At 61.9% G+C, this 48,535-nt stretch carries 64 protein-coding genes; 26 read left to right on the top strand and 38 right to left on the bottom strand.

Annotated features, from left to right (window positions below; all coding sequences use genetic code 11):
• Positions 1-253: 253 nt before the first annotated feature.
• The 9 genes from ACIQT2_RS22075 to ACIQT2_RS22035 all read right to left on the bottom strand — a co-directional run bounded on the left by ACIQT2_RS22075 (position 254) and on the right by ACIQT2_RS22035 (position 8,001).
• Positions 254-520, bottom strand: a complete 267-nt coding sequence (locus ACIQT2_RS22075) for a hypothetical protein (protein ID WP_402950908.1) — start codon at positions 518-520, stop codon at positions 254-256.
• Entirely contained in the window at positions 504-1,115 is a 612-nt protein-coding gene (locus tag ACIQT2_RS22070) for an AAA family ATPase (RefSeq protein WP_402950905.1), read from the bottom strand. Before ACIQT2_RS22070 ends, ACIQT2_RS22075 begins: the two co-directional genes overlap by 17 nt.
• A gap of 100 nt (positions 1,116-1,215) precedes the next feature.
• Positions 1,216-1,437, bottom strand: coding sequence for a hypothetical protein (locus ACIQT2_RS22065; RefSeq protein ID WP_402950902.1), 222 nt, complete (start codon positions 1,435-1,437; stop codon positions 1,216-1,218).
• Between the two features lie 17 nt (positions 1,438-1,454).
• Positions 1,455-2,222, bottom strand: coding sequence for a hypothetical protein (locus ACIQT2_RS22060; RefSeq protein WP_402950899.1), 768 nt, complete (start codon positions 2,220-2,222; stop codon positions 1,455-1,457).
• On the bottom strand, positions 2,215-3,879 hold the full coding sequence (locus ACIQT2_RS22055; RefSeq protein WP_402950896.1) for a hypothetical protein: 1,665 nt from the start codon (positions 3,877-3,879) through the stop codon (positions 2,215-2,217). Before ACIQT2_RS22055 ends, ACIQT2_RS22060 begins: the two co-directional genes overlap by 8 nt.
• A 150-nt stretch (positions 3,880-4,029) precedes the next feature.
• Positions 4,030-5,043: a replication protein RepA gene (locus ACIQT2_RS22050; protein WP_402950893.1), complete on the bottom strand. Its 1,014-nt coding sequence runs from the start codon at positions 5,041-5,043 to the stop codon at positions 4,030-4,032.
• A gap of 801 nt (positions 5,044-5,844) precedes the next feature.
• Positions 5,845-6,351, bottom strand: coding sequence for a hypothetical protein (locus ACIQT2_RS22045; protein WP_402950890.1), 507 nt, complete (start codon positions 6,349-6,351; stop codon positions 5,845-5,847).
• Complete coding sequence (locus tag ACIQT2_RS22040) at positions 6,348-7,772, bottom strand: MinD/ParA family protein (RefSeq protein WP_402950888.1); 1,425 nt, start codon at positions 7,770-7,772, stop codon at positions 6,348-6,350. The genes ACIQT2_RS22045 and ACIQT2_RS22040 overlap by 4 nt, the downstream gene beginning before the upstream one ends.
• Positions 7,765-8,001 carry a helix-turn-helix domain-containing protein gene (locus ACIQT2_RS22035; RefSeq protein ID WP_402950885.1) on the bottom strand — a complete coding sequence of 79 codons (237 nt, stop codon included), beginning with the start codon at positions 7,999-8,001 and terminating at the stop codon, positions 7,765-7,767. The genes ACIQT2_RS22040 and ACIQT2_RS22035 overlap by 8 nt, the downstream gene beginning before the upstream one ends.
• A 208-nt stretch (positions 8,002-8,209) precedes the next feature.
• Here ACIQT2_RS22035 and ACIQT2_RS22030 point away from each other — a divergent pair, with 208 nt between their 5' ends.
• The 12 genes from ACIQT2_RS22030 to ACIQT2_RS21975 all read left to right on the top strand — a co-directional run bounded on the left by ACIQT2_RS22030 (position 8,210) and on the right by ACIQT2_RS21975 (position 21,645).
• Positions 8,210-8,428: a hypothetical protein gene (locus tag ACIQT2_RS22030; protein WP_402950882.1), complete on the top strand. Its 219-nt coding sequence runs from the start codon at positions 8,210-8,212 to the stop codon at positions 8,426-8,428.
• A gap of 2 nt (positions 8,429-8,430) precedes the next feature.
• Complete coding sequence (locus ACIQT2_RS22025) at positions 8,431-8,904, top strand: hypothetical protein (RefSeq protein WP_402950879.1); 474 nt, start codon at positions 8,431-8,433, stop codon at positions 8,902-8,904.
• Between the two features lie 11 nt (positions 8,905-8,915).
• Positions 8,916-11,903 carry an ATP-binding protein gene (locus ACIQT2_RS22020; RefSeq protein ID WP_402950877.1) on the top strand — a complete coding sequence of 996 codons (2,988 nt, stop codon included), beginning with the start codon at positions 8,916-8,918 and terminating at the stop codon, positions 11,901-11,903.
• On the top strand, positions 11,900-14,011 hold the full coding sequence (locus ACIQT2_RS22015; protein ID WP_402950874.1) for a hypothetical protein: 2,112 nt from the start codon (positions 11,900-11,902) through the stop codon (positions 14,009-14,011). The genes ACIQT2_RS22020 and ACIQT2_RS22015 overlap by 4 nt, the downstream gene beginning before the upstream one ends.
• Before the next feature lie 6 nt (positions 14,012-14,017).
• Positions 14,018-14,686: a hypothetical protein gene (locus ACIQT2_RS22010; protein ID WP_402950872.1), complete on the top strand. Its 669-nt coding sequence runs from the start codon at positions 14,018-14,020 to the stop codon at positions 14,684-14,686.
• 141 nt (positions 14,687-14,827) lie between these two features.
• Positions 14,828-17,131, top strand: coding sequence for an FtsK/SpoIIIE domain-containing protein (locus tag ACIQT2_RS22005; RefSeq protein ID WP_402950869.1), 2,304 nt, complete (start codon positions 14,828-14,830; stop codon positions 17,129-17,131).
• The gene (locus ACIQT2_RS22000) at positions 17,128-17,271 is read left to right on the top strand and encodes a hypothetical protein (protein WP_402950867.1); all 144 of its coding nucleotides are present in this window, start codon (positions 17,128-17,130) and stop codon (positions 17,269-17,271) included. Before ACIQT2_RS22005 ends, ACIQT2_RS22000 begins: the two co-directional genes overlap by 4 nt.
• Before the next feature lie 48 nt (positions 17,272-17,319).
• Positions 17,320-17,712, top strand: a complete 393-nt coding sequence (locus ACIQT2_RS21995) for a hypothetical protein (RefSeq protein ID WP_402950865.1) — start codon at positions 17,320-17,322, stop codon at positions 17,710-17,712.
• 2 nt (positions 17,713-17,714) lie between these two features.
• Positions 17,715-18,347: a hypothetical protein gene (locus ACIQT2_RS21990; protein WP_402950862.1), complete on the top strand. Its 633-nt coding sequence runs from the start codon at positions 17,715-17,717 to the stop codon at positions 18,345-18,347.
• A gap of 40 nt (positions 18,348-18,387) precedes the next feature.
• The gene (locus ACIQT2_RS21985) at positions 18,388-19,764 is read left to right on the top strand and encodes a M23 family metallopeptidase (protein ID WP_402950859.1); all 1,377 of its coding nucleotides are present in this window, start codon (positions 18,388-18,390) and stop codon (positions 19,762-19,764) included.
• Entirely contained in the window at positions 19,764-21,293 is a 1,530-nt protein-coding gene (locus tag ACIQT2_RS21980) for a hypothetical protein (RefSeq protein ID WP_402950856.1), read from the top strand. Before ACIQT2_RS21985 ends, ACIQT2_RS21980 begins: the two co-directional genes overlap by 1 nt.
• A gap of 22 nt (positions 21,294-21,315) precedes the next feature.
• Complete coding sequence (locus tag ACIQT2_RS21975) at positions 21,316-21,645, top strand: Lsr2 family protein (RefSeq protein ID WP_402950853.1); 330 nt, start codon at positions 21,316-21,318, stop codon at positions 21,643-21,645.
• A gap of 972 nt (positions 21,646-22,617) precedes the next feature.
• On the opposite strand, the gene ACIQT2_RS21970 is transcribed toward ACIQT2_RS21975, so the two are convergent.
• From ACIQT2_RS21970 to ACIQT2_RS21890, 17 genes are all read right to left on the bottom strand, one after another.
• Positions 22,618-22,905, bottom strand: a complete 288-nt coding sequence (locus tag ACIQT2_RS21970) for a hypothetical protein (protein WP_402950850.1) — start codon at positions 22,903-22,905, stop codon at positions 22,618-22,620.
• On the bottom strand, positions 22,902-23,645 hold the full coding sequence (locus ACIQT2_RS21965) for a hypothetical protein (RefSeq protein WP_402950848.1): 744 nt from the start codon (positions 23,643-23,645) through the stop codon (positions 22,902-22,904). Before ACIQT2_RS21965 ends, ACIQT2_RS21970 begins: the two co-directional genes overlap by 4 nt.
• A complete protein-coding gene (locus ACIQT2_RS21960) occupies positions 23,642-24,277 on the bottom strand; it encodes a helix-turn-helix domain-containing protein (RefSeq protein WP_402950845.1) in 636 nt (211 codons plus the stop codon). Before ACIQT2_RS21960 ends, ACIQT2_RS21965 begins: the two co-directional genes overlap by 4 nt.
• On the bottom strand, positions 24,274-24,606 hold the full coding sequence (locus ACIQT2_RS21955) for a hypothetical protein (RefSeq protein ID WP_402950842.1): 333 nt from the start codon (positions 24,604-24,606) through the stop codon (positions 24,274-24,276). The genes ACIQT2_RS21960 and ACIQT2_RS21955 overlap by 4 nt, the downstream gene beginning before the upstream one ends.
• A gap of 23 nt (positions 24,607-24,629) precedes the next feature.
• Positions 24,630-24,839: a hypothetical protein gene (locus ACIQT2_RS21950; RefSeq protein ID WP_402950839.1), complete on the bottom strand. Its 210-nt coding sequence runs from the start codon at positions 24,837-24,839 to the stop codon at positions 24,630-24,632.
• 78 nt (positions 24,840-24,917) lie between these two features.
• Positions 24,918-25,172 (bottom strand): hypothetical protein, encoded by a 255-nt coding sequence (locus tag ACIQT2_RS21945; RefSeq protein WP_402950836.1) that lies wholly within the window; start codon positions 25,170-25,172, stop codon positions 24,918-24,920.
• A 355-nt stretch (positions 25,173-25,527) separates the two neighbouring features.
• A complete protein-coding gene (locus ACIQT2_RS21940) occupies positions 25,528-26,250 on the bottom strand; it encodes an HNH endonuclease family protein (RefSeq protein WP_402950834.1) in 723 nt (240 codons plus the stop codon).
• Positions 26,247-26,687, bottom strand: coding sequence for a hypothetical protein (locus tag ACIQT2_RS21935; protein ID WP_402950832.1), 441 nt, complete (start codon positions 26,685-26,687; stop codon positions 26,247-26,249). Before ACIQT2_RS21935 ends, ACIQT2_RS21940 begins: the two co-directional genes overlap by 4 nt.
• A 65-nt stretch (positions 26,688-26,752) precedes the next feature.
• Positions 26,753-27,553 carry a hypothetical protein gene (locus ACIQT2_RS21930; RefSeq protein WP_402950829.1) on the bottom strand — a complete coding sequence of 267 codons (801 nt, stop codon included), beginning with the start codon at positions 27,551-27,553 and terminating at the stop codon, positions 26,753-26,755.
• Between the two features lie 86 nt (positions 27,554-27,639).
• Positions 27,640-27,873, bottom strand: coding sequence for a hypothetical protein (locus tag ACIQT2_RS21925; protein ID WP_402950827.1), 234 nt, complete (start codon positions 27,871-27,873; stop codon positions 27,640-27,642).
• Positions 27,874-27,978: 105 nt separating this feature from the next.
• Complete coding sequence (locus tag ACIQT2_RS21920) at positions 27,979-28,176, bottom strand: hypothetical protein (protein WP_402950824.1); 198 nt, start codon at positions 28,174-28,176, stop codon at positions 27,979-27,981.
• A gap of 16 nt (positions 28,177-28,192) precedes the next feature.
• The gene (locus ACIQT2_RS21915) at positions 28,193-28,504 is read right to left on the bottom strand and encodes a hypothetical protein (protein ID WP_402950822.1); all 312 of its coding nucleotides are present in this window, start codon (positions 28,502-28,504) and stop codon (positions 28,193-28,195) included.
• 63 nt (positions 28,505-28,567) lie between these two features.
• Positions 28,568-29,038, bottom strand: coding sequence for a hypothetical protein (locus tag ACIQT2_RS21910; RefSeq protein WP_402950820.1), 471 nt, complete (start codon positions 29,036-29,038; stop codon positions 28,568-28,570).
• Positions 29,039-29,079: 41 nt separating this feature from the next.
• The gene (locus ACIQT2_RS21905; protein WP_402950817.1) at positions 29,080-29,256 is read right to left on the bottom strand and encodes a hypothetical protein; all 177 of its coding nucleotides are present in this window, start codon (positions 29,254-29,256) and stop codon (positions 29,080-29,082) included.
• Between the two features lie 37 nt (positions 29,257-29,293).
• Complete coding sequence (locus ACIQT2_RS21900; RefSeq protein WP_402950814.1) at positions 29,294-29,653, bottom strand: hypothetical protein; 360 nt, start codon at positions 29,651-29,653, stop codon at positions 29,294-29,296.
• Positions 29,638-29,895 carry a hypothetical protein gene (locus ACIQT2_RS21895; RefSeq protein WP_402950811.1) on the bottom strand — a complete coding sequence of 86 codons (258 nt, stop codon included), beginning with the start codon at positions 29,893-29,895 and terminating at the stop codon, positions 29,638-29,640. The genes ACIQT2_RS21900 and ACIQT2_RS21895 overlap by 16 nt, the downstream gene beginning before the upstream one ends.
• A 70-nt stretch (positions 29,896-29,965) precedes the next feature.
• Positions 29,966-30,181: a hypothetical protein gene (locus ACIQT2_RS21890; RefSeq protein WP_402950808.1), complete on the bottom strand. Its 216-nt coding sequence runs from the start codon at positions 30,179-30,181 to the stop codon at positions 29,966-29,968.
• A 191-nt stretch (positions 30,182-30,372) separates the two neighbouring features.
• Between ACIQT2_RS21890 and ACIQT2_RS21885 the strand changes: the two genes are divergently transcribed.
• Positions 30,373-30,642: a hypothetical protein gene (locus tag ACIQT2_RS21885; RefSeq protein ID WP_402950805.1), complete on the top strand. Its 270-nt coding sequence runs from the start codon at positions 30,373-30,375 to the stop codon at positions 30,640-30,642.
• A gap of 55 nt (positions 30,643-30,697) precedes the next feature.
• On the opposite strand, the gene ACIQT2_RS21880 is transcribed toward ACIQT2_RS21885, so the two are convergent.
• From ACIQT2_RS21880 to ACIQT2_RS21865, 4 genes are all read right to left on the bottom strand, one after another.
• Positions 30,698-31,153, bottom strand: a complete 456-nt coding sequence (locus ACIQT2_RS21880; protein WP_402950802.1) for a hypothetical protein — start codon at positions 31,151-31,153, stop codon at positions 30,698-30,700.
• Positions 31,154-31,231: 78 nt separating this feature from the next.
• Entirely contained in the window at positions 31,232-31,678 is a 447-nt protein-coding gene (locus ACIQT2_RS21875) for a hypothetical protein (RefSeq protein ID WP_402950799.1), read from the bottom strand.
• A 148-nt stretch (positions 31,679-31,826) separates the two neighbouring features.
• Entirely contained in the window at positions 31,827-32,276 is a 450-nt protein-coding gene (locus tag ACIQT2_RS21870) for a hypothetical protein (protein WP_402950796.1), read from the bottom strand.
• 85 nt (positions 32,277-32,361) lie between these two features.
• Positions 32,362-32,772, bottom strand: coding sequence for a DUF6573 family protein (locus ACIQT2_RS21865; RefSeq protein WP_402950793.1), 411 nt, complete (start codon positions 32,770-32,772; stop codon positions 32,362-32,364).
• Positions 32,773-32,923: 151 nt separating this feature from the next.
• On the opposite strand from ACIQT2_RS21865, the gene ACIQT2_RS21860 reads away from it, so the two are divergent.
• From ACIQT2_RS21860 to ACIQT2_RS21840, 5 genes are all read left to right on the top strand, one after another.
• Complete coding sequence (locus tag ACIQT2_RS21860) at positions 32,924-33,184, top strand: hypothetical protein (RefSeq protein WP_402950790.1); 261 nt, start codon at positions 32,924-32,926, stop codon at positions 33,182-33,184.
• Between the two features lie 137 nt (positions 33,185-33,321).
• On the top strand, positions 33,322-33,891 hold the full coding sequence (locus tag ACIQT2_RS21855) for a hypothetical protein (protein ID WP_402950788.1): 570 nt from the start codon (positions 33,322-33,324) through the stop codon (positions 33,889-33,891).
• A gap of 177 nt (positions 33,892-34,068) precedes the next feature.
• Entirely contained in the window at positions 34,069-34,800 is a 732-nt protein-coding gene (locus tag ACIQT2_RS21850) for a hypothetical protein (RefSeq protein ID WP_402950785.1), read from the top strand.
• Positions 34,781-34,999 carry an Rmf/CrpP family protein gene (locus ACIQT2_RS21845; protein ID WP_402950783.1) on the top strand — a complete coding sequence of 73 codons (219 nt, stop codon included), beginning with the start codon at positions 34,781-34,783 and terminating at the stop codon, positions 34,997-34,999. The genes ACIQT2_RS21850 and ACIQT2_RS21845 overlap by 20 nt, the downstream gene beginning before the upstream one ends.
• Before the next feature lie 123 nt (positions 35,000-35,122).
• A complete protein-coding gene (locus ACIQT2_RS21840; protein WP_402950780.1) occupies positions 35,123-35,965 on the top strand; it encodes a hypothetical protein in 843 nt (280 codons plus the stop codon).
• A gap of 67 nt (positions 35,966-36,032) precedes the next feature.
• Here ACIQT2_RS21840 and ACIQT2_RS21835 read toward each other — a convergent pair whose 3' ends face one another.
• From ACIQT2_RS21835 to ACIQT2_RS21825, 3 genes are all read right to left on the bottom strand, one after another.
• The gene (locus tag ACIQT2_RS21835) at positions 36,033-36,299 is read right to left on the bottom strand and encodes a hypothetical protein (RefSeq protein ID WP_402950777.1); all 267 of its coding nucleotides are present in this window, start codon (positions 36,297-36,299) and stop codon (positions 36,033-36,035) included.
• Positions 36,300-36,417: 118 nt separating this feature from the next.
• Positions 36,418-37,233, bottom strand: coding sequence for a hypothetical protein (locus ACIQT2_RS21830; RefSeq protein ID WP_402950774.1), 816 nt, complete (start codon positions 37,231-37,233; stop codon positions 36,418-36,420).
• Positions 37,234-37,795: 562 nt separating this feature from the next.
• On the bottom strand, positions 37,796-38,083 hold the full coding sequence (locus tag ACIQT2_RS21825) for a hypothetical protein (protein WP_402950772.1): 288 nt from the start codon (positions 38,081-38,083) through the stop codon (positions 37,796-37,798).
• A gap of 66 nt (positions 38,084-38,149) precedes the next feature.
• Between ACIQT2_RS21825 and ACIQT2_RS21820 the strand changes: the two genes are divergently transcribed.
• Positions 38,150-38,998: a hypothetical protein gene (locus tag ACIQT2_RS21820; RefSeq protein WP_402950769.1), complete on the top strand. Its 849-nt coding sequence runs from the start codon at positions 38,150-38,152 to the stop codon at positions 38,996-38,998.
• A gap of 9 nt (positions 38,999-39,007) precedes the next feature.
• On the top strand, positions 39,008-39,247 hold the full coding sequence (locus ACIQT2_RS21815) for a hypothetical protein (protein ID WP_402950766.1): 240 nt from the start codon (positions 39,008-39,010) through the stop codon (positions 39,245-39,247).
• A gap of 294 nt (positions 39,248-39,541) precedes the next feature.
• Here the strand turns inward: ACIQT2_RS21815 and ACIQT2_RS21810 are convergent, their stop codons facing one another.
• On the bottom strand, positions 39,542-39,724 hold the full coding sequence (locus tag ACIQT2_RS21810; protein ID WP_402950763.1) for a hypothetical protein: 183 nt from the start codon (positions 39,722-39,724) through the stop codon (positions 39,542-39,544).
• Between the two features lie 149 nt (positions 39,725-39,873).
• Positions 39,874-40,218: a hypothetical protein gene (locus ACIQT2_RS21805; protein WP_402950760.1), complete on the bottom strand. Its 345-nt coding sequence runs from the start codon at positions 40,216-40,218 to the stop codon at positions 39,874-39,876.
• Positions 40,219-40,363: 145 nt separating this feature from the next.
• Here ACIQT2_RS21805 and ACIQT2_RS21800 point away from each other — a divergent pair, with 145 nt between their 5' ends.
• The 4 genes from ACIQT2_RS21800 (at position 40,364) to ACIQT2_RS21785 (ending at position 44,666) form a co-directional block, all read left to right on the top strand.
• Complete coding sequence (locus ACIQT2_RS21800; protein WP_402950757.1) at positions 40,364-40,573, top strand: hypothetical protein; 210 nt, start codon at positions 40,364-40,366, stop codon at positions 40,571-40,573.
• A 109-nt stretch (positions 40,574-40,682) separates the two neighbouring features.
• On the top strand, positions 40,683-41,366 hold the full coding sequence (locus ACIQT2_RS21795) for a hypothetical protein (RefSeq protein WP_402950754.1): 684 nt from the start codon (positions 40,683-40,685) through the stop codon (positions 41,364-41,366).
• 214 nt (positions 41,367-41,580) lie between these two features.
• On the top strand, positions 41,581-44,346 hold the full coding sequence (locus ACIQT2_RS21790) for a class I SAM-dependent DNA methyltransferase (RefSeq protein ID WP_402950752.1): 2,766 nt from the start codon (positions 41,581-41,583) through the stop codon (positions 44,344-44,346).
• A 2-nt stretch (positions 44,347-44,348) separates the two neighbouring features.
• Positions 44,349-44,666, top strand: coding sequence for a hypothetical protein (locus tag ACIQT2_RS21785; RefSeq protein ID WP_402950750.1), 318 nt, complete (start codon positions 44,349-44,351; stop codon positions 44,664-44,666).
• 270 nt (positions 44,667-44,936) lie between these two features.
• Here the strand turns inward: ACIQT2_RS21785 and ACIQT2_RS21780 are convergent, their stop codons facing one another.
• A complete protein-coding gene (locus ACIQT2_RS21780; RefSeq protein WP_402950747.1) occupies positions 44,937-45,086 on the bottom strand; it encodes a hypothetical protein in 150 nt (49 codons plus the stop codon).
• Between the two features lie 326 nt (positions 45,087-45,412).
• Here ACIQT2_RS21780 and ACIQT2_RS21775 point away from each other — a divergent pair, with 326 nt between their 5' ends.
• Positions 45,413-45,730, top strand: a complete 318-nt coding sequence (locus ACIQT2_RS21775) for a hypothetical protein (protein ID WP_402950744.1) — start codon at positions 45,413-45,415, stop codon at positions 45,728-45,730.
• A gap of 5 nt (positions 45,731-45,735) precedes the next feature.
• On the opposite strand, the gene ACIQT2_RS21770 is transcribed toward ACIQT2_RS21775, so the two are convergent.
• Positions 45,736-46,227, bottom strand: coding sequence for a hypothetical protein (locus ACIQT2_RS21770; RefSeq protein ID WP_402950742.1), 492 nt, complete (start codon positions 46,225-46,227; stop codon positions 45,736-45,738).
• Between the two features lie 766 nt (positions 46,228-46,993).
• Positions 46,994-47,830: a hypothetical protein gene (locus tag ACIQT2_RS21765; protein WP_402950740.1), complete on the bottom strand. Its 837-nt coding sequence runs from the start codon at positions 47,828-47,830 to the stop codon at positions 46,994-46,996.
• Between the two features lie 518 nt (positions 47,831-48,348).
• On the opposite strand from ACIQT2_RS21765, the gene ACIQT2_RS21760 reads away from it, so the two are divergent.
• Positions 48,349-48,535: hypothetical protein (locus tag ACIQT2_RS21760; protein ID WP_402950737.1), on the top strand; the 187-nt coding region annotated here is incomplete at its 3' end.

Genomic DNA, 48,535 nt, shown 5'->3' with positions numbered 1-48,535 from the left:
ACGACGAGCGCGAGGCCAGCCACAGCACGGGCAAGCCAGGGCAGCCCCCAGGCACCACCCACCAAAAACGTCACGTCCCCCCCAACAAACACAACGACTTAGCCGGGCCGAGTCATCACAGAAACACAGAAACACAGAAACGGTAGGAAGGCCGGGGGAAGGGAGCGAGGGGCAAGGGCACGAAGAAGCGCGGAGCCTATAGAGGTTCCGCGCTTCCGTGTTTCCGTATTTCTGTGTTTCTGTATCTCCGTGACTAAAGGCTGTCGATCCAGTCCCTAATCATGGGATTCATCTTCTTCCCCGTCTCGACGCTTTTCAGCAGCAGCTTCTTGTGCTGTTCCTCCGTAATGTCCACGGTGAGGCGCTTGGAGAATTCTTTCTCCGTGGACGTGAACGACTGGTCAATAACGGTTTTGGCCGTCCGGGCTGGCTTGGGGGATTTGGCCGACTCCTGGGGCTCTGCCGCTTTGGGCGGGGGAGCCATGCGGGCTGCCAGGCTTTCCTTACGCGTTGACGCCATGGTGAACCTCCAGAAGATCGGCGGTCACCTGGGCGTAACCGAAGTCGTTTGCGGGAATCGTTCCCAGCTCAGCTTTGATTTCCTCGGACAGGGGAATCATGGTGTCCAGGACAGCAACGCCGCCGTTCTCCAGAGCTTCCAGCGCTGCCTTCACAGCAACGGTGTTGCCCTTGTTCCTGACCTGAGTCAAGAGAACCGCGCACAGCTTCCCCTGCGCCTGCGCCGCCTCCCTGGTCGGCCACACCCGCTGAATATCCATGGGGGATGATTCGGTGGGGATCAGGGCAATGTCGCATTCGCGGATTGCCGCGTCGATCATCGAAGATTCGCCGGGGGGCGTGTCGATCACGACGTGCTCGTATCCCGCGCTGAGGCGTTCGAGCAAGCGCACGTTGACCACTTCTGACTTGAAGGGCAGTTCCTCGCCTTTGGCCTGCAATTCGTCGCCTGCCGTCATGGCCCAGCCTGACGCAGAGCCCTGGGGATCGCCGTCGCACAAGACTGTTGATCCGTGCTTGGACAACTCCAAAGCTATGTTGAAGGCCGTAGTGGTCTTGCCCACCCCGCCCTTTGTGTTGATTACCGCAATTTTCATGGCTCCCCCTCGTGGATACAGATTTCTGTGTTTCTGTGCTGCTTCCAGCGTTACACGGAAACACAGAAAACTGTGTTTCATTGTTTCCGTGTTTCTGTGTTTATTTCTTGCCTTGGTCCAGGTGCCCGTATGTCTCGATCAGCGCGTCCTCCAGGACGCTGCTTTTATTCGCCCGCCGGCCTTTTCTCCGCTGGTCGTTCACGGCTAGGTCTATGAGTTTCATAGCCCGGGCCGTTAGTCGGTAGGTGCGTGGTGTTGTCTCGATTTTCACCAGGTCGTCGGCGGGTTCGTCACCCTCGGTTGGCTGGGGCTCCACGGCCATTGCCTGTCCTCCTGTAGTTACTTCTTCTTGGGCGTCTTGGCGTCAAAGGTGGTCAGGCTGACCGCTGCGAACCGGTGTCCGCCGGGGCCGCCGGGCGGGTAGGTCTTGCCAACCTGGTCGCGGATATAGGCGTCTACGTCTCCGCCGAAGTCCTTGTTGATCCGGCGCAGCAGGTTTGAGGCGTTTTCGCCGCCCTTGCCGAAGATGGACATTTGCCGCCCGTTGTCCAGCGTCACGTCTATCTTGATGCGCTTGTTCTTGTGGGCCTGGCTCCGGGCAATGCTCTGGGCCTGCCGTTTGAGGGCTGCCATGCCCGTTTCCGTGGCCTTGTCGTCTCCTGGCGGCATGGCAACGCGCATGTGCTTATCGCCGTTCTTGTTCGCCCATTTACGGTTCCGGTACTTCTCGGGGATTTTGTCCGTGTACCGGCCTACCCGTTCGGGTTCGGGCGTCTTGACCGGGGCCAGCTCGCGGCCTGTCTTGGGGTCCACACGGCGGGGTGCGTCTGGGGTTTCCTTGGCCCGCACGGGCACCACGTGCCCGTCCTTGGCGCGGCGGCGTTCGGGCTGCCTGGTCACGGTTCCTTGGGTGTCCAGTTCTTCCAGGGCACCCCGGAAGCTTTCGCCCTTGCTTTCGCCGCTGAGAAGCTTTCCGATCATGCGGGGGGAGCGGCCCAGGAAGTCGGCCATCTCAGACCGGCTCAACTGCCGGGTGTCCATGATGTTCCGCACCATGTCACTGATCGATCGCCGCCCTTCCGGGCCTACGTCAATGGGTTCAGACATTCGCGTTTTCCTCCCACACCTGGCTCTTGTCAGCCTTCTCGGCCTTCTTCTTCAATGCCTCGCGTGCCTCCAGCGTCTCCGGGGTCTTCATGCGGCCCTTGGTGAAGCCTTTGAGGCGCAGGCGGCCCACCATGCCATCGTCTGCCCCGCCGAACTCCACAGGGGCGGCCCAGCGGGGCAGGGAGGTCGTGTAGATGGCGTCAGTCTCGATGCCGATAAGGGTGCGGGGATCGACGTTCAGCGCCCCGGTACGGTGCCCGGACTTGGTTTTGGCGTCCAGGACGTTCGCCCGCGCCCAGCCCCACACCTGCGCGGCCAGCTCCGGGTGATAGAACGTCTGGTCGTCCTCGGACAGCCCGGCGCGGGAACGGTAGCTGAACTGCCCGTCCGGCAGCTCGCGCAAGGTGCCCATGGCTTCCGCCGGTACGCCGTCGATGGAATCGGCAATCATCATCGTGTCCTGGCCGCGCATGGCGAATCGGCCAATGCCGTGCAGCAGGATCGCCCGCAGGGCCGCCATGGCGGCGTCCAGGGCCGTGGGGTCGAAGTTCTGGCCGTAGCCCCGGTCTACCTCGGCACGGAGGCGGATAACGCGGTCCGCGAAGGTATCCAGGGGCCGCAATTTCTCGGTGAACTGCAACGCTTCCAGGGGCTCGATTACCCAGCCACGGTTAGCGGCCACGATCAGCTCACGGTGATCTGCCCAGGTTTCGTTCCGGGAGCCGGGACGGTTGGGGTAGAGCCAGGTGTCACGGTTCGTCTCGTCGCGCATACCCAGGATGCCGATGTGGTTCCAGTCCTGGGGGACTGTGAAGCGTACGCGGTAGCGGGCCTTGGCATAAGGGCTCTCGTGCCAGAGGTCGGCTGCAGCGGCCTGTTTCAGCTCGCGGACCGGCCCAACGCCGAGTTCCTTGCACACCGAGGCGTACATGAATCGGCCATCAATCACTGAGAAGCTGTCAATCGTGGGCGTCTGCTTCGGGTCAATCAGGGGAACGCAATCGGGGTGCTTGGCGGCGTAGTCGCCAGCCACCAGGTGTTCAATGTGTCCCTGGCCGGAAGTCTGGTGAATAAGATCCGCAATCCAGCCATCCAGCGCCGGGGGATCGAAGTTCTGTGTCACGCCGAAGCCCCAGAGGAACGCGCCCGTTTTACCGGCGCTGCGCATGGGGGAGAGCTTGGGCTCAACTTTGGCCAGGAAGTGCGACAGCACGCCCCACGCCTTGTTCGCCTGTTCCGGGTTCACCGGCACGGACCCAAACCAGTTGGAAGCCAGGCCAACCGTGACCGTGTACCCGGTGACCGTGTGGCGGTACCGGGCAGTTACGTTGGACGAGTCGATCCAGTGGTTGCCGTGTTCCCAGCCAACAGTTTCCGCGGTTGCCCAGTGTCCGCCGCTCTTGGCGGGCTTCAAGCCGCCGCCGGTCAGCAGTACCATTTCGGCGCCCTCGTTCGCGGCCGTTTCCAGAATGTCCAACAGGGAAGGGTTGACCGTGCGCCGGCCACCCATGGCCGGATTTACCTTGTGCCCACGCGAGGTATAGCCAGTGCCGCTTTTGGAATCCAGCCACAGGATGCGCAGCGGTTTGGTGGGGTAGACCTTGGGACGCAAAACTTCCTCCTTGCTGAAGACTTCAACACGAAAAATATTACACATTGTAATTTTTTGGGCAAGCTCCGGCCCGGCGTGTTGCACAGAAACACAGAAACACGGAAACACAGAGTCGCGTAACCGGGCCTGTAGATGCCAGGAAGGGCAGGGATGCAGCTGCATCCCTGCCCTTCCTGGTGATTTCCTTTGCCGTGGTTACGAGCCGTCCGCCCTGGGGTCGATGGGCGGCAGTTCGCCGTTGCGGTTGGACGTGATGGCACCGGGGGAGCGGCGCAGAATGACGCCTTTGAAGCCCTTGCGCTGTGTGCCCTCGCTGACGATTTCCACGCGCCCACCAACTTCGACTTCCAGCACCAGTTCCAGAGCGCGGGCGAAATTCTGTTTGAACTTACCTATGGAGGAATCAGAACCGAACTGATTGTGGAGCTGTTCCCAGGTGATGCGGGTTTCAAGCCTGGGGGACCGTTCCAGCGTGTAGAAGCGCGAGGAAAGCCAGATGAAAATATCCATTGCCATAGGGGATTTCCCCTTGGCGAGCTGCGCGTATTTCGTGAGGTCTATGGGCCTCGTCCGGTCGGACATGATGGAGCTAAACAAACTTTCGCTGATCCTCACGGTTGAAGTCAGTAATCCGTCATCGTCCAGATGTTCTTTGCGAACGTCAATCCAGAGCTGTGCCGTGTCGGCAACGACGTACTGGCCTTCCGTAATTTTCAGCTGCCCTTCGCCTCTTTCGACGTTCGAAAAGGCGACAGTTGCGCGAAGCAAAGCGCGGAGCTGATTCACAACATCACGCGCATTTACGCCTGAGGCAGGAATACCAGCCGCCTTGGCAAAGGAGCGGAATGAGGAACCAATGACAATATCCCGGCTGCCGCTGCGCTTTACCTCCGTCATGAGGTACAGCAAGGCGGCCCGGGCATGTTTCCCATAGGGCACAAAACGCTGCGCTTTACCCTCATGGTCGATGAACTCACCAGCGGTAATGGAAAGCCTGGCTGATCCGTTCGTGCGAACCCAAAACGGCTGATCCGGTTTGCGGTAGGGGAGTGTCATGTGGACGAACTCCACGGGCAGATACCCAGTGTCGCCGTCGGGGCCGAAGCGCATGATTTTAGCGTCTGATTCGGCGTCTTCCGACGTTGAGAGCTGTGGGTCTTCGATCTCTGTTTCCGCGTTGTGATCGGGGGTGGAAATGGGTACGGTCATGCGTGAACCTCCTAGGCTTCCTTGAAACGTCGCTAGGGGGTTTAGACCCTGGTCACTGTTAGCGCAGTAGGCCAGGGTCGCCTTTTTAAAGGCGAATCCCCCGTGGTTTGCCCCACGGTAACGGCAACGACCGTGGCAAACAAGTCATAAGACACGTGTCTGTGAATAAGTCCCTTCAGAGGCTCCAGAATCGTTTCTCCCGGCCTAACTCCCCATTTTGGCTATAGAGGCTTGGATTTAGGCGAGCTAGAGCCGTAGGCGAGCGCACAGGGCTTCTCAGCCCGTGGGGTGACAAGTAGCGCGTGCCGGCCACGCGTGCTTTTCAGTGGCAAGCATGCGACGAAGGAGCATGTGCGGCAGCACGTAGCGCGAAGCAGCCCAGGAAGGAGCTGCTGGTAGCAGCGCGAGTTTTCCACAGCGCTCTCGCGCTCACGCGTTACAAAAGGTGAGTTAACCGGTAAGAGCTTAAGGAAGAGTCTTAAGGGGCAAAGTTATCCACAGGCCCTACTTCCCATACGGGACAAGGGAAGTAGGCGTATCGAGGACGGGTTGAGCTTACCCAAATATCACGCGAGTTTACCCAAATATCACGCGAGTTTACCCAAATATCACGCTTTGAAGGTCGGGAAGCTCTGAGCGTACCCAAATATCACACCACTCAAGAGGGCTTGCCGGGCTGACCCAGAAGTGCCACAGAAGTGCAAGTCAATCAGGGTGAAACGCGCGAGTTTACCCAAATATCACACCTCCAGAAACACGGAAACACGGAAGTCTGTGGGTGGATGCCGTGGTGGGCCTGCGTTAGGGCTTGCCTGTTGAGTCCAGGATTTCGATTCGTAGGCCCTCGCGGTGGGCGCGGAGGATGGCGTGCTGGAACGCTGAGACGTGCATGCCGTAGCTCGGTGCGGTCACGAGTCCTTTGGCTGCCAGGGTGGCGAAATACTCCTGGTCTGGCATGACGATTTCGATGGTGGTGGTGAGTCTGGTGAGTTCGTCCATGAAGTGCATGCCGTAGCGTTCCTGGGCGCGTTCGGTGACCTCGTGGAGGTTGCTTAGATCGGTGACGTTCGCGAAGTCCTCCATGAGTTCTTCCAGGAGGTCTTGCCGGTGCCAGAGCCGGAAGCAGAGCAGGGCGTATTCGACGTGGGAGGCGTGGGTTTCTTGCCATGCCAGCAGTGCACGTTCGGCTTCCTCGGTCACCGCTTTTTCGGCGGTGATTTCTTCGGCTGAGACGCCGAAGAACTGGCCGTATTCGGCGGTGGTTATGCCGATGGCTTTGGCGAGGAAACCGAACGTGCGTCTATTCATGGGCGATTGTGTGAATTGGGGTCGAGGATGGCAACGGCAGCGTCCAGGTAGGCGTTGCGTGTGGCGGGTGCGAGGCGGTCAAAGCGGATATCGCGGCCACGGTCCAGCTCAGCGTCCCACGGCACAATGACGTAGGTCGAGACGCGGCCTTTCAGGAACTCGATTATCTCGTCCAGGTCTTCCGGGGCGGTGGTGTGGGTCTTGTTCACGATCGCTACCGATGCGCGTACTTTTTCCCCGAATCCGGCGCGGATCAGGTAGTCCATGGTGGCGAACGCGTTCCGGGCGTTGTCGATCTTTCCCATCATGGAAAACACGTAATGGTCGGCAACGTCAGCGGCCACTTGGACGGTGCTGGTGCTGGCGTCTCCTTCGATGTTGTTTCCGGTGTCGATCAGGACGTGCGAGAACGACGGGGAGACGAGTTCGTACAGGCGGCGCAGCTCGGGAGCTGTCAGAACCTTGGTGTCGTAGGCGCGGTTCTGCGAGGGCAGCACGTCGAACTTTTCGGGTTGGGCGTGCAGGTACGGGGCAATCAGTGCTGGCGGAACGAAAGTGCCGCTGGGGTTGTCCTTGGTGTAGGCGTCCAGGACGTTGAGCAGGTCGCGCACTGTGGCGTCGTGTGACTGCCGCCGGCCTTTGTCCCCGAGCGTGCCGTGGTTGTCGTTGCCGTCCAGGGCGAGGATCTTATGGCTGGTGAGCGAACCGATGATTGCGCCGATGTTGTAGAGCGTGGTGGTCTTGCCGCCGCCGCCTTTGGAGTTCATGAAGGCCCATGTGACAGGGGTTTTCGCGGGAACGGCTTGCAGGGTTTCGACCAGGCGGGCCCTGCGTGCTTCGGCGCGGGAGGCGGGCAGGCGCAGCATGCCGCCCGACATGCGGTTCAGTGTCCCGTTGAAGCCTTCGCGGGCGATCACGGCACCTTGGGAAGCGCGGGGCCGCTGGCCGAAACTGGCCGTCTCATAGCTCGGCTGCAGTTCGGGTGTCGGGGCCGGGGCAGCCGGTGCCTGGTTGAGTGTGGCAACGAATGCCTGGGCGCTGGGGCTGGGGGTATCCGGCGCTGGAGCTGCTGGTGCCTGGGCGCCTGTTTCAGGGGTTGTTTCCGCCTCGGCGGCCGCCGCGTGGGCAGCCTTCCGCGAGGGTACCGGCTCCGCTGTAAGGGGCTTGGTTTCCACGCGCTCCACGCCGCCGTCCGGGTCGATTAGTACCACCTCGGCCATGCCTGAATGGTGGTCGTCAATGACGGTCCGCACGGCGTTGTCTTCACGCTTGGCAATCTCGGTCACGCGCTTGATTGCCGTGACGTACAGCCCGTTCCGGTCCCTGCCGTCCAGGTCGTAGGACTGGTTTCCGACAGCGTACGAACCGGCCCACTGGCCGCCCGTGTTCTTGATTGTGACTTGCACTGTTTGCTCAGTCATGCTCAGGTTCCCCCGTAGTTGATGTGTTGTGCCGTTGCAGTAAATAGGCTCTGAGTTCGGTTTTGGCAGTGATCCAATGACGATCCATACGGAAGCCTGGCAGTCTGCCTTCGGCCAGCATCTTGCGCACGGCAGGTTCTTTCAGTCGCAGCACTTCGGCAAGTTCCGCGGGCGTCATTACGTCCGGGAAACGCGCTAGAAGCGCGTCGAGATGTTCGTCAATTGACATCAGTTAAGTACCTTCCATACCATCAAAGCCTATAAACACACGTCAACGTGCGTCAACACACGTAGACAACCGTCAACGTTCGTGCAACGATCAAGTTGGGGCTGACAGTCGCCAGCGCCTATTGAATCAGCTTCACCGTCGTACCGCGCCGTTAAGATGGGGCGCGGCCATACAAAATCCATCGTTTAGAGAAAGTTAGGTGCATCACATGTTTGACCTTCGCGCAGTAGGGGACTGGATCGAAGGAAATGTTTTCTTCGTGCTTTTCGTCATTGCCGCAGCATCGGTTGCGGTCGGCGCAATCAACCAGAAAGCACGTGCCGCCATGCTGACGTTCAGCCTGGCAATGCTCGCTCTGCTTTTGGTTGTGGTGGCCCGGAATTACAACTCCATCATTAACTGGTTCCAGGGCTTCTTCACGGCGTAGCCATGAGATTTGTTTCCGACGATGACATTAAGCGCATCGACCGGCGGTATCTCGGCCCCAAGGGCAAACTGCTCATTATCCGGACCAGTTACCGGAACTGGGGAATAGCCATTGCGGTCACCGTGGGAATTGTCTTCCTGTGGATGTTCCTGGGACTGCCCGCAGACAAGTGGCTTATCGCGATAGCTGCCTTCGGTGCGATCTTCCTGATTGTTGCCATTCAGCGCTATTTGGTGGACGAGGTCACACTCTTTTCCACCGCCAAAATGCTCTACAACGAGGCGAAAGCACCACACGCGGAACACCTGGGGAAACCCGAAAGCGTGTTCATGGGCATGTACGTCCAGATTCACCAGGACGGCACACCCCAGCTCGCCACACCACTGCAACGGCAACGATTCGAAGCAGACGAGAAGTTCGACAAAAACCTCAGGGATCGACTGGCTAAAAAGCGCTACGAACCCTACCTGGACTAGTAAGGACCGGAATGAAGCTCTTCAAAGGGGAACCCTCCCAGGACGTGCTGAGCGCCTTCGAGGAGAAGACGAAAAAACGGGACAAGCAGCGGGAAAAAAAGGCACCGCGCACGGTCAAGCAGAAGCGTGAAGAGTTCATCAAAGAGCTCTACGCCGCATCAGGCCGGGACGTGACGAGTGCCAGGCGTTGGGCATCACTGTTCCGCCAGACGTGGAAGTGGGACGACGCCAACGAGCGGGGCCGCAAGAGCAACAGCGTTTCGGAGGTCCGAGCCCTCGAACGTGGCCTGGAACAGGCCGTGAAGCAGGTGGAGACGCCGAACGATCTGAACTTGCGGGCCGTGGTGGGAAACCTGACCCTGGGTGCGACGGGTGTTTTCGCCTGGTTCACCCTCCGGGCACGGACCCAAGGCTTTGCCCCTTTGGAGACGATTGAGGACGCGATCCTTTCGGATGCCGTGGCCTATTCACAGTTGGCCGGGCGGACCATCAAAATCCGCACCACCAACCGCCCTTACTCGCCCGACGAATGGGCGCGGGCGACCTACGAGGACGCCCACGAACACGGCAAGCCGCTGCCCGCGTTCAACGACTACCTGGCACAGATGCAGGACCACCTTTTCGATTCCAGCTTTGAAGAAAAGTGGGTCTACGTCGGTGTGCAGCTCGCCGGATTCCTCCGCTACCCCTCGGACCTCCAGCGGGAAGCCCGGTTCTACGCGGACGAGGCCGCGACCCTGGCTGACAAACTGGCCGCCAGCAGCCTCCGCGCCCGCCCGGCCTCGCCGGTATCCATGCAATGGCTCCTGGAGAAGTCCCTGAAACTCGGGCTGCCGGTGCCTGAAATCGGCCCGGTAGGGGACTACGGGGCCGAAGATATGGCCGAGCTGGCCGAAGGTGCCTTGTGGACGCATGACCCGGTGAGCAACAGCATCACCGTAACCGCCCGCGTTGCCGGGGAAGCGGCACCGATCACCAGGCACGTGCGCGTGCTGACCCTGGGGCGCATCGGCCCGCAGGAAATCCCGCAGGACTACGCCGCCGGATGGATGCAAAAATCTGACCGGCTGCCCTTCCCCGTCGAGTGGGCCGCCACGGTGGAAATCAAGGAACTCAAATCCACCAAAAAGGAAGTTGAATCCTCCCTGCTGACCATCCGCGATCAGTGGGACCACTACGTGGAAGACCACGATATGCAGCCGCCGCCCACCTTGGAACGGCAATACGACCTGGTGCGACAGATTGACTCGGACCTGGACACCGAACACGGCGGCGTCGAAAACCGCTCCAAGGGCTGGTACCGGGTGGCCCTGAGCGCCGATTCCATCGAACAGCTCGACGCCCGCACGGCTGAGTTCGCCAGCTTCTACGGCGAAGGTGTCTTCTCCTGGATTCCCAAGCGGGGCCAGTACCACAACGCCCGCGAGTTCATCCCCGGTGAGCCCCTGAGCGACAAGGCCCACTCACGCCGCCTGAACATGGCTTTCCTGGCCGCCGGTATCCCGCAGGGCACCGCCGAGATTGGCGACAAGTGCGGGGCAATCATCGGACCTACCGCCGGTAACGCCGCCCGCGCCGTGGCCTGGGACATGTTTGCCGACATGGAACGCCGCCATAAGTCCGGCCTCGCCATGCTCGTGGCCGGCCTCGGCGGCGGTAAGACTTTCCTGGCCGCCTGGCTGCTGTACCAGGCTGTTCTGTCCGGGGCCTACGGCGTGATCTTCGACCCCTCCGACCGCCTGGGACGCCTTGCCGAGCTGCCGCAGTTGAAGGACTACACCGAGTACGTGAACCTGCTCAACGGCGCTCCTGGCCTGCTCTCGCCGTTCTACGTCGTGGCCGAACCAAAGCGGGACTGGTTCGAGTCCGAAGACCTGTACCGCGAGGCGATCCTGAACGCCCGCGAAGAACGCCGCACGCTCTTTACCGACTGCCTGCGCATGTTCCTCTCAGACCAGAAAGCCAAGTCCGACAACGTGGCCACCGTCATTGAACGTCTGGCCGAGCTGATGCCGATGGAGGCCAACACCCCGCCCGGCATGCTCTTTGACATCCTCGAACGGATCGCCTCAAACAAGGAAGAAACCACTGAGGACCTGCTGCCCGAACACCGGATCGAGGCCCGGAACATGCTGGTCCGTTACCGCAGGCTTTCACGTTCGGCCATCGGCCGTCTGGTGTTCCCGCCCGAAGGAACGCCCGTGCCCTCCCAAGACCAGGACGACAAGCGCCGCCTGATCATCTACACCGTGAACGGCATTGTTCCCGAAGACCGCGAAGGAAACTCCAACCTGGTCTCTGACCGTGACCGGCTGGGAACGGTGGTCTTCACCCTGGCCGCCTACCTCACGCAGGGGCAGATTTACCGGGCGAAGCGCCTGGAACGCAAGGTGCTGCTGCTGGATGAATCCTCCGTGCTGCGCTCGATCCCTTCGGGCAAAGCGCTCATGGATAAGTCCTCCACCGACTCCCGCAAGAACAACCTCCGCGTGCTGGCCGTGGGGCAGAATGTCTCCCAGTACGCGGACCAGACCCGCACGAACGCCCTGGACAACCTGGTGGGAGCTGCATTCGTCGGTGCCATGCAGGGCAGCGAAATCGGCCCGGCCCTCTCCCTGGTCAAAGCACCGCAGGGGCAGGGCTACGAAGCCATCATTTCCTCGCTGCGCCCGGCTGAGGACCGCAGGGAAACCAACGCCGGAAATACCCCCGTGGACGACCAGCTCCGGCAGTTCGTGTTCTGGGACGGCGACGGCACCGAAAGGATCTTTGTCGACGCCAACGGACAGCCCGAGTTCAAGGAAATGGCCCAGACCGGCCCCGACCAAATCAGGCTCCAGGAGAACGCGAAACGCCTGGCAGCGGCCATGGAAGCCGCCGCCGAGTCACCGGCCACCGAAACACCGGAAACCGGACTGGAGGACAGCGAGGCACCGCGACGGCTGCGCCGCCAGCCCCGCGAGGAATACAGCGCGGCCTACACGGGGGAGCATTCATGAAATGGCTGAGGAAAGACGGAAACGCTGGAGTGCACAAGGCCCCGGCCATGCTCATTACCCTGGGCCTGGTCTTCGGCCCGCTGCTGTTCACCGCACCGGCAGCCCACGCAGGCAGCTATGACGACCTGACCGGCAGCCCCGGCCAGGAGTGCCGGCCCCAATCCCTCGGCAACGCCGCAGGCTCCGGGTTCCCCGGAATCGTGGACTCACCGCCCGCACCGATTGCCCCGGCCAATGGTTCCCCGGCAGCCGCGGATGCCGCCAACGCCCTCCAAGACGGCGCCAACAAGCGCATCTACCACGTGTACGGCTGGGCCGGATACAACTGGGAAGTCTGCGCCACGGGCGGCCCCGTCAAGGGTGCCGAAGCCCTGGGCAACACCGACGCCTGGAGCGATAACGAGCGCGGTTCAACCATGCTCAAAACCGCCACGGCAGTTGCCGCGCTGAACACCGGCGTTGCCAAGATGGCCGCCCAGCCCGGCGAAGTCATGAAGCCCCTGGACAACATCGTGGCCGACCTTTCCCGGATGCTCCGCGAAGCCCTGGTTGACCTCTGGTTCCCCATCGTCCTGGTAGCCGCCGGGGCCATCGTCGCCGTCAACGCCATCAACGGCAACATGCGCCGGGCTCTGGCCTCCGTAGGGGCCATCCTGGGTTCCATCGTCGCCGTCGCTTATCTGTCCTTTGCCCCCTTGCAGGCCGCGCAGCTCATGGACGGCATTGCCTCGGCAGGACAGGCCGCCGTCCTCCAAAACGCCGCCGCCGTCGCGGGCAAGGAAAACGTGCCCGCAGATGAAACCTGGGGAGTGATCTACAGCGAGGACATTATTTTCCCGCTGTGGGCACAAGGCATCACCGGCTGGAGCGGAGACGATCCGCGACTGAAGCCGAACCTGGAGGCCGAACGCATGGGGCCGACCATCAAGGCAGACCAGAAATTCGACGCCTTCACCCCGACACGGGCCTACCAGATCAGGGCCTACCCCTGGGGCGCGGAAAAGACCGAACAGACCGACAACGACCGACGCGACGCTTGGAACACCATCGGAGAGGCCAGCCAGACCAAGGACGCCCCCACACGGGCCTTCACCGGGCAGGATATGAACCGCACCGGATACGGGGCCATGGCGCTGGCAAGCGTCACGTCCTCGGCAGCGTTCAACATCCCCGCAAACCTGGTCATCTTCGTCTCCCAGATCGCGTTCCGGCTCCTGCCGATTGTCGGCCTCGTGCTGGCCCTGCTGCTGGCCTTTGAACCGACGCGGCCCCTGGCCTACGTCATGGGCCGGTTCTTCCTGGCCTGCCTGGTCAACGGTGTCATTGTCGGCGCTTTCGCCGGGGTCCATCTGGCCATTGTTGGGGCACTGTTCAACTCCACGCTGGGCACCCTGGGGGCGACCATCGCCACCGCGATTGTTTCGGTGATCTTCTTCAAAATCACCAAGCCCGTGCGCTCACTGACCAACACCGCCGTGAGCTTCGGCAAGGGGCTGGCGCGAAGCACCAAGCGTCTGCGCGGCAAGAACAACCAGGGCCAGCAGACCGGCCCGAACGGCAGCCGTCCAGAGACACGCGGCAAGGACCGTTTCAGCCCGCAGGATGGCCGCAAGGTACAGCCGCTTAAGACCACGGCAACGCAGACTCTTATCAACACCGGAACCAAAACCGGGCTGACCGGAGTAGCCACCAAAGCAGCCACAGACACGGCCAAACGTGCAACGCGATTGCCCGGCACCGCAGCAACGGCAGGCTATGCCGATGCCCGCAACACCCGGCCCGGAACAAAGCCTGCCGCAAACACCAACGACGGCACCGGCAAGCAGCGCCAGCGACCCAACCAGCCGGGCGGACAGACACCGGCCCAGAGCCGCTACACGAGCCTGCAACAGGCACAGCGCACGGGAGAAGCCGCACGCTCCCAACGGCGCATGTTTGTCCCCCCAAATGCCGCGCAGGCGGCAACGAAGGCAGCAAGCATGACAGCCGCCGAGAAGGGGGACAGGCCCACGCAGCGGAAGTTCATTCCACCGGCCTCCAGCGCACCGCCCGCACAGTCCGGGAACAGTGAACGCATCGTCGAACCGTTGAAGAACGCAAGGAGCTAACAGACCATGAACCGCATCTTTGAAGCCGGGCTTTGGCTCGACCTGTGGCACCGGATCGGCGGACTTTTCGGCAACATGTTCCGCTGGGTTTTTGGAACCAAACGGCGGCTGTTGACCGTCCTTGTTTGCATCGTCGCCCTGTTCATCGTGTGGAGCTTCGGCAAGCTCGAAAGCCAGCGTCAGGAAGCCCTCGCCGCGCCCGTGGCGACACCCACCCCGACGGCATCGGCGAAGGCATGCGTGAAGCCCAATGCGGCCACGCCCGCCGAACAGGCAGCGGCCAACATTACCGTCCGGGTTTGCCAGTCTCCGGTCTACAACGACCCGCGCCGCAATGCCACTGCGCGGGTGCTGACCATCACCACCGGAAGCGCCACGGGCACGGCACCGGAACCGTCAGTTGTGGAGCGTTTCGGATTCAACGTTCCGAACAGGGTGGAGCAGATTGGCGGGGCGGACCAGCAAGGCGTTGTGACCGTTCTGGCAACCTCGTCCAAGTCGAAATTCCTGCTGGGATTTGCCGATAACGGAACCCTTGCATCGGTGCGCGATATCACCGAAACGCCCGATGTAACGCCAACAGTTGAACCCACTTCCGGGGCAACAAACGGCGCACAGAGCGCCACCACTTCCACGCCCACAGCGACACCAACAGCGACAGGAAAAAAGCCGTGATCGGCGTGGCAAATGGTATCAAGCTGGAGCGAAAGCTAGGCTGATCGGCAAATGCCGGAGGGCATTTGCCGTCAGCCTAGCATAGAGCGACAAGCGTTCGGGGCAAGTTTTAGGCCGTGTCGGAACCCAGGAGGGGGACTGGTGGATCAGAAAGACAAAGAAGCTCTCAGGACGGTTGCCGTCGTGATTATCGTCGCGATTGCAGCCGCATTCTGGGGCGTCTATGCGGGGTGGTTCCCCGAGAAGCTAGCCGCACCCGTCCGGGCTGCTGTGCCCGTCGTTGGGGCGGCGCTGGGGGCGTTGTTCGTGGTTTTCCTCGTCGGGCGTTTTGGCATCAACCGGGCGCGGACCAGGACGCAGCAGCGCAACAGCGTCTTTGCCTCGTTCATGGGATCGAACTGGGATGGCAAGACCGGCGTCTCTGTCTCCAGCGGGCGCGGCGGCACACCCCGCAGGATCGTCGTCAAGCTTCCCGCCTCCCAGCCGCTCTTTGACCCCAAGTTCCAAGAACGCCTCACGCAGGCCGGTAAAGCCCGCATGGGAACCGACCTCGTCACCGCCGAACCTGATCTGTCACGGCACACCATGACGTTCCGGCCCCTGACCGAGAACCAGAAGACCGAGCTGGCAAAGCTCAACGAAACCCAAGAACTTTCGGCGGCCTTCCTGCCGGTCATGGGAAACGACTGGGACCGCCGCAGCGGCATCACCTGGGGAACCGATCCGCGAGTGACCCCCAAGGCCGTCCACGGCTTCACCAAAGTCAAGATCGCCGTCCCCGGCAAGTGGTCCCTGGCGGAGGATGAAATCCGGGACAAGCTCCACCGGATCGCCGCCACCAAGCTCGGCACAACGGACATTGCCGGAACCTATGACGCGGTGGGCAACGTCGCAGAGTTTGCAGTGTACGAAGTCACCGCAGATATGGCCGCAGAGCGCCGCGTGGAGGAACGCGTGGCCGACCTCGAAGACAAGTTCCGGGCGTTCTTCGCCAAGCCTGTCAAGGCGACCGTCACCAAGTGGGACACGGCAACGGGCGAACCGCTGAACTTCACCCTGCAATACGAATCCCAGCGCGGGGACTACCTGGAGTCTTTCGCCCGCAAACTGGAACAGGGCGCAACCGTCAAAATGGGCCGCCGCATGGTGGCAACCCTGCGACCCAAATCCCGCGAAGTGGACTTCGAACCCCGCGCCGAACTTGCCAGCCTCGTTGTGCACCCCGGCGTCTCGCTGTACGAGCAGGACAAGGGCACCAAAACCCTGCTGCATCTGGGCGAAGACATCATGGGTGAAATCGCATCCTGGGAACTCTCAGCCAGCGCCGTGCAACCACACGCAATCTTTGCCGGTGCCACCCGTTCCGGTAAGTCCGCATCCATGCGGAACATCGTTCTAGGGTGCGCCTGGCACGGCATCGAAATGATTCTGCTTGACCCCAAATACAAAGAGTTCGTGGCGTACCAGGGATTCCCCAACGTGCGCAGTATCGCCACCAGTACCGAGAAGATCATCCAAGCCATTGAGTTCGTCCATGACCGCATCATGGAGCCCCGCTACAAGGAAGCCGCCTTGGCCAAACAACAGGGCAAACCGGAACCGGACTTCCCGCCATTCCTGCTGGCCATCGACGAATACATCGTGCTGGTACGCGAGATCAAAGCGTGGTGGAAGGTCAACAAGGAAAAGGGCGACCCCGCCGAACCTCCCGCGTTGGAAATCATGACAAAGATGCTCGTCAAAGCAGCCGGTGCAAACGTGCACATTCTCATGGGCATGCAGCGCATGGACGTTGAGTTCATCCCCGGCGCAGCTCGTGACCAGGTATCGTTCCGGCTGGCCCTGGGCAAGATCAGCCCGGCCCTGGCACAGATGGCCTTTGACAACTACTACGCGGGAGCGGATATGCCGCTGCTGCAAGGGCGCGGCTTGGCCAACCCTGACGGCATCGTGCGCGAAATCCAGGTGTTCAAGATTGACGAACCATCGAACACCGACACCCCGGACCAGACAATCAACAAAGCTTTCCTGGAGAAGGCCCGCGAGCTGGACAAGACAGCGGAATGGATCACCCCGAAGGGCAAGTTCGATACTGACCTTGCAGCGGAAGTGAACTCGTCCCTGCTGCGTGCCGTGGCCGAGGCCAAGACGCCGCCGCCACCACCGGACGCACCCGCCGCCCCGGCACTGGTGGGAGAGCTGGAAATCCCCACCGTCTCCGTTGCCGTCGGTGCCATCGTTCGCGGTGACACCATCCGCACACCCGAAGGAATGATCGGCATCGTGACCGAGGTAGACGAAGTGACCATTGGCGACGAAAGCGGCGTGGAAATCACGGCCCTGTTTGGATCCCAGACCGAAACCGAAACCTACACCGAGGACTCCGTAATCGACCGCGTTGACGTGGTGCCCGATGAACTCACCAAGATCAAGGAGACAGCATGAGCCAGCAACAACACACCACCGCGAGCGCCGCCGTGGTGCTGGGGCAGGACGCCACGGCTAAAGCCGTCGTGTGGGAGTCAGCCCACGCCCCAATCTTTGCCCCGTCAGCCCGAACCGGGAAAGCCAAGCTGACTAACTGACTTCCCTTACGCGAGCGCAACGAAACCACCAAAGACCAAGGAGAGAACATGACCGAACAGCCGAACACCACCGAAGACTTTGAAGCCCGCGCAGCCGAGGAAGCCGCCGCAGCCGTACGCGAAATGGTGGCAGACAAGACAACACTGCTGACCAATTACCTAAGCCTCCAGGCACAGCGCATCACCGCAGAAAGGGAGCTGGAGGAACTGGCGAAAGAACAGTGGGTAGCGTGGCGGGCGCTCACCAGCTCACGCAACGGCGGATTCAGCGAGGCGCAGCTTAAGCGCCAATCCATCATTGCGCCGGCCCCCGTCCCGCGCCGGGACCGTGGCAAGAAGAAGACCACCACCAGGAAGGCCGCGAGCGCGGCCACGAGCCCTGCCGTTGAGCAGCAGCACGAGCAGTACGGCGCAGGGGACAACGGACAGTACGGGGGCTAACCATGGTACGGAACCGCAACTACATGCCGCGTCGGCAGAAGCAGGCGTTGGTGGGGGCCGGTGTGGTGGGTGCGTTGCTGGTGAGTGCCGGTGTGGTGTGGGCGGCCAATCAGCCGCCCGCCCCGGTTGCTGAACCAACGGCCACGCCGAGCGTGGTGGAGAGCAGCGAGGCCCCGGCCCCGGCTCAGACGGCCACGCCTACCCCTACGCCCACGGCGACCGCTGCGGCCCCGGCAACGGACGTGGATACGTCGAAGCCGGAGAAGGTGGCCGAGGCGTGGGCCAGGGCGTACTTCACCAGGGCCACGGGGACGGATACGGCGTACCAGGCCGCGATTGAGCCCTACATTGACCCGTCGTTGCGGGAGTTCATGCGCACCGATGAATACAACATCGACGGCAAGGGCTATCTGGATCAGTCCGAGGGAACCCGCGTGCTGGACGTGAAGATCACCCCGCAGGACGGCTCCGTGGGCATCGACACCCCGGACAGGTGGACGCGGACGGTCACGGTCACTGTCGAGGGCGTGAAGACCGGCAAGAAGGTTGACGTGCCCTACACGCTCACGCTGTTCAAGGCAGATGCGCCGTGGTTCATCGTGAGCGCTCCGAAGACGGTCATTGTCGGCCACTGAGCCAGCACGGAAACACAGAAACACAGAAGGGTAATTGGGGATGGTCTTGTGGAAGTGGCGGCTGATTTGGGCGCTGGTCATATTGCTGGGAGGCGTGGCGCTGTTCGCCGGGCAATTCCTGGCAACCATCGTCCTGACCGGATACGCAACGCAGGTCCGTTCCGAAACCATCGGCGGCTGTGTCCAGCCCGGAACCCAAAAGCCCGTTGGCGTCATTGACGGAACCAAGGCCGGTGCGGACAAAGTAGCCAACGCAAAAGCCATCGACCAGGCGGCGCAGAAGGCCGGCCTTTCTGGCTATGCCTCCCGTATCGCCATCATTACTGCCGTTGGCGAATCCAACCTGGTCAATTTGGACTACGGCGACCAGGTGAACGGGGTCCGCAACCCGGACGGCAGCCTGGCTACCTCGTTCGGCCTGTTCCAGCAGCAGACCTCCCAGGGCTGGGGCTCCAAGGAACAGGTCATGGACCCCGAATATGCGGCCACCTCGTTTTTCCTGGGACCGAAGCATGACGGCAAATCCGGCCTCGTTGCCGTGCCGAACTGGGAAAAAGAGACCTGGATTTCCAACGTGATCCACCAGGTACAGCGCAACAGCGACCCGGACCACTACACCAAGTGGATTCCGTTCGCGGACAGGATCATTTCCCAGGCTGGCATTGATATTCACCGGCCCGCGAGCGCGACGGCACCGGGTGGGGCGTCCACGGTTAGCGATCCTGGCAAGGCTGGTTGTGCTGGAGCTGAGGGCGGCGTGACCGTGGGCGACTTGAAGGGCAAATGGGTTGCGCCGTTGCCGGGCGCGATCCTCACGTCCGGTTATGGTCCGCGTCCTACCCCGGCAGGCACGCGGGACTTTGGGGCGTTTCACTACGGCCTGGACTTCTCCACCCCCGGACAGGCGGGCGGGACTGTGCTGGCCGCAACGGACTTGAAGATCACCATTGCCTCCGACGTGGATGGCGGGACCGGGGCCGGAACGCACGTCAAAGGCCAGTCCACGGACGGGGCCGTGACGCTGACCTACGCGCACATGCTAACGGGATCGTTGAAGGTCAAAGTCGGGGATACCGTGGCCGCCGGGACCGTCCTGGGGACCGAGGGAGCCACGGGCAATGTCACCGGCAAGCATCTTCACTTTGAAATCTACAAAGGCGCGATTCCTGACCCCTGGGCGCAGACAGCGCCCGTGACCGATCCATGCCCGATCATGACCACGAAAGTCTCCGGATTCTCCTGCGAAATAGGATCCACATCGGGCCGGGCTACCGCAGCCGGGCCGATGAATGGAACCGGGAACGTGTTTGCCCTGGCGGCCTGGAGTGGCCCGGGCAACGGACAAAGCGCCACGGCCCTTTCGGGCTGTGGCTGTGGATGCGGGCGCGGCCCGCGCTATTCAAGGATGGCGGCCTAATGTCCCTGACAGCACGCCCGGCCCGTGAAGTGCCTACCCTGTGGCTGAACCCGGACACGGGCGAGCTGCTGACCCCGGACGGCCGCCAAGGGCCGGCACTGACCGGCCCGGCGTCCCTCGTGGACGCCCTGGACGCGGCCAGCCGCCACAACGCGCACCGGATCATGATTGCCGCAGCGGCCATGCCACGCGCCGCGTGGGTACTCGAGAACCCTGCGAGCTGGGAACTGCACTCGTGCAACGTCGCCGGTATTTGGTGGGCCAGATACCGGCACCGGGCCACGCAGGAAGACATTTGGGTGCGCTGCATCCACGAGTGGGGCACCGAATGGGCGCAAATGCCCCTGGAAGCCGCCAGAGCGGCTTTTGAGCGCCTGGCGGCCCTCGTGTCCACCCTTGACCGCGATCACCCCGTGGGAGGCCCGCAGGTAGGCAAGAACCGCGCCCCGGTGATGCTGTCCCCGGAAGCTACCGGCCTGAACCTGTGGGCGCTGACCGTCCCGGACCAGGTACCGCATGACCCGCTGCCCGCAGACATAGCCGAAGAACTCCGCGCCTCCATGGCACCGGCCCGCAATGACTACGTTGTGCAAGGGCCGAAAACCTACACCGGGTACGCCTCCGACATAACTGCAGGCGAACCCAACGGCCAGCTCCACACCCTCCAGCTCGTGCTTCCCGAAGTCCTCGAATGCAACGAACTAGGCATAGGCCCGGCGGCCCGCCTCACCGGGGCCGAGGCCGCCAAACTGTTCACCGAATCCGCGTACCACCCCGCCCGGTACAAGGTGGCCTTCCACGTCCCGGAACACTGGACCGGCCCCGGCCTGCTGGCCTTCCACGACGAAAGCGGATGGCGCTGGCCCAACCGCCCCGGCACCGAGGGCACCACCTGGGCAGGCCAAGCCGAACTACGCCTGGCAGCAGCGGGCGGCTGGATAACCGCGGAATCCATCACCGAGGCCATCAGCTTCACGCACTCCATCCCCTCCACCAGGAGCAAAGGCAAAATGACCAGGCCCCGGCCCCTGGACGGCTGGGCAAGGGCACTGCGCACCCTCTGGGACGCAGCAGCCACAGACCCCGCCCCCGAAGCCCTGCAAGCAGCCCTGGCCCGCATCATCACCGGCACCATTGACGCGTTCTCCAACACCGTCGAACGGTCCGCCATCTCCACCACCAAACCGGCCACCGGCATAGCCCGCGCCGTGGGCAACGGCCTCTACGCCGTGCAGGAAACCGCAGCGGAACGCCCAACCTCCATGCGGCACCCAGAATTCACCGCGCAGATACGCGCAGGCGCCGCCGCCCGCGTCCTGGACGGCCCCAGCGGGGGAGGGGAACGCATCGGCGCACTCCACCTACCAGGGCGCTACTGGGGAGCTCGTGGCAGCATCATCGTGACCGACAAACTTCCCGCCTGGATCGGAGACGAACACCGCGCCGGGCGCTGGAGCATCAAAGCCAGCGCCGACGTACCCGCCGCCCCGGCAACACTCCTGCAAGCAATCCAACAGACCCAGCAATAACCAACCCCAACGAAAGGCCCCCATGGCAACGCGCATCGAAACCACCCTCATTGACGACCTGGACGGCACCGAGGCCGCCGAAACCATCACGTTCGACCTGGACGGCAAAAGCTACGAAATCGACCTCTCCCAGCCCAACGCCGACGCCCTGCGCAGCAGCCTGGCCCCCTTCGTCAGCAAAGCCCGCCGTGCCGGTGGCCGCCGCCAAACAGGAACCAGTGCACTGCGCAGCATTTCCAACACCAAACAAATCAGGGCATGGGCCGAAGAACAGGGCATCAAAGTCAACTCGCGAGGCCGGCTGAACTCCGACGTCCTGGAAGCCTACGAAAAAGCCCACACCAGCAACTAAAAGATCACAGACCGGTCGACGGACTACAGGGGGGTCGGACACCCGACCCCCCATATGGGGGACAAGACAACTTTCGCAGCCGCGCCGTTCACACGTACGACAATCCCGCCATGGGCGGAGGTCGCCAGCGACAACCCTGGTCACGAGTGGCGATATCTGCACTGTTCCACCGCACCCACCAGTTCCGCGTGCATTTTTTCTGGACTGGGACTTACGACTTCCGCGCGAACTTCCAACGCTACGACCAACGGGAGACAAGGGCGTCCGGAACCGCTTATCCACAGATTTCCAAGCAAATACGGGGATAGTGCTGTGTGCTGGCCTGTGAATTGGTGCCTGGGGTACGCCCTGTCAACCGTTCGCAGACCCCGGAAGTTAGCGGGAATCAAGGGGTTGTGGCCTGTGGACCATTGCCCCCGTGATAGAAAGCATCAGTAGGGCGTGTGATTGCTATCTTCCGGCCCTATACCACGGGAATGTGTCACGTCGGATCAGTAAGCTTAAGAGGTAGCCAGCGGGGCAACCGCGATATTCATGCCGAACGTCGCTCCCAACGGCAGCTGACTTAAATGCGTGAAGCCCGCGCCAACGGGCTTCAGCAAGGTCTGGGTCAGTCGGATTGAGCCGTTGACACTAGACCGCGTATTAGGGAATACACATCTAGGTTATGTCCTGCTGCCCAGCGCAGCCAGCCCAAGGCTTGGGAACGGCTCCTTTCAGCAACGAAAGGATGGCCACCAATGACCCGCCGCAAGCGTCAGCCCCCATGGGCAATGCTCAGCTTCATCGTCAACGCCGTGCGCCTGATCTACACGCTGTTCTGGCCCTGGCACTAACTCCCCGCGCCCTGCCGTTCAAATACCGCCACGGCAGGGCCGGGCAGCGGGGACAAGACAGTTTCACGCCACCAAAAAGCGCCCGCATAACCTGCCTTGGCAGAGTGCGGGCGCTTCGTCGTCTTTACCTCTGAGGTTAACCAGGGATCGGAGTGGCCACTATCCCGATGAAGTAGAGCACCACCACGACGGCGGCGAGCGCGTAAACGACGTATTGGGCGGAATTGGTAGCTACGCGAGGTGCCCAGACTCGCGGGTTCTTCCTGACAAGCGCCATGGCGACCAGGATGGCCAGGCAGATCGTGGCCGTTCCGATGTGGGCGGCCACCTGGAAGGCGTTGGCCGCTGCCAGGAATGCTGCGCCGATGCTGAACACCACCAGGGCGGCAAGGGCAATGTCACTGATGCGTTCCCTGGTTGTCATTGGTCTTCTCCTGATGGCTTTTGTTCGCCGGTTTCCACTTGGTGCTTCCGGGCGTGTGCTTCGGCGTCGTTGAGTGCCTGGGCGAGCTGGTCAGCGGCTTCGGTGTAACGCCGGGCGTCGTTTCCCTCGCTGGCGTCGGTTGCTGCCCGCATGGCCCGGATCATGGCCGCTGTAGGGGCCTCTCGGGTGTCCGTCATGGTCGGATAACGGATCTGTTTTTCCGGGTCCAGCTCGTAGCGGCTCCAGCGCTTCACCGTCTCCTGGTGGCTGTCCCTGGCGTGGAGCCATGCCCGCAAGTCCACCAGGGGCATTTGAGCCGCATTCGAGGGTGCGGGGCCTTCGGCAACAAGCTTCGCGGTGCTGGCCTGTTCACTCAGTACGTCCCTAGAGACTGAGGGGGACAGTCCTTGTTCCTCCAGTTGTTGCATGTGCCCGCGCACTTGATCCCGTGGCATGGCCTCCAGCTCGTCCCGGGAGTGCTCTTTGAATTTGTCGTAGCCCTCCGGTTTGGGAAAGAAATACGTGCCCACGGCCAAACCCCCGGCTGTGATCAAAGCAAGACCCCACGGCACGGGCGCGGACACCACGAAAGACGTACCCACTCCGGCCATGAACCCGCCTATCTGCCCCACTGTGGCGTGCAGGCTACTGGGACCGAGCTGAAAGGCGGGGCGGTAGGTTTCCCTCCGCACCTGGTGGTAACTCTTCGCCTTGGTCAGTAGTCCACGAATGTCTGTCATGACTTAGTGGTGCCTTGGAGGTATTGCGTGACGCGCTGCTGGCTGATTCCCAGGATGGCCGCAATGTCGTCCTGGGTGAATCCGCCCGAGGTCCGCAGTTCGGCAATGACCGCATGCCGTTCTTCGGTTGCCTGGGACAGCAGCTTTTGGCCCTCGTCGTTCTTCCTGGCGGCCTCGGCCCAGCGGTCCCCGGCGGTCCCTGGCGCTTGAATGTCGAACTGCACGCGCACCTGGTTGGCAGGCAGGCCCAAGACCTGGGACGCGAGCGCGTCAGCGTTGGACTGGAGGGCGCGGATGGTCTTGCCGGTGACGGTTTCGCCGGTTTCGAGAGTGGCGGACCAAATGCCGTTGACGTGCTGGGCGGTGGCCTGGACGGCTTGGGTGTTTTCGTCGGTGGGGTCGGCTGCGCCGGGGATGGTTTTGCCGGCCTCGATCCAGGCGGTGAGTTTGTCCACGTCGTAGCGGCGGGCGCGGATGCCCGGCTGGGCGGGGGCGCGGAGGTCGTGGCCTGCTTTGTTGAGTTTGCTCATGGCGTTTTTGAAGCCGCCCACGGAGAGCCCGGCGAGTTTCGCGCCGTCCTCTGCGGTGAGGGCGGCATCAATGTCCGGGTGCGGGGTGTTTTCGTACGTCACGGGGTGGTTTCTCCTTCGTCGGGGGTGAAGTTGAGGCGGTCGCGGATCAGTTTGTCGACAACCGCGGCGTGCTGGGCGTCTGCGTGGCTGCCTGCTGTGAGGGTTGCCAGGTAGGTGACGTAGGCCGCTGTGCGGGTGTCGTAGGCGGCGGCGCGGGTTTCCTGGGCTGCTGCCAGGGTGGCGTGTGCCTGGGCCATGGCTGCTTTGGCGGCGGCGAGTGGGGCCACGGCTGCCCCGTGCTTTGCCAGGGCTTCCTGGGCTTCGTCCAGGAGTGCGGTGGCCTTCTCGGCGTGGGTGTTGGCCGTGGGGGTGGCGAGGTCGGGGCTCATGGCGTTCCTTCCGGGGTCGTGGCCTAGTAGCTGCCGGTAAGAAGTTTGCGGGCGTGGCGGGTCTGCGCGGCGGTGCGGGCGGCAGGGATTTCGCCGGGGCAATCGGGCTTGTGGGCGTCGGCTGCGGTAAACGCTGCGTCTTCGTGCAGCGGGCGCGGGGCGGCCCAGAGGCACTCTTTGCAGACGACGTGGAAAGTGCCGGCCTTTGGGTTGGCGGCGAGTACGGCCATCATGGCGCTTTCCTTCTTTCTGTCGCGGAATTACTCAAACACTAGTAGGTCTTGTGTGAAAATCACAAGGGCGGATTGTGTTTATGTCAGGTCGGGGTTAATGCCGTGCAGGTTCGCGGCCTCGATCCAAGCGGCCCGGACTTCGGCCCTGGCGTCTTTCAGCTCGTGCAGCTCGAAATGCTCGCGCTCCGGCGTGAAGGCTTTCGGACGCCCACCCCAGCAGGCGGCGAGCGCGGTTTTCGCTGCTTCGTAGCGGGGTGTTGTGATGCTCTCGCGGGTGGGTGTGGTTGGTGCTTGGGTGTGGCAGCGGGAGCGGATCAGGGTGCGGGATTTCATGGGGTGTTTCTCCTTCCGGGGCGGTTGGTGCGGGCAGTTCGGGCCATTGGGCTTTTGGTGCGTTGCGGTTGTGGGCGGCGATTTCTTCGGCGGCTGCTTCCAGTCCTTCGGGGCCGCCGTAGCGAGGCGGGGGCAGCGGTGCCGGTGGCCGCTTCGGGGCGGGCGCGGGTGCCGGTCGCGGGGTGGTGGGCTGTTCCCGCGAGCGCTGGAGGCATTGGGCGCTGTGGCGTTCGAGGGCGGCGAAGTGGCGGGCGCGGGCTTCGGTTTTGGCTCCCCGGTAGGTGTAGGGCCTCGTGGGCGGGGCGGGTCGGCCCTCGCGGGGGGTGGCTTTGAGCGCGGTGTTTTTCATGGCGGGTTACCTGGTGCATTCGGTGAGTATCTGGGCGGCGCGGTCGTGTTCTGCCGGTGTCATCCACAGCCCGTAGGTGGCTTTCACCTGGACGATTCCGGCGGTGTAGTCGCACCAGTGGGCGCGGTTGGGCGGCAGCCAGGTTGCCAGGTCGCTGTCACCTTTGGAGCGGTTCGCGGAGGCCGATGATGCGGCGAGGTTGGCCGGGTCGTTGGCGAACCGTTCGCGCTTGTCCTTGTCCCAGCTCTGTGCGCCTTTCTGCCAGGCATCGGCCAGGGGGACAAGATGATCTATGTCCACGCCGGGGCCGTTGCCGCCGCGCACGAAATGCACGGTTTCCCCGGTGTAGGGGTCCGCGAGTTGCCCGGAGAGAACCACACAGTCACGGGTGCCGGGCTTGACCTCGATTCCGGACAGGTCGCGGCGCAAGGTGTCGTTTCGGGTGTCGCAGCCGTTGCGGTCAACGTCTTTCCAGGCCGGGCCGAACAGCTCGCGCTCATAGCCTGTTTTCGGTGCCCTGCCCTTGGCCGGGATGGACGGCAGGGCCGCGAGTGCTGCGGCGGACGCTGTAGGGCCTGCTGTGCCCGCTGCGCCGGGCTGTGCCGGGGCGTTGGTGCCTGTGGGTGCTGCGGGGGCGTTTGCGGCCCCTGGGGCCAGGGTGCAGGCGCTCAGGGTGAGCGCTGCCGCCGTGGCGAGCGCTGCGAGCTGGGCGGGCATCCGGGTGTTCACTTCGTTTCCTCCTGCGGGGCGGGGGTGAGCCGTTCGGGCTCGACGGTCGTATTGGTGTATCCGTTGGTGCGGCTGAGGGCGGCGACTTTCGCGCCGCTGGGCAAGGTGGTGAACCTTTCGAAGGTCCAGACCGCTTTGCCCTTGCCGACCCTCACACGGTCCCCTGTCGCGGGCGTGTAGGGGGCCGCGGGTGTGGTGCCCTGGTCGCGGCCTGCGGGGTTGGCGGCGAAGCTGCGGACGGCGGCGGGATCAACGACAGAAAGTTCTTCGGGCCACTCGGCCACTTCGTAGGGGCCGAATGCCCACATGACGCCGATCTTGCCTTTGTAGACGCCCGCCTTGCGGGCCGGGTCGGTCACGATGCCCAGCCGGCCCCTGCTGTCCTGGACGACTTCACCGGCGCGGGTGGGGTGGTTGGTGGTGGTTTCACTGGTCATGGCCGGGTGCCTTTCGGTGAGTGCGGGGGCGGCGCTCACTGGATGCGAGCGCCGCCGGGGCGGGGTTAGAACGTGGCGTCGGCGGGGATTGCCCAGCCGTACTTGCGGTATTCCTTGGCTTTGGTGGCGAACTTCTTGGCCAGGACGGCGGGGGCGTCGTAGCCCTCGATCTGTTCGGCCAGGGCGTCAGCGATGGCGAGGGCTTCGCCTTTGTCCTCGGCGGCCAGGTTGTCCAGGTGCGTGCGGTGGGCGGCGTCGGCGGCTTCGGAGTAGCGGCGGCTGACCATGGTGTCGATGCAGCGGCTTATGTCGTTCTCGGCGGCCCGGGCGGTTTTGTAGATCCTCTTGCCTACGGTGATCGTGGCCGCTGCGGCTGCCTGCCGCTTGGCGGCCTTGTCCTTGGCTTCGGCGGCTGCTGCTGCGCGTTCGGCCACGTGCACCGGCAACTGTGAGGGGCGGTTGACCGGGGCGGACGGGTAGCAGATCGTGCAAGCCTTCTCCCCTGCGAGCGCCACGATTTCGGCCTCTGTCTTGCCTGAGTATTCCGGGAGCCAGTAAACGGGGGTGGTCCAGCGGAACGAACTGCAGGAGCGCGAGCGGTGAAGGTGGCCGCCGGGAACCAGGAAGAACCGCGTCCACGGGTTGGCCCGGTAGATCGCCTCCAGCGGCTCGGCCTCGGCCTCCAGGGCGGCGAGCGCGGCCCGTGCTTCCTCGATGATCCGGGCAAGTTCGGCCTGACGCTTGGGGCTCTTGGTGACGTGGGAGAGCTTGGCTTTCTGCTGCGCGGCCTCGATGGTGGCGACGTGGCCCGTGTACGGCTCGTAGATGGCGGCAAGGGCGGTGTCGATTTCGCGGGGGCTGTTCACGATGTGTCTCTTTCCTGGTCGAGCGGGGGAAGGGCTTGGAGCTGCCGGGCGGCGGGGATTCGGTCACCGCCGCCCGGCGCCGGGTTTCAGCTCACGTGCAGCGCGGCGAGCGAGGCGGCCGCGTTGGCTACGGAGCAGAACGTGGCCTCCCAGTTCCGGCCATCGGCGGGGAAGGCGTAGACCACGCCGGGCAGGGATTCCACCACGCGCCCGGCGGTTTCGCCGTTGGCGGTAACGGTGCCCTCGGAGTCCATTGCCCAGGCAACTTCGATGTTCTGCATGATCGTGTGGGCGGTGGTCTTGCCGGTGATGGTTTCCATGACTTCCTCCTGCGGTGGTCCCGATCTCTTGAAAATAATACTAGCCCTATTTGTGTAAATAACACAAGTAGGGCTAGTAAATTATTTTGGAGGGGTGGCTCTGCCTTAGTCGTCGCCGTTTTCCTGGTCGGCCCGCTGCGGCTTGGCTGCACCAAAACTCAAGGCGTGCCAGCCCGCGAGCGCGGCAAGGGCCGCATATCCCAGCGCCCACGGCAGCACGGCAAGCAGGTCAATTTGGCCCAGGGATTCCAGCCAGTGCGCGGCGTCCCTCAACGTGTTGGTGAGATGGTCGGGGGTGAGCATGGGTTTTCCTCTCGGTTCAGCGCATCAGGAGGAACAGCCCCACGGCCATCACTGCCGCCCCGAAAAGGGCCATGGCCGTTCCGGCGAGAGGGCGGAAGCTCAGGAGCCGGGCAGCGCCCATGGCCGCGAACCCAAGGCCGATCACCATCAGGAACAGGGTGTGTGCCTGTATGTCCCACCCAAAGGTGATGCCCGCCCAGCCCCCAAGGAGGCCCGTCGCGGCAAGGATCGGGCCGACGATGCTGAGTGCCGGATAGGCCCTCTCGGCGAACTTCTCGGCGCGGCTGGGTGTCGGGTAGTCAGGCAATGACATTGAGGATTCAGGCATTCGATTTTCTCCCTTGGTTGCAGGTGCCATTATTGCTGGCCCCTCTGACGGTTTAGGCACGGATCAAAACAGGGTGTCGATGGGGCCGGAACCCTCGGCGGTGTAGTCCTCCGGCCCCAAGTCCCACAGCTCGCCCGTGCGTTGGTCGGTCACGGTGTCATGACCGCAATGACGGCAGCGCAAGGCGCACAAGTCCCGCACCGGGTAGGCCGGTACACGTTCGTAGTTGATGTACTCCCGCCCGCTGCGGGTCCGCTTCGACGCGGGGGACAAGACAGTTTCGGTGGCCGGTGGGCGGGTGCCCCAGTTCACGGCGCGTTCGGCCACAGTGCCGCACTTCTGGCACGCGAGCGCTTCGGCGGGCGCATGGTGGGCAAGGGTGGTTTCCTGCTCGCTCCACTGGCCCCAGGTGATCGGTACGCCGTCCCAGAACGGCGGGAGGTCAAAGGCCCTGCCGTCCTGGTTCCGGCCAAACAAGGCCACCACCTGCCCCGGCAGGGGCTCGGGGGTGCTTTCGTCGGGCTTCGTGGTCACGGTGAGGCTTCCTTCCTTCGGTGGTGTGTGCGGGGCCGGGCTTAGCGGGCAATGCCTCTGACACCGTTGGCTGCGAGCGCTTCCGTCAGCAGGTTCCGTGCCCATTCGCGTACATCGGCCTCGATTTCATCCCTGCCCTCGATCCCGAAATTCAGGGTCCAATCGGCCTCTGAGATTTCGACGTTGGTGTTCAGGTTGATCGTGCGGGTATCGGCCATGGTGGTCCTCCTTGGGTGAGTGTCGGTGTCGGCCCTTTTATGCCGATTCCTGGCGGTGTTCCGCCGGGGCCGGTGCTGCTGCGGTGTCCCTGCGCGTCCGGGCAGCGCGGGCGGCGAGCGCGAGGTACCACGCGGTGTTTTCCGGGGTGCCGTTGGCGGGGTGGACGTAGTGGCCGTCTTTGCCGGTGAGGTTTTCGCCCGTGGCGGCGGTGGCGTGGACGCGGTAAAGGCGCTGGCTGTGGACGGTGTAGGAGACTTCCACCTCCAGCGTCAGGCCCCAAATGTGTTCGCGGGCGGTCAGGGCTTTCTGCGTCTCGGCCAGGAACAGCAGCGCGGCGGCTTCCTCGACCTGCTTGCCGGTGGGCTCGGCGTACCGGGCGTTCACAGCTGCACCCATTCGAGCAGGGTTTCGTAGCCGTGGTCTCCCGGAGTGTCATAGGCCACCGTGTCACCGTTGATCCGGTAGGCCCGGCCTGCGGCCCGGAGCCGGTCAACCCGCTCCGTCCGGGCCTTGGCGGCGTCCCCGTAGAACGTCGTGCGGGCGTTGCGGGTGTAACCGTCCGTGTGGGTGAAGGTCTGGCGCAGCTCGTAGCGGGGGAGTTCGGCGGCTGCGGTGGTGGTTTCAACGGTGGCGCTCATGGGTTCCTCCTGCGGGTGTGGATGGGTGGCGGTTCTGGTGGGCCGCGCCGTGGGCGCGGCCCCGGCGGCGCTAGAAGTAGCGCATGGTCATGGTGCCGTCCGCGTTGCGGATGCCTTCGCGGTAGCTGAACGAGAGAACCAGGTTGTCCTTATTCGCGTGGTGCAGAAGCCAAGCGCCGGCGATCTTGTTGGCCTCGGCCTCGGTGTCGGCAGTGACGGTCACCGCGGCCTCCTGGATCGAGGCTCCAAGGACTTTCATGGTGTCGATGTTCGGTGTGCGGCGCATGGTTTCCTCCTGGCTTGTTCCTGACCTCTTGAAATAATACTAACAGCACTAGTGAAAATAATACAAGCTAGTGCGGTAGTTATTTTTTGGGGTGGTGAACGCCGGGCCGGGATCCTTGGGCGCGGCACTGCGAGGGCCGCGCTGTGGACGTGTGCGGCCAGCGGGGGCCGGGCTCGGCTAAGGTGCCGATCATGAGTGAAAGCGAGCGGGGTATCCGCACTGAACGGAAGGGCTCACTTCGGGACGGCAGCGCCGGTTTCGGGGCAGGGTCCGGGGATATTGAGCGGTACGACTTCGAGTGCCCTTGCGGCAAGGGGAAGGTAGTCGAGGAACACGACAACATTCCTGGCTTCCGGGAACATGACGTGCGCCTGTTGTGCCCGGAATGCCGGGCGGACGGCTGGGACTTCGTCCCCGGCCTGTCTGTGCGCGGCTGGCGGCTGGAGCAGAAAACGGCCTAGCCGGGGCAGGTGGAATGGTGCAGGGGGTCGGGAGTCCGACCCCCTGCCGTCGTTTCTAGACGTTCAGCAGCGTCACGGCCCGGCGGATCGCCTCGGCGGTTTCGCGCTGGTTCGCGGCGGTCTGGTGTTCGCCGTTCGCCTCGCTGGCGGCGGCGACATAGCTTGTCAGCTCGTCGGCCCAGCTCGCGGCGGCCTCCAGCACTTCGGCCACGGCGTCCTTGATGGTCGACTCTTCCGGGAGCGCTTCGACCAGCAGCAATACGAGCTGTTCGCCGTTGGGCAAGTGCAGCTCTGCGGCGGCCTCCATTTCGGCCAGCGTCTCAGGTGTGCGGTACTCGGGCCGAATGTCAACGTCGGGGGAGTCCAGTCCGTCCAGCGGGCCGCCGTCCATGGTCAGCGGGTCAACGATCCAACGGCGGTTTACGCTGTCGTGCTCCAGATAGACCTTCACGGACTGTTCGACCTTGACCGCTTCGGTTTCGAGGGCTGCGGCGGTGTTTTCGGTAGTCACTTCTCCTGCTTTCGTTCTGTTCCTGGTCAAGTGGTGGGGTGCTGGCGGCGGGCTCCGTGCCCGCCGCCAGCGAGGGGGTTAGGCTGCGACCTGCGCGAAGACAGGGGCGAGCCGTTCGCGCTCGGGCAGGCTCAGCAGATGCGGGTAGGCCCGGATGATTTCGTGGGCGTCGGCGTAGTAGTTATCCACCGTTCCCGGCTCCAGCTCGGCCCATGAGGTGAGGCCGGGGTAAGCCAGTGCCGCGAGCGAGAACGCGAGGTCTGCCACCTTGTCGCCGTACTCGGTGCCCAGCCCGATCCCGCCCAGCTCGTCGGCGTGCATGGGGCCGGGGGCGCGGGTGTAGTCGTGGCCGAACCGCGTGTACTTCCCGCCGTCCACGGTTACGGACATAAGGTGCTGGCCGCTGGGATTGATGGTCACCAGAACCCGCGTCCACGGGGCGACGTCGAGGGCCAGCCCGTCACGTGCGGACGTGTCGTAGAAGGCAAGCCGGCGATTGGTGGCAGCGGCGAAAATCTCGGTCATTGTGCGGTTCCTTTCCGTGGTGGCGGTTCGGGCTTCCCCCGACCTCCTGAAAATAATACTAGTCCCGATTGTATGAAAATACAAACGGGACTAGTGATTATTTTGGAGGGGTGCCGGGTGGGCGTTCTGCCTGCCCGGCGGTGGTGGGCTATTTCAGTACGTCGGCGGGGTCCACGATGGCCAGCAGGGAGCGGGGGCCGTTCAGGTGTGCGCCGTTGGGGTTGCCGCCGATTTCGGTAAAGCTGACGGTCTTGGCGTTGGCTTTGAGGATCACGTACAGCGCGTTGGGGTCCGCGTGCTTGCTGGCCTTGACGGGCCGCACGAGCGCGCCGGGCCGGTACGGCGCTTCGGCGTTCAACTGCTCCAGCTTCATTGCCATCACGCGGCCCCGCTCGTCCTCGGTGGCCCTGCGTGCCGGGGCGCGGTAGCTGGAGGCGTTCGGGGCGAATCCGTCTTTGAGGTCATGCAAGCGGATCAGCTCCATGGTGCCCCGGTGGCCGCTGTAGGCGTAGTAGTCGGTGCCCGCCTGCGTGATCACGTCCCCGTCCATGAGGGCGCGGGAGGTTTCGACGCGGGCGGGGCTGGTGGTGTTGGTCATTGGGTGTTGCCTTCCTGTCTGGGTATCTCGGGCTGGTCGGACACTCCCGGCAAGGTGCGCTGCGCACCTTGCCGGGCGAACCCGGCTAGTCCTCGGTCGGGAGCATGATCGTTATGACCGGCTCGCCCTCGTCGCCGCCGCCGATTTCCATCACCAACTCCAGCTCTGTCGCCTCCGTGGCGTCCGGAACGTTCGGGATGCGGTACAGGTGGAACGGCAGGCGGTTGGTGGCCGCTGCGTGCCGCCCACGGTTCCGGCGGATCGCAGCGGAGCCCATCCAAACCACGTCCCACAAGCGGCCCGTTTCGTCCTGCCCCTCGCCCTGCGCGGGGTTCCAGGTCACGGCCTCGGCCCACGCCCCTGCGGTCAGTGCCACCGGGTAAGTGAATCCGGCCTCACGCGCCAGCTCGGTTACGTCCTTCAGTACGCCGTCCCCGATGGCCTGCGCCCGGCTGTAGGCCGAAATCACTTCCGCGTCTGCCCAAAAGTCGTTCATGGTGTCCCTTCCGTCACTGTCGATGAAATAACACTAACAGCACTTGTAAAAATAATACAAGTATAACTTGTGAAAAGTCGTTGGTGTCCGGTACGTTGGTAACAACACCCCGGCAAGCAGCCGAAACACCCACCGAAAAGGGGCCGCAAACATGGCTACACAGAACACCGCAACCGCCGTCGTCTTCCTCGAAGAACTCGCCAAAATCGTCGAAAAATCACCGGCCACCTACAGCACCGACGCCGCCCAGGAACTCGCTGACTCGATCCGCAGCATGGCCGAAGAAATCACCAAAGACGCCCGCGTAAACCCCGACCTCCTGCACACCACACGCCAGTACGGCGCACTCGACTGGCACGACGAAATAGCCGCCGTCCTGATCGCCGCAGAGCAGCGCAACGCAGTCCACTAACCGCCGTTGCCGGTATCCCCGCATAGGGGATACCGAAGGCCCCGGCGCTCGCCAGCACCACGCCGCTACTTTCATCAGCGACAGCAGTTGCCGGGGCGCCATCCGGCCCAGCCACACCATCCTTGAAGGGGGACAAGATGATTCAGGCATTCATCACCACAGCAAGCAACGAAGTACCCAAGATGTTCGAAACCGGTTGGGACTGGTGGGCATGGCCTATTGCATGGGCAGCGCTCGCCGTCGCGGCGCTCGTGATCGCCGGGGCACTGCCGATGTTCGCTGTCGTCGTCGGCGCAGCACAGGACACCGTATGGAAGGTGCCCGCCGCGATCCTGGTTATCCTCGTGGTCCTTGCCGCCGTCGTGGCCGGGTACATCGGATCGGGCGTCATGATGCGCCACATGGACAACGGGCAGGGAGCGTTTTGGGTTTTCCTCGGCTGCCTCCTGGTTGGCCTGCTCGGCTGGGCGTTCAGCGCCTCCTGGCATGGCACGCAGCCCTACACGTACGAGGCACGCCGTTGGGTGGGACGGGTGGCAGCAGCGCCCGCGCTTGTGATCGGCCTCGGCGCGGTGTTCAACGGGATAGCTGAAATCATCACCCGGCTTGCCGCGTCGATCCCCATGACCGTTGCCCAGTTCGGCGCACTCGTCGTCGTTGGCGCACTCGTCCTCGGGGCCTACGCCAACAGCTCCAGCCGCCGCTAAACCGTCACCAGCTCGGGAAGGAAAGCACCATGCCGACCCCACCAGCGACCCCGGCCCACGACGCCGCCCATGATTCAATGGGTGGCGTCAAGGGAGGGGACAAGACAAAACATGTGCAGAGCAAAAGACCACGGCGGCCGCCGCTGCCCGTACCACTCAAACCCTTTGGTGCAAGCCGTGGCTAACGCGAAAACCTCCCTGCGCCGCCTCGAAAAACGACAAGACGCCCTCGAAGCAGCCAACGCGCCCATGTCAAAGATCACCCGTGGCATGAACCGCATTGTTGCCGCCGTAACCCGCCTGGGCGAACGCGAACAACACGCCATCCCAGCCACCAACGACAACGCCCTACCGGCACCACAACCCACCAGAGCCGGGGAAATCACCCCCGAAACCGTCAACGCCGCAAGCTGGGACGACATAGGCGGCATGTACTCCACCTACGGCGACGACCCCGAAGCCCTGGAAAAACTCCAGCTCCTGGTTGAAGAACGCGAAGAACGCGAAGCCGCCGACGTATGGGGCACCGGAACCGCCCCCACCGTGGGCGAAGGCGACGCACTCACCAACCCCACCCTGCGCGAGGAACGCAAACTCACTCCGCACGAGGTAGCCCGCGAGGAATACGACAACTACGTCTACGCCCAATACCGCAAGTGCGAATCCGAACTCTCGTTCATGGTCAACAAACAGGGCCAAGCCAAAGGCATCGACAGTTTCAGCCTGTTCCAAGGCCCCGTATCCCGCGTCAAAAAGTACGGCAGCGAAGAACTGCAGGCGTGGTTCGCAGCCAACGGCAGACACACACTAGGTTCTTTCAGACACGCAATGTTCGGCTGGGCCTCCGACGCTAAAGCAGCCCGCAACGCGCGTCTGGAAGGATTTGAGAATGTCGCACACACTTTCTAGAGCTGAAATCCTTCAATGCCAGCAAGAGGGCTACAACGCCTACCTCCAAGGCCAACAACCAACAGCCTGCCCCTACAAACTCGGCACCCCCGAAGGCGAAGCCATGGGAGACGCCTGGTACCGAGGCTACGCAGCATCCAAAACCGACCGCGCAAGAGCCAACAACCAAGCCACGGCACCAAAAACCACCACAGACTAGAAAAGCGCTCGCGCTACCGCTGTAGGGATAGCCACGAAGTGGAGCGCAATAGTCCGTAGGCGGAGCATGCGACAGCCAAAGCGGATTCCCACGCGGCCCTCACCGACGTGCAACTATTTGCATGTGAGCGCAATGGACATTTTGGGTCTCTTTCGGTTGAAGAACGCGCCGTGGTTATCTCTCGTCACGTCTGGCGTTGCCTGGTTTGCGCTGTGGGGAATCCTGCACGAAATCACAGTAACGAGCGCCGTTGGTCAATTCCTTCTGGCACTCGGGCTGCCCTCTGGCGTCGAACGTGGAACGCTTGAAGTCCACAACTGGATCGTAGGTGTACCGCGTGTGACGTGGTTTTGTTGGGGAGCTGTGATCCTGGCGGCAGCAGCCGGAGCCCAATACGTCCGGGCGGTCTACAACCAAAGGGAGTCATTAAGGGAGCTTTTGGATGCAGGGCGTCACCTAGGCCGCGCAAAAGCCCGTCCGGTAACTAACTGGATGACTTCCGAAACTGGAGAGATGCACGCGCTGGGACTGGAGGCCGCCCGGGCGGACTACTCGAAAGCTGCAACATACGACCAAGAGCTCAGGACTTTTGAACAACAAGTACAGCTGCGCTGCGCCGCCGTGTACTGGTTGATTGCGGTCATCCTTGTCGAACTGAAAGATACGACCCCGCCGGACCTAGTTATCTTCTGGCGGACAGAGTCTTTTGCAATGGTAATGACCCTCGCTGGAGCGGCCACTCTCATTGCCCTTTGCATGACGTGTGCGACGCAAAGGTTTCACGATCCCACCTTCAAGTCCCCAACCACGGCGGATAAGTTCAAACAAACTCTGCTAAGCCTCTTGTTAGAGGTCCTCTTGCTCATTCTCAATCTTGCTCTCGTTCTTGCCGCGCTCCCACTATTTGTGCTCGGCATCTTGTTGTACCCGGATCTTTCAGCGAAGAAGGATGCGGAACCAGACTAGAAAGGCGCTCGCGGGATGCTGCCCGGTTTTGTCCGACTCTCGGGTTACCAGCGGTGAAGAGGCGGCCCTAGTCATCGTTCGGTAGGTACCAGCCGTGTGTACGACGCCTGGGTTCGCGTGGTTCTGGGTTCTCGCGAGCATAGGCCTCGTTTGCCCGCCGCGCATACTCATTGTCGTAGCGGATTAACTCGTCGTAGAGGCGTTGCGACTCACGGTCGGGTTTCCTGTGGGAGACGTAGCGCAGACGCAGCGCCTCACGCTGCTCTTCCAGTTCCTCGTCGGATAGTGCACGGAGAAAACCTAGTGCGCCTGCAATGCGGTCAAGAAAGCCCATGAACAAATGCTGTCACAGGCAGCGGATGACTGTCGCATGATTGCCCGGTCGCTAACTGGTGAAGTAGTGCAGGAGGCGGGGTACCAGGCAGCCCGGTGGCGGACGCGGAGGCTATCAATCAGCAGAGGGCGCCCTTGATCGTGCATTCCGTACCGGAAACAAGCGTGTACTGGTCGGGCGCTCCGTAAGCGGCCCTGAGCTGTTCAACCAAGGATTCGTCTACAGGAATCGCCATGTTAAGCCCAGATGCAGCCCGGAATGTTATTGAGCCACCTGCCGGAATCTGCTTAGCAGTGACACCGACCTGGAATACCCGACCGCAGGCCCCGCGAGGCAACCCGTGGCCGTTGTTAGAGTCCCCGCCAAGTGTCTTGCAAGCGAGGCCGGCGCTCCATGCGGTCTGGAACCCCAATTCTGCCGGAACCGGAGCGTTGCGTCCGGGCGTCAAGTTATAAATCGTCCCAGTGGTTGAATGCATGAAGGAAATCAGCGCCTTCCCGGGCAGCGCATTCTTGATGTCCGATGTGAACTGGTAGTTGACCGGGCCGTCGAGAACGAACCTGTATTTGTAGCCACTGCGATCCGTCCACTCTCCTTCTGCGAGGACAGTCTTTGCGGTCGACGTTGTTGTCGTTGGAGTAGGGGACGGTGGTGCACCAAGTGGCGCATATTCAGCGCCGCACTTGGCGGCAATAAAGGCATTGACCCTTGTTATGGAGCCGGAATTCAAGAGTGCGTTCCCGACTGCCTCGACCTTCTTGCCGCTCACACCTGCCGATTCAGCGTTCGACCAGGCATCCCGAGCGGCTTCAGCGTCGGTCTTGATTTCGGGTGGCGCGACCGCTGCTATATCCGTCCACATAAGCTTCAAGTCCCCGACGGCAGAGAGGGTATTCACAATGTCTGCCAAGTCGCTGCCTGTGCGTTGATTCATGGTCTGCAGGTAACGGTCCCTGTGCTTCCCAACGGTTCCACAGAAATCGCTTGCCGCAGTCGCAGTGGCAGATGGCGCCGACGCGGGTGCTCCACAAGCAACCAGCCCCGCTGTCAGGCTGACTGCGATGGTGATTCCGACCAGTGACCGACGAAACATGGTGCCCCCATCCTTACGCACCAAGCAGGTGCGTTCTTGCTCCGAATCGTAAGGCAGCGATGTGTCGAGTTCCCAGAAAAATTGCCATTTAGCGGGAGTATGTCGATTCGACAACTTGGCGGAATGGGGCCACGCCCTATGTAGTCGTCGGCCCCTTAGGTGGCGTCTTCCGAATGAGATAGCGAAGGCCGAGAGCGATAAGCGCGATGATGCCACCCACAATCGCGGCAACGACAACAAGGACGATAAGCCAAATCAACCAGTCCATCGGGAGCTCCCAACTACGGCGAAAGCCACCCCACGCGGACAAAAGGGGCAGCTTTATTACAAGGCCAAGATTAGGCCGGAGAACCCCAATCCGGAACGGTGCCAGCCGCGCAACTTTCCCGCGCTCGCAGGCGGCTTAGGCGGCCTGTGGCGGGGCGTAAGGGCGAAGTCTCCAGGCGGTGCGCTCGGAGCTGCGGATCAAGTCAAAGGTGACCAGTTCTCCCCGCCTGCCAAGCCTGGCCTGGACCCGCCACACTTCAACGTCGATCCGCGGCGGATTGTGGCGGGGGTAGCGCTTGAACTCCCACCACCAGTTGATCCGCTCAAACCAGCGCACCGGATCAGCGGCCACATGCCACGTCCGCCCCTGGCACTCAAAACGCACCGGAACGCCCGCCGCTGTCTCCACTAGAACCTGTTGCACCCCCACAGGCTACGCCCCGGCACTGACAGTAAGATGAGCCCAAAATCAGCATGGGGAGGAACACAATTGGATATCGCTTTTTGCGTCGAAGACGGGCAGCCGGTGTATGCCACGAAACTCGGGGCCGAGGCGCAAAATCACCCGAAGGAGTGGCTGGATAAGCGCCGCCCCACCTTCATCTGTTGCGGGTGCGAGCAGAAAGCCACCTTTGTTGACGCGAAGAAGCGCAATGCCCACTTTAGGATCGCCACGGGCTGGGAACATGACGAAGGTTGCGACTATGACACCAACCCTGGTCGGCGTAATAACGGCCCCGGCAATCCCCTGCCAAACCGAGCCCCTGCCCAGGGCAATAAGGAAGTCCGCTACAGCAAGCCCGGTCCCCTCCACCAGACACCAAACGGCCCCGGCGGTGGCGGTACACGCCGAAACGGCGGAAACGCCGCTGGCGGACCTCTGCACGACGTGACCAACCTCCGTGCCCTACTCAGGAACCTCCGCAACCGCCCCGACTACCCGCCGCAAGACCTGTATCTTGACGTGCCAGCCAGGGGAACGGGGGCAGGCGCTGCCGTCCGGGCAACTGACTACTTCTACAAGATCGCAGAAGTAAACCAGCAGACCCCTCATCAGGGCGGCACTCGCGCATTCTGGGGAGTCATTACCAACGTCACCGACAACGGGAACGGAGGCTATCTGTGGCTCAACTGCGATGCCAGAGGGCACTTATTGACCACGAGAGTTGAGCCCGCCCTGAAAGACGAGCTATTCCAGCTCCTCGGTATCGAACGCTGGTGGGACTTGTACGACGCGCACATGATCGTTGAGGGCGTTATGGGTGGCTCCCAAAAGATCAGAATCGACGTTACGAACCTCCAACAACTCGCCTTCCTCCCGGAACGAAAGGCGACGTAGTCTGACCGCATGAGCGACGACGTGCCAGCTTCACTACGCCTACCTGTGGAGCTGGCACTAGCCAAGGCCATCAACACCGTACCGGCGGCAAACGCGCTGCCCGGCGGCTGCCTTTACGAACCCAAATGGGACGGCTACCGCGCCAGCCTCTCCATAGGCTCCGGGAACGTCTCATTATGGAGCCGCCAAGGCAAAGACCTAGACGAAAGGGTGGCGGCTATCGGGTCGTCCGCTCTCTGGGCGTTCTAGGCTGGGGGTATGGGCCTAAGAAGTCTTTTCCGTCGCACCCCCGAAGCGCCGCCAGCTCCAGCGAAAACAGCCCCCACGGTTGCGCCAGCTCCAATACCGGATGAGCCCCTATCCCCGGAAGTTGCCGAGGATCTAAAGGCCGCGTGGGAAGAACTCGAGGCCGTAACCAGAGAATCAGGCGTGACGAGTTTTCGGGCGTGTTCGCGCCCTGGTCAATCGTGGGATAAAGACCCGGCTGCCGTTAGAGCGATCGCGGCCACGATTAGAGGCGTGATCGCAAAGGAACGCAAGGGCTCAGTACCGAACTGACACGTCGAAATCGCTGACTGGCCTGCCCGTGAGTACGGCGGCGGATTCGGACACGGCGGCAGGAATTTCGCTGACGTTCTTGGCCTGAACAGCGAGTAACGGGAACTCGATCACGCCAACAGTCAGGCATCCGTCCGCTGCTTCTTTGATATGCGCCGTGAGCTGCATGAATCCCCCATAACCCTTCTAATTGCTGCCTTCGAGCCTACTGAACGGGGAGTGCCGGCCCTTTGCTGTGGGCGGGCCGCTGACGGGATTGGGGGAACCGGCAGCGGCCCGCCCGGACAGCGTACCAGCGGTACCCGACGCCTTGCCGGTCAAACTCTGCGAAACAGATATATCCCCATGGTGTGGCCCGCTACCTGGCCAATGGTTCCAGTGAATAGGCCGGGCAGGCTGGAAGAGTCCGTTTGAAGGTAGACGTAGCCCACATGCTCCAGGTGCCAGCCGACAGCCTCAACTTGTCCGAGCAGGCCCCCAAGGGGAGGCCCCGGGAAGACTTTGCTGTTGCTGATTTTGTTTACCGGAAGCTCTAGTTGGAATAGGCCGTCTCCGTTCCGATAAGCAGCATCGGCCCTGCCCACAGGGCTAGCCGCATATTCTGCTGCTTCTTTGGCTGCTTTTTCTGCCTGTTTCTGCTCGTCTGTTTTGCCCCAAGCCATGAGGTGCCGCCTAACTCGATGCCGTGACGATGCAAGGATTATCCGCCTCCCAAAGGGGCAAGAAAACACCCTCCAAAAAATGGGTTACATACGTAACCTATTTGTGTTACGCTAGATACATAACAACGGACGAGGGGGGGTGAAGATGGCACAAGACAAGCGGCTCAAATGGCTGTTGGAAGAACTGGAAGCACAAGGCTTCCGGCTCAAACCAATCAAGTCAGGCTGGATGGCGTTACCACCGGATAGAAGCAAACCGGGAGTGACAATCCACAAGACTCCAAGCGACGTAAGAGCATGGGAAAACATGCAGGCACAGTTGCGAAAGTCGGGATTCATCCACAAAGCCAAATGAGGCCCCCGCCCCGCACCCAGCGTGCGGGGCAAAGGGCTTCAATTGAACCGCTAAGCCGCTTCACCCCCCGGCACAACAGAACAGAAAGACAATGGCGAAAGGACCAACCATGACTGACCAGACATGGTTTATCGACTTGGATTTAAAGCTGGAGGCACCCGTCAGTGACTCCCAGCTCGACGATCTCATTGACGCCGTGACTCCCTTGCACGGCGCTATCTCCGCAGGAGACGAACCCAAACTTGGGCTGGCACTCTCAGTCGAAGCAATCGACGCCTGGCACGCTTCCAACCTGGCCCGCAACTTCGTGGAACTCGACCTTGGACCCATCATGCCCAAGGCCGAACTGTCCTCAATTCGGATCCTCGACTACGGAACCAGGACGGCAGAAAACGAGGAACCCACGTTCCCGCCCATGATGGCTATCCCGGACATTGGCGACCTGCTGGGAGTCACCCGCCAGCAGGCCCACCGGCTGACCAAGCGCGAAGACTTCCCGACGCCCGCCCTGGAACCCCGGACGGGACCGCTTTGGATTCGCGCCGCCGTCGAATCGTGGAAAGAACACACGAAACGCCAGGCAGGCCGCCCCTCTAAAACAACCACCGAAGGAATCCGTACTGAGAACGCGGACACCACGGCAAGCCCCGAAGTCTGGGCAGTAATCACCAACGCAGACACCACCCACACCGTGAAGGTTGTCAAAGACCCGAGCAGTTCAACGAAGGTACTGAAAGACCCGAACAGCGGAACATGGAAAGCAAAGGCTAAGACCCGCACAATCCGCGGGTAACACGAAACTAGCCCCTCAGCTAGCTACACACCTTTCTGTTCGTCCGTTGTTGCCAAGGGCCGGCCTACTGCACATAGGAAGCCGGCCCTTCTGCTTGCCCATCTTCCAATGGCGCTCGCGTGCTGACTCCGCGTTGAGTCATGAGGCGAATAGGCGCCATTAGCTGGGATACATTTGGCTCGACTTTGTTGTGTGTTTCTAGATGGGGTGTGGTGTGGCGTCGAAGCTTTCTCTGGCGGAGATTAGGGCCAATACGGGCAGGTTCGCCAAGCGGTGGAGCGACGCGAGCCGAGAGAACGCCGACACGCAAATGTTTTGGGCCGAGTTCTTCGCGGCCTTCGGTATCGATGCCCGACGTTTCGTAGTCTTCGAACACCACGCCAGCCGCTTCACGACAGGCAGGTCAGGGCGCATTGACGTGTTCTGGCCTGGTGAACTGTTGGTGGAACAGAAGTCACGCGGCGCAGACCTCCGCAAGGCGGCTGACCAGGCATACGACTACCTGGATTCACTGGACGACAAAGACCTACCCAGGCTGATCGTCCTTTGTGACTTCAACAGATTCGTCGTTCATGACGTATCCGTAACCCCGAAGGTCACCCACGAATTCGATCTAAAGTCTCTACCGAACCGCATCGGCCTGTTCACATGGATGGCTGGCTATACGCGGGCACCGTCCGTCGTCGTTTCAGAGCAGGCAGCCAACGCCAAAGCCGTTAACAAAATGGCCCAGCTCTACGACGCACTGGCAGATGACAAACTCTCTGATCACCATGTCTCCGTCTTCTTGACCCGCATACTTTTCCTGCTGTTCGGAGAAGATACAGGCCTCTTGGAACGAGGGTTGTTCCGACAGATCATTTCCGACAAGACCGCCCCTGACGGGTCCGACCTGGGGGCCTGGATTCAACACATATTCCAAACCCTCGACACTGCCCAGAATGACCGATCTGCACGCACGGACGAGATGCTTCTGCGGCTGCCCTATGTCAACGGCTCGATCTTTACCGAGGTCATCCCCACAGCACACTTCGACCAAACCACCCGTGAAGCTCTCCTGTCAGCCTGCGATTTCGAGTGGGGCCTGATATCCCCCGCCGTGTTCGGGTCGATGTTCCAGTCCGTGAAGTCAAAGGAAGCTCGACGGGCGCTAGGTGAGCACTACACCACCGAACGCGACATTCTGCGTGCCATCGGACCGCTTTTCCTGGATCAGCTCCAATCAGAATTCAAAGCTGCCCAGTTCAGCGTCAAAAACCTCAACGCCCTCTGGAACAAGATCGCCTCATACAAGTTCCTCGATCCAGCCTGTGGGTGCGGAAACTTCCTCGTGGTCACCTACCGCGAATTGCGAACCCTGGAACTGAGAATTATCGAGCAGCTGCAGCAGCTCCAAGCTGGAGGCGGCCAGACTGTCTTGCTCGGGGAAGAAATGGGCCTCAAAGTCAGCCTGGCGCAGATGCACGGCATCGAACTGGAGGAATGGCCGGCCAGGATCGCTGAGGTTGCGCTGTTCATTGCCGACCACCAGGCCAACCGGCACATGATGGAAACGGTAGGAACCGCTCCAGACCGCCTGCCACTGACGACTTCGGCAAAGATTGTCAGGGACAACGCCCTGGGATTCGACTGGAACCTAGTCTTGCCAGCAGGGGACGACGTGGTTGTAGTCGGCAATCCACCATTCATCGGCATCAGCCTCCGCACAGATCAGCAAACCACTGAGCTGAAAGCCGTCTGGGGCAAGAACCTGTATCACGGCAGCCTCGATTACGTCAGCGGCTGGTACATCAAGGCAGCCAACTACATGGGCACGCACAAGGGGCGAATCGCATTCGTCTCAACTTCCTCTATCTGCCAAGGCGAGCAGGTGGCTCCCCTGTGGGGGCCCATCCTGGGCCGCGGATTCGAGATTGACTTTGCCCACCGCACATTCGCATGGACTTCCGAAGCAAGCGGCAAAGCCTCCGTCCACGTCGTCATTGTCGCCTTCTCTCACGGCGGCGTCCTTGGCAGGAAAGTTCTATTCGACTACCCGAGCATCAAGGGCGAACCACAACCCAGGGAGGTATCAAATATCGCCCCCTACCTGGTTGAAGGGCCGTCCCTGGTGGTGCCGCCCCAATCCAAACCCCTAAGCCGATTCCTGGGGGAAGTCCGATACGGCAGCAAACCCACAGACGGCGGCGGCTTCTTCATCAGCCCGGACGAGTACGCGGAGTTTATGAGCGACCCGGCGGCAGCGAAATACGTTCGCCCCTTCGTAGGCACAAAGGAACTGCTCCACGACATTCCCCGATGGTGCCTCTGGATGGTTGACCTAGATCCTGCTGACCTCAAAAACTCAGCACTCCTACGCGAACGGCTAGACCAGATCAAAGCCTTCCGGCTCGCAAGTGATGCGGCATCAACACGCGAATACGCCTCAATGGCCGGGACTGCCCGCCTGTTCCGTCAAATCGCCCAGCCCGAAACAAACTATCTCTGTATCCCGATCCACGTCCTGGAACGACGGCTGTTCTTCACTGCCAAGCGCCTCGGCCCGGAAACCATCGCGGGCAACGCCAACTTCGTCGCGGACGACCCCGACGGCTTCATGTTCGCCATCATTTCCTCCACGGCCTATGTCATCTGGCAGAAGACAATCGGCGGACGCATCAAGAGTGACCTGCGGTTCAACAAACAAGGCGTGTGGAACACACTGCCACTGCCCGCCGTCACCCCCGAGATGCGAAAAGAAATCGCGGCCGCCGGGCAAGCAGTACAGGCCGCCCGCGAAAACCATCCGGGCCTCTCACTGGCCCAGATGTACGACCCCGACGCCATGCCCCTGGACCTGATCCGCGCACACGCAGCACTGGACAAGACCGTGGACCACGCTTTCTTCGGACGTAAATCGGTGCCAAACGATGAACGCCGGATCACCCTGATGTTTGAGCTGTACGAAACACTGGCCAAGGCCCAAAACAAGGCCGCCTAGTCATGACCCCATCCGATAAGGCACAACTGACATTTGAGGACGCCAGAAAGGCCGTCAGAGCGCTGCGAGAACCCCTGTGGAACGCCCCAGGCACGTACATGGTGGCGGACTACGGTTGGGAGGACGAAACCAGCTATCTAGTCGTGGAAGGTGCGCGTGAATATCTGGAGGACAACAACGATAAGTTCGTGATCATGGACGCCCCGGCCATCTTCGTGGACAAAGCGACAGGACTAGTTCTTGAAGCCGATTTCCTCATGGTGATGGACCGCGTGCATGCCATGACGCCCGTCCCCGGACACGAATACCCGGCTGACTAAGCCGCCGGCCACCGCCAAACTCGGCGCGCGCCTGAACGTCATGCGCTCGCAGATATGGCGAGTTGCATTCGTGGAAAACGGCCTTAGTGCGCGCCTTCCCACATGCGCCTTCTGGGGTGGGACTGACTGGGGGTATGAATCGACAAATCACTGATGCCCTGAACGCGCTTACGACTGCCGCGACCGTCTTCCCCGGGTTGCCCCTGAGCCAGCAGCTACTAGCGGCTGGCTCCTTGTGGTGCCTGCTGCAAGTTAGGTGTGGCGAATCGACTAGTAGTTGTCCGTGCGTATGACGATCAGCTTTCGATCTCCACCAACAAGGGCAAAGAGCTTTTCGCGGGCTTCCTCGTAGGTGGCACCCTCGGCGCTGATGTGGTCGTGTGCGTCTTCTGCTGTGGTTACGGTGCCGGTAAGTATCACGGGACGATTTTAGGTGCTCGTATGGGGTCGTAGAGCGGTCGGAGAAGAGAGGTAAGGCCGCCCCCACCAGCACTGCACTGATCCAGCACAACACTTACAGGGGGCGACCTTGTTTCGAGCCTACACGCTTGCCCGTGCCGTCGTTGCGTGTGCGGCCTGGAAGTGCGGCTAGCTTTGTTCTCATGGACGCACCACTTTCCCTGGCCTGCACGGCCCTCACTGTTATTCATGCCCGATGGACGGCAAGCCCAGGGAAGCAGCGGAAGACTGTGAGAAGTATTGGGCACGTTGTTTGGGACCAGGACGGGAACACTTGCCGGATATATATGCCCTACAGGCTTGAAGCAGAACAGGCCCCCTTGGTCGTAGAGTCCCTCAGCGAATATGTAGGAGAGCCGCTTACCTACACTTCTGCGGAGACGCTGGCTTTGGTAAAGACGCGTCCTGAAACCCTGGACCTGGTTCCTCCAGGATTTGTTGCCATCGAGGTCAGCAAGTGGAACACCGGCATCGGCTGGTTCGAGCCAAACCGCATCCTGACCTCCGATGAAGTCGAAAACGCTTGGCAGCAGATTGTTGACCTGATCGGTACCGATAAAGCCCGGTGGCACACATACAGCCCCGATCTGCCGGGGTTCGGTTAGATCAATCAACTGGCTAGCCGAAGGGCAGCCGCCGCTTCTTCGTTCCTCGTTACTTCGGCCAAGACGACAACCGATGTAGCCGCGATTTCAAGGCGCTTCGACAGGGCGGATTTGCGTGCTACAACGAGCACCGGAACTGAGGCCGCTAGACGGCTCACATGATCAGCGAAACCGCCATCACCGGAAGCGCAATAGACCCTTGCGAAGCGTCCGGGTAGGTTTTCGTGTTCCATGACGTCTTGCAGGGCAAGGTCGGCACCATCGGGTCCAAATTTTGGAATGATTCTGGCCGGGACGCCGGACGCCTTCACAGAGAAGGCATTATGTATGTTCGTGACGCCAAATATTACTATATCGAACCGGCCCAAATTGACGGTCTGAGAGTAGTAGTCAAACCACTGTTCAATTTCGTGGGGGCTGCACCTTGGAGAGCCTATTTGATTCTCAATGTCCACGAGGTGTGCAGCGCGATTCATAAAAATCTTCTTCTTGCTCATAACAAACAAATCCGATCTTTGCGGTGTGTAAAAGTGCTCTTATTGGTGGACCGTCGGGTGCGGTCTATGCTCGACGATTTGAGGGGGCTAGAGGAACGAGTTAGTGCGGACCGGGGCAATGCAGATGCCATCCAGGGGATAGGAAAGCGGCCCTACTTGTGCGCACAAGTAGGGCCGCTTTCACCATAGGGAAACCCCTATAAGACAGTAATTAAATATTCAGTACAAAGTAGAGTCTTGGTTGGGTGTGTGATTGAGTCATTCAATAAGTCACTGTTTCTCAAGTGGATGTAAGAATATTAGATTTCGCGCCTAGAATTGTCAAGCGCAATTCTATGTAAGCCATGGGAGCGAAACGCTCGCCTTTCAAAATCCGGTCCCGTGGGGCGCGGGTGACAGCTAATCGGCTTGTGTCGGAATTCCGACAGTTACTTTTCCGTGGGCCAGTAAAACTTGGTGCGAGGAGCTGACGGAATTCCGTCAGTTCCAGGGGGTCGGGAGCCCGACCCCTGCTGCCCCCCGCGCTCCCCTCGGGCATGCCGCATCGTCGGCGGCCCAGGGGGCGCTGACCTGTAGTGCCCCCTGCTCCGGGCTCGCTTCGTACCCTTGCCTAGTCGAGGTATACGCCGGGGAACACGGGTGGTTCTTGATGCTCGCCTGTCGGGTTCATGGTGTGGGGCCGGCTTTCATTGCCAGCAAGCTGGGCGCGGGAACCAGGAAGGCCCCAGGGAGAGCAATCTCCCTGGGGCCTCCGTCTAAGGGTTTGCTACTGAGCCGCGTAGTCAATAAGCCGGGCGTCAGCCTTGAATGCCCCGATCCTTTTTGGTGCTGAACTGCCGTCTAGGGGCACTGAGAAAAGGTAGGCTTCTTTTCCTCGGTAGGCGGTGAAGAAGACATTTTCTTTCTTGTCGTCCGCGACAGCGCTGGTGATGTTGAAGTCTGACTCCGGAGTGATGGCGGTAAAGCTGTCTGAGGGCGCTTTCCCATCCGCTTGCTTGACGTGGGCTTTAAGTATCCCGAGGAATGCGTGGCTGGTGGCAGTGCCATCGAAGACATAGTGCACGGCCAAGGACCGGTTGCTGTCCAACCATGAGAGCGCAGCGTCATCAGTTGTGACTGGAAGGATCTGGTCCGGTCCCCCCGCAGTTATGTCTTCAGCTTCCGATTGCGGCTCGCCTCCAACGCCGATCCACCAGTTGTCTCCGCGCATATCGTCCGGCGTTGAGGTCTTAGTTACCTTCATCGTGGTGAGGTCAACCCATTTGAAGTTGTTGGCCTTGATGTCTCTGAAGAAGAACGAACCGTCGGGATCAAACATGGCGTTGTTGTGTTGGGGAGCAGCAGAGAAATCCTCTCCGCCGTTCAGTATTGCTGTAACGTCAGTTCGCTTTCCTGTCGCTGCCTCTATGTAGCCGACACGATGGGAATTCGACGTTGCGTCTCTCCATGAGACCGCCATCCGTTTCAAGTCTGGGGAAAACGTCTGTCGGTAGCGGGGTCCGCTCATTTGCCCGGATGGAGTGCTTCCGATGCAGCCTGATGCGGTCTCCTCCCCACCCTTAAATACTGCCAGCGTCTCCACCGATGCGTCGGCAATATTCACACGCCCAACTGATGCTTGGGTCCGTGCACAGATGTACGCAATGGGTCCGGAACCGCCTGTTGCAACGGATGAGGCAGTGGAAGTAGGTGATGCTGTTTGGCTCAGTGCAGGAGTAGATGTGACGCCTTGCGAATCGCTTGAGGATGAGGGCGCAGGCGAGGAACATCCCGTCAATAACAACACAATGATCCCCGGAATAATTAGTGATCTTTTCATGGACAGCCCTTCCGTCGCTTACGCCTGATGCCAGAGTGTATCTAGGCATTTCAGACATTTGGTATCCGAGCTGACCTTGTGACTTGAACATTTCCGAAACTCATGATCTTCAATTGCCTGTCTTTATGCCCCTGCCCCTGCCCCGCGCCCCCGAACCCTGGGTGCTCGCCCCTTTCCTCCCCTGCGTTCTGTGTTTCTGTGTTTCTGTATTTCCCCCGCTAAGTCCGTGTCTTTGGTGGGGGGACGGGACGTTTTTGGTGGGTAGTGTGTGTGGTCTGGTGCCTTTGGCCTGAGTTGGTTGGGTGCCATGGTTGCTGCGGCGGCTGCCGGTGGGTGCCGGCCTTTTGTGTTTGGTGCCGCTGCTGCCTTCGGGCCGCCCCTCGCGCTCGCGCTCCTGCCTGCCTCCTGCCGTGCCGTCCGTGCCGTCCGTGCTGCTGCGCTCGCTTGCCCTGGTGCAGTTCGTTGTCGCTGGGCTTCCGCTGCTGCCAC

This window comes from Paenarthrobacter sp. NPDC090522 (genome assembly GCF_044769225.1).
Classification (GTDB): Bacteria; Actinomycetota; Actinomycetes; order Actinomycetales; family Micrococcaceae; genus Arthrobacter.
The sequence above is the reverse complement of the archived record's forward strand: the minus strand, read 5'-3'. Positions and strand labels throughout refer to the sequence as shown.

Excerpts from the sequence above, each read along its gene's own strand:
- ACIQT2_RS22075 (WP_402950908.1), bottom strand. The coding sequence starts at position 520 with ATGGCGTCAACGCGTAAGGAAAGCCTGGCAGCCCGCATGGCTCCCCCG.
- ACIQT2_RS22070 (WP_402950905.1), bottom strand. The coding sequence starts at position 1,115 with ATGAAAATTGCGGTAATCAACACAAAGGGCGGGGTGGGCAAGACCACT.
- ACIQT2_RS22065 (WP_402950902.1), bottom strand. The coding sequence starts at position 1,437 with ATGGCCGTGGAGCCCCAGCCAACCGAGGGTGACGAACCCGCCGACGAC.
- ACIQT2_RS22060 (WP_402950899.1), bottom strand. The coding sequence starts at position 2,222 with ATGTCTGAACCCATTGACGTAGGCCCGGAAGGGCGGCGATCGATCAGT.
- ACIQT2_RS22055 (WP_402950896.1), bottom strand. The coding sequence starts at position 3,879 with ATGTGTAATATTTTTCGTGTTGAAGTCTTCAGCAAGGAGGAAGTTTTG.
- ACIQT2_RS22050 (WP_402950893.1), bottom strand. The coding sequence starts at position 5,043 with ATGACCGTACCCATTTCCACCCCCGATCACAACGCGGAAACAGAGATC.
- ACIQT2_RS22045 (WP_402950890.1), bottom strand. The coding sequence starts at position 6,351 with ATGAATAGACGCACGTTCGGTTTCCTCGCCAAAGCCATCGGCATAACC.
- ACIQT2_RS22040 (WP_402950888.1), bottom strand. The coding sequence starts at position 7,772 with ATGACTGAGCAAACAGTGCAAGTCACAATCAAGAACACGGGCGGCCAG.
- ACIQT2_RS22035 (WP_402950885.1), bottom strand. The coding sequence starts at position 8,001 with ATGTCAATTGACGAACATCTCGACGCGCTTCTAGCGCGTTTCCCGGAC.
- ACIQT2_RS22030 (WP_402950882.1), top strand. The coding sequence starts at position 8,210 with ATGTTTGACCTTCGCGCAGTAGGGGACTGGATCGAAGGAAATGTTTTC.
- ACIQT2_RS22025 (WP_402950879.1), top strand. The coding sequence starts at position 8,431 with ATGAGATTTGTTTCCGACGATGACATTAAGCGCATCGACCGGCGGTAT.
- ACIQT2_RS22020 (WP_402950877.1), top strand. The coding sequence starts at position 8,916 with ATGAAGCTCTTCAAAGGGGAACCCTCCCAGGACGTGCTGAGCGCCTTC.
- ACIQT2_RS22015 (WP_402950874.1), top strand. The coding sequence starts at position 11,900 with ATGAAATGGCTGAGGAAAGACGGAAACGCTGGAGTGCACAAGGCCCCG.
- ACIQT2_RS22010 (WP_402950872.1), top strand. The coding sequence starts at position 14,018 with ATGAACCGCATCTTTGAAGCCGGGCTTTGGCTCGACCTGTGGCACCGG.
- ACIQT2_RS22000 (WP_402950867.1), top strand. The coding sequence starts at position 17,128 with ATGAGCCAGCAACAACACACCACCGCGAGCGCCGCCGTGGTGCTGGGG.
- ACIQT2_RS21995 (WP_402950865.1), top strand. The coding sequence starts at position 17,320 with ATGACCGAACAGCCGAACACCACCGAAGACTTTGAAGCCCGCGCAGCC.
- ACIQT2_RS21990 (WP_402950862.1), top strand. The coding sequence starts at position 17,715 with ATGGTACGGAACCGCAACTACATGCCGCGTCGGCAGAAGCAGGCGTTG.
- ACIQT2_RS21985 (WP_402950859.1), top strand. The coding sequence starts at position 18,388 with ATGGTCTTGTGGAAGTGGCGGCTGATTTGGGCGCTGGTCATATTGCTG.
- ACIQT2_RS21980 (WP_402950856.1), top strand. The coding sequence starts at position 19,764 with ATGTCCCTGACAGCACGCCCGGCCCGTGAAGTGCCTACCCTGTGGCTG.
- ACIQT2_RS21975 (WP_402950853.1), top strand. The coding sequence starts at position 21,316 with ATGGCAACGCGCATCGAAACCACCCTCATTGACGACCTGGACGGCACC.
- ACIQT2_RS21970 (WP_402950850.1), bottom strand. The coding sequence starts at position 22,905 with ATGACAACCAGGGAACGCATCAGTGACATTGCCCTTGCCGCCCTGGTG.
- ACIQT2_RS21965 (WP_402950848.1), bottom strand. The coding sequence starts at position 23,645 with ATGACAGACATTCGTGGACTACTGACCAAGGCGAAGAGTTACCACCAG.
- ACIQT2_RS21955 (WP_402950842.1), bottom strand. The coding sequence starts at position 24,606 with ATGAGCCCCGACCTCGCCACCCCCACGGCCAACACCCACGCCGAGAAG.
- ACIQT2_RS21950 (WP_402950839.1), bottom strand. The coding sequence starts at position 24,839 with ATGATGGCCGTACTCGCCGCCAACCCAAAGGCCGGCACTTTCCACGTC.
- ACIQT2_RS21945 (WP_402950836.1), bottom strand. The coding sequence starts at position 25,172 with ATGAAATCCCGCACCCTGATCCGCTCCCGCTGCCACACCCAAGCACCA.
- ACIQT2_RS21935 (WP_402950832.1), bottom strand. The coding sequence starts at position 26,687 with ATGACCAGTGAAACCACCACCAACCACCCCACCCGCGCCGGTGAAGTC.
- ACIQT2_RS21925 (WP_402950827.1), bottom strand. The coding sequence starts at position 27,873 with ATGGAAACCATCACCGGCAAGACCACCGCCCACACGATCATGCAGAAC.
- ACIQT2_RS21920 (WP_402950824.1), bottom strand. The coding sequence starts at position 28,176 with ATGCTCACCCCCGACCATCTCACCAACACGTTGAGGGACGCCGCGCAC.
- ACIQT2_RS21915 (WP_402950822.1), bottom strand. The coding sequence starts at position 28,504 with ATGCCTGAATCCTCAATGTCATTGCCTGACTACCCGACACCCAGCCGC.
- ACIQT2_RS21905 (WP_402950817.1), bottom strand. The coding sequence starts at position 29,256 with ATGGCCGATACCCGCACGATCAACCTGAACACCAACGTCGAAATCTCA.
- ACIQT2_RS21900 (WP_402950814.1), bottom strand. The coding sequence starts at position 29,653 with ATGGGTGCAGCTGTGAACGCCCGGTACGCCGAGCCCACCGGCAAGCAG.
- ACIQT2_RS21895 (WP_402950811.1), bottom strand. The coding sequence starts at position 29,895 with ATGAGCGCCACCGTTGAAACCACCACCGCAGCCGCCGAACTCCCCCGC.
- ACIQT2_RS21890 (WP_402950808.1), bottom strand. The coding sequence starts at position 30,181 with ATGCGCCGCACACCGAACATCGACACCATGAAAGTCCTTGGAGCCTCG.
- ACIQT2_RS21885 (WP_402950805.1), top strand. The coding sequence starts at position 30,373 with ATGAGTGAAAGCGAGCGGGGTATCCGCACTGAACGGAAGGGCTCACTT.
- ACIQT2_RS21875 (WP_402950799.1), bottom strand. The coding sequence starts at position 31,678 with ATGACCGAGATTTTCGCCGCTGCCACCAATCGCCGGCTTGCCTTCTAC.
- ACIQT2_RS21870 (WP_402950796.1), bottom strand. The coding sequence starts at position 32,276 with ATGACCAACACCACCAGCCCCGCCCGCGTCGAAACCTCCCGCGCCCTC.
- ACIQT2_RS21865 (WP_402950793.1), bottom strand. The coding sequence starts at position 32,772 with ATGAACGACTTTTGGGCAGACGCGGAAGTGATTTCGGCCTACAGCCGG.
- ACIQT2_RS21860 (WP_402950790.1), top strand. The coding sequence starts at position 32,924 with ATGGCTACACAGAACACCGCAACCGCCGTCGTCTTCCTCGAAGAACTC.
- ACIQT2_RS21855 (WP_402950788.1), top strand. The coding sequence starts at position 33,322 with ATGATTCAGGCATTCATCACCACAGCAAGCAACGAAGTACCCAAGATG.
- ACIQT2_RS21845 (WP_402950783.1), top strand. The coding sequence starts at position 34,781 with ATGTCGCACACACTTTCTAGAGCTGAAATCCTTCAATGCCAGCAAGAG.
- ACIQT2_RS21835 (WP_402950777.1), bottom strand. The coding sequence starts at position 36,299 with ATGGGCTTTCTTGACCGCATTGCAGGCGCACTAGGTTTTCTCCGTGCA.
- ACIQT2_RS21830 (WP_402950774.1), bottom strand. The coding sequence starts at position 37,233 with ATGAATCAACGCACAGGCAGCGACTTGGCAGACATTGTGAATACCCTC.
- ACIQT2_RS21815 (WP_402950766.1), top strand. The coding sequence starts at position 39,008 with ATGAGCGACGACGTGCCAGCTTCACTACGCCTACCTGTGGAGCTGGCA.
- ACIQT2_RS21810 (WP_402950763.1), bottom strand. The coding sequence starts at position 39,724 with ATGCAGCTCACGGCGCATATCAAAGAAGCAGCGGACGGATGCCTGACT.
- ACIQT2_RS21805 (WP_402950760.1), bottom strand. The coding sequence starts at position 40,218 with ATGGCTTGGGGCAAAACAGACGAGCAGAAACAGGCAGAAAAAGCAGCC.
- ACIQT2_RS21800 (WP_402950757.1), top strand. The coding sequence starts at position 40,364 with ATGGCACAAGACAAGCGGCTCAAATGGCTGTTGGAAGAACTGGAAGCA.
- ACIQT2_RS21795 (WP_402950754.1), top strand. The coding sequence starts at position 40,683 with ATGACTGACCAGACATGGTTTATCGACTTGGATTTAAAGCTGGAGGCA.
- ACIQT2_RS21785 (WP_402950750.1), top strand. The coding sequence starts at position 44,349 with ATGACCCCATCCGATAAGGCACAACTGACATTTGAGGACGCCAGAAAG.
- ACIQT2_RS21775 (WP_402950744.1), top strand. The coding sequence starts at position 45,413 with ATGCCCTACAGGCTTGAAGCAGAACAGGCCCCCTTGGTCGTAGAGTCC.
- ACIQT2_RS21770 (WP_402950742.1), bottom strand. The coding sequence starts at position 46,227 with ATGAGCAAGAAGAAGATTTTTATGAATCGCGCTGCACACCTCGTGGAC.